The sequence below is a fragment of the Marinifilum breve genome (genome assembly GCF_003202155.1).
Lineage (GTDB): Bacteria > Bacteroidota > Bacteroidia > Bacteroidales > Marinifilaceae > Marinifilum > Marinifilum breve.
This window is the reverse complement of record NZ_QFLI01000001.1, coordinates 1-57,671: the sequence shown is the minus strand read 5'-3', so window position 1 is coordinate 57,671 and position 57,671 is coordinate 1. Positions and strand designations below refer to the sequence as shown.

General features: G+C 36.7%; 38 protein-coding genes and 1 pseudogene (1 of these 39 running past the window's edge). 32 read left to right on the top strand and 7 right to left on the bottom strand.

The features are described 5' to 3' along the window. The 5 genes from DF185_RS00190 to DF185_RS00170 all read left to right on the top strand — a co-directional run. Window positions 1-862, top strand: the 3' portion of a protein-coding gene (locus tag DF185_RS00190) for a sulfatase family protein (protein ID WP_110358709.1). It extends 692 nt beyond the left edge of the window; 862 of the gene's 1,554 nt are visible here — the last part of the coding sequence; its start codon lies beyond the left edge, outside the window; the stop codon is at window positions 860-862. A 193-nt stretch (window positions 863-1,055) separates the two neighbouring features. After that, complete coding sequence (locus tag DF185_RS00185) at window positions 1,056-2,624, top strand: sulfatase family protein (protein WP_110358708.1); 1,569 nt, start codon at window positions 1,056-1,058, stop codon at window positions 2,622-2,624. A 434-nt stretch (window positions 2,625-3,058) separates the two neighbouring features. Further along, window positions 3,059-4,720, top strand: coding sequence for a DUF4955 domain-containing protein (locus tag DF185_RS00180; protein WP_110358707.1), 1,662 nt, complete (start codon window positions 3,059-3,061; stop codon window positions 4,718-4,720). Between the two features lie 18 nt (window positions 4,721-4,738). Beyond that, complete coding sequence (locus DF185_RS00175; RefSeq protein ID WP_207784533.1) at window positions 4,739-5,524, top strand: DUF1961 family protein; 786 nt, start codon at window positions 4,739-4,741, stop codon at window positions 5,522-5,524. 121 nt (window positions 5,525-5,645) lie between these two features. Continuing rightward, a complete protein-coding gene (locus tag DF185_RS00170; protein ID WP_110358705.1) occupies window positions 5,646-7,223 on the top strand; it encodes a chondroitinase-B domain-containing protein in 1,578 nt (525 codons plus the stop codon). A 186-nt stretch (window positions 7,224-7,409) separates the two neighbouring features. Here the strand turns inward: DF185_RS00170 and DF185_RS00165 are convergent, their stop codons facing one another. Further along, entirely contained in the window at window positions 7,410-8,606 is a 1,197-nt protein-coding gene (locus tag DF185_RS00165; RefSeq protein WP_110358704.1) for a TlpA family protein disulfide reductase, read from the bottom strand. A 383-nt stretch (window positions 8,607-8,989) separates the two neighbouring features. Here DF185_RS00165 and DF185_RS24130 point away from each other — a divergent pair. Further along, window positions 8,990-9,073 (top strand): annotated as a pseudogene (locus DF185_RS24130) (hypothetical protein); the annotation flags it as partial. A gap of 110 nt (window positions 9,074-9,183) precedes the next feature. Here the strand turns inward: DF185_RS24130 and DF185_RS00155 are convergent. The 5 genes from DF185_RS00155 to DF185_RS00135 form a co-directional block, all read right to left on the bottom strand. Further along, window positions 9,184-9,621, bottom strand: coding sequence for a hypothetical protein (locus tag DF185_RS00155; RefSeq protein ID WP_110358703.1), 438 nt, complete (start codon window positions 9,619-9,621; stop codon window positions 9,184-9,186). 30 nt (window positions 9,622-9,651) lie between these two features. Then, window positions 9,652-10,683, bottom strand: coding sequence for a hypothetical protein (locus tag DF185_RS00150; protein ID WP_110358702.1), 1,032 nt, complete (start codon window positions 10,681-10,683; stop codon window positions 9,652-9,654). A 90-nt stretch (window positions 10,684-10,773) separates the two neighbouring features. Next, the gene (locus DF185_RS00145) at window positions 10,774-11,037 is read right to left on the bottom strand and encodes a hypothetical protein (RefSeq protein ID WP_110358701.1); all 264 of its coding nucleotides are present in this window, start codon (window positions 11,035-11,037) and stop codon (window positions 10,774-10,776) included. Further along, window positions 11,027-11,293, bottom strand: coding sequence for a hypothetical protein (locus DF185_RS00140; protein WP_133249911.1), 267 nt, complete (start codon window positions 11,291-11,293; stop codon window positions 11,027-11,029). Before DF185_RS00140 ends, DF185_RS00145 begins: the two co-directional genes overlap by 11 nt. An 8-nt stretch (window positions 11,294-11,301) precedes the next feature. Further along, entirely contained in the window at window positions 11,302-14,550 is a 3,249-nt protein-coding gene (locus DF185_RS00135) for an FtsK/SpoIIIE domain-containing protein (RefSeq protein ID WP_110358699.1), read from the bottom strand. Between the two features lie 632 nt (window positions 14,551-15,182). Between DF185_RS00135 and DF185_RS00130 the strand changes: the two genes are divergently transcribed. From DF185_RS00130 to DF185_RS00095, 9 genes are all read left to right on the top strand, one after another. Continuing rightward, the gene (locus tag DF185_RS00130) at window positions 15,183-16,727 is read left to right on the top strand and encodes a TIR domain-containing protein (protein ID WP_110358698.1); all 1,545 of its coding nucleotides are present in this window, start codon (window positions 15,183-15,185) and stop codon (window positions 16,725-16,727) included. Window positions 16,728-16,731: 4 nt separating this feature from the next. Next, a complete protein-coding gene (locus tag DF185_RS23520) occupies window positions 16,732-16,887 on the top strand; it encodes a hypothetical protein (protein ID WP_165835897.1) in 156 nt (51 codons plus the stop codon). 258 nt (window positions 16,888-17,145) lie between these two features. Further along, entirely contained in the window at window positions 17,146-18,114 is a 969-nt protein-coding gene (locus DF185_RS00125; protein ID WP_110358697.1) for a DUF4268 domain-containing protein, read from the top strand. A 3-nt stretch (window positions 18,115-18,117) separates the two neighbouring features. Continuing rightward, window positions 18,118-19,272, top strand: a complete 1,155-nt coding sequence (locus DF185_RS00120) for a PD-(D/E)XK nuclease family protein (RefSeq protein ID WP_110358696.1) — start codon at window positions 18,118-18,120, stop codon at window positions 19,270-19,272. Between the two features lie 54 nt (window positions 19,273-19,326). Next, complete coding sequence (locus DF185_RS00115; protein WP_110358695.1) at window positions 19,327-20,883, top strand: type I restriction-modification system subunit M; 1,557 nt, start codon at window positions 19,327-19,329, stop codon at window positions 20,881-20,883. Further along, window positions 20,880-22,124: a restriction endonuclease subunit S gene (locus tag DF185_RS00110; RefSeq protein ID WP_110358694.1), complete on the top strand. Its 1,245-nt coding sequence runs from the start codon at window positions 20,880-20,882 to the stop codon at window positions 22,122-22,124. The genes DF185_RS00115 and DF185_RS00110 overlap by 4 nt, the downstream gene beginning before the upstream one ends. Window positions 22,125-22,192: 68 nt before the next feature. Then, the gene (locus tag DF185_RS00105; RefSeq protein ID WP_110358693.1) at window positions 22,193-25,369 is read left to right on the top strand and encodes a type I restriction endonuclease subunit R; all 3,177 of its coding nucleotides are present in this window, start codon (window positions 22,193-22,195) and stop codon (window positions 25,367-25,369) included. A 367-nt stretch (window positions 25,370-25,736) separates the two neighbouring features. Then, window positions 25,737-26,429: a M48 family metallopeptidase gene (locus DF185_RS00100; RefSeq protein WP_110358692.1), complete on the top strand. Its 693-nt coding sequence runs from the start codon at window positions 25,737-25,739 to the stop codon at window positions 26,427-26,429. A 22-nt stretch (window positions 26,430-26,451) separates the two neighbouring features. Further along, window positions 26,452-27,168: a hypothetical protein gene (locus DF185_RS00095; protein WP_133249910.1), complete on the top strand. Its 717-nt coding sequence runs from the start codon at window positions 26,452-26,454 to the stop codon at window positions 27,166-27,168. Window positions 27,169-27,594: 426 nt separating this feature from the next. Here the strand turns inward: DF185_RS00095 and DF185_RS00090 are convergent, their stop codons facing one another. Continuing rightward, window positions 27,595-28,521: a LytTR family DNA-binding domain-containing protein gene (locus tag DF185_RS00090; RefSeq protein WP_133249909.1), complete on the bottom strand. Its 927-nt coding sequence runs from the start codon at window positions 28,519-28,521 to the stop codon at window positions 27,595-27,597. A gap of 704 nt (window positions 28,522-29,225) precedes the next feature. Between DF185_RS00090 and DF185_RS00085 the strand changes: the two genes are divergently transcribed. The 17 genes from DF185_RS00085 to DF185_RS00005 form a co-directional block, all read left to right on the top strand. Then, window positions 29,226-29,933, top strand: coding sequence for a sensor histidine kinase (locus DF185_RS00085; protein WP_110358689.1), 708 nt, complete (start codon window positions 29,226-29,228; stop codon window positions 29,931-29,933). A 46-nt stretch (window positions 29,934-29,979) separates the two neighbouring features. Further along, on the top strand, window positions 29,980-30,357 hold the full coding sequence (locus DF185_RS00080; protein ID WP_110358688.1) for an HU family DNA-binding protein: 378 nt from the start codon (window positions 29,980-29,982) through the stop codon (window positions 30,355-30,357). A 126-nt stretch (window positions 30,358-30,483) separates the two neighbouring features. Next, entirely contained in the window at window positions 30,484-30,693 is a 210-nt protein-coding gene (locus tag DF185_RS00075; protein WP_133249908.1) for a hypothetical protein, read from the top strand. Window positions 30,694-31,301: 608 nt separating this feature from the next. Continuing rightward, window positions 31,302-33,944, top strand: a complete 2,643-nt coding sequence (locus tag DF185_RS00070) for a helix-turn-helix domain-containing protein (RefSeq protein WP_165835896.1) — start codon at window positions 31,302-31,304, stop codon at window positions 33,942-33,944. Window positions 33,945-34,496: 552 nt separating this feature from the next. Next, on the top strand, window positions 34,497-37,586 hold the full coding sequence (locus tag DF185_RS00065) for a SusC/RagA family TonB-linked outer membrane protein (protein ID WP_110358685.1): 3,090 nt from the start codon (window positions 34,497-34,499) through the stop codon (window positions 37,584-37,586). A 42-nt stretch (window positions 37,587-37,628) separates the two neighbouring features. Then, window positions 37,629-39,263 carry a RagB/SusD family nutrient uptake outer membrane protein gene (locus DF185_RS00060; RefSeq protein ID WP_110358684.1) on the top strand — a complete coding sequence of 545 codons (1,635 nt, stop codon included), beginning with the start codon at window positions 37,629-37,631 and terminating at the stop codon, window positions 39,261-39,263. 367 nt (window positions 39,264-39,630) lie between these two features. Then, entirely contained in the window at window positions 39,631-42,012 is a 2,382-nt protein-coding gene (locus tag DF185_RS00055; RefSeq protein ID WP_133249907.1) for a hypothetical protein, read from the top strand. A gap of 9 nt (window positions 42,013-42,021) precedes the next feature. Continuing rightward, window positions 42,022-43,971, top strand: a complete 1,950-nt coding sequence (locus tag DF185_RS00050; protein ID WP_110358682.1) for a glycoside hydrolase family 97 protein — start codon at window positions 42,022-42,024, stop codon at window positions 43,969-43,971. Window positions 43,972-44,363: 392 nt separating this feature from the next. Next, on the top strand, window positions 44,364-45,329 hold the full coding sequence (locus tag DF185_RS00045) for a PLP-dependent cysteine synthase family protein (protein WP_165835894.1): 966 nt from the start codon (window positions 44,364-44,366) through the stop codon (window positions 45,327-45,329). A 1,345-nt stretch (window positions 45,330-46,674) separates the two neighbouring features. Then, entirely contained in the window at window positions 46,675-47,976 is a 1,302-nt protein-coding gene (locus DF185_RS00040) for a hypothetical protein (RefSeq protein WP_133249906.1), read from the top strand. Further along, window positions 47,969-48,892: a hypothetical protein gene (locus DF185_RS00035; RefSeq protein WP_110358679.1), complete on the top strand. Its 924-nt coding sequence runs from the start codon at window positions 47,969-47,971 to the stop codon at window positions 48,890-48,892. Before DF185_RS00040 ends, DF185_RS00035 begins: the two co-directional genes overlap by 8 nt. A 7-nt stretch (window positions 48,893-48,899) precedes the next feature. Continuing rightward, window positions 48,900-49,901, top strand: a complete 1,002-nt coding sequence (locus DF185_RS00030; protein WP_133249905.1) for a hypothetical protein — start codon at window positions 48,900-48,902, stop codon at window positions 49,899-49,901. A gap of 3 nt (window positions 49,902-49,904) precedes the next feature. Further along, entirely contained in the window at window positions 49,905-51,080 is a 1,176-nt protein-coding gene (locus DF185_RS00025; protein WP_110358677.1) for a hypothetical protein, read from the top strand. A 13-nt stretch (window positions 51,081-51,093) separates the two neighbouring features. Continuing rightward, a complete protein-coding gene (locus DF185_RS00020) occupies window positions 51,094-52,083 on the top strand; it encodes a hypothetical protein (protein WP_133249904.1) in 990 nt (329 codons plus the stop codon). After that, window positions 52,076-53,128, top strand: coding sequence for a hypothetical protein (locus DF185_RS00015; protein WP_110358675.1), 1,053 nt, complete (start codon window positions 52,076-52,078; stop codon window positions 53,126-53,128). The genes DF185_RS00020 and DF185_RS00015 overlap by 8 nt, the downstream gene beginning before the upstream one ends. Before the next feature lie 139 nt (window positions 53,129-53,267). After that, window positions 53,268-57,056, top strand: coding sequence for a BACON domain-containing protein (locus DF185_RS00010; RefSeq protein WP_110358674.1), 3,789 nt, complete (start codon window positions 53,268-53,270; stop codon window positions 57,054-57,056). A 44-nt stretch (window positions 57,057-57,100) separates the two neighbouring features. Next, a partial coding sequence (locus DF185_RS00005) for a DUF6443 domain-containing protein (protein ID WP_207784532.1) occupies window positions 57,101-57,671 on the top strand: 571 nt, incomplete at its 3' end.

The window sequence follows — 57,671 nt, the reverse complement described above, 5'->3', positions numbered from 1 at the left end:
TGAGGTTATCATATCTTACCTTCAAAACAAGAGAAATCAGCGCGACGAAAACAAACCTTTCTTTATGATTTGGTCTCTTAATCCGCCTCATAATCCGTGGACTGATAAAAGTACTGATATGGAACAGTTGAGAGCGCATTACGATACCGATAAGTTTAAAAATGTAGATGAAAGTTTGGTTGTACGTGAAAATGCTGATTTGGAAGTGGCACAATATGCCCGTCATTATTTTGCCAATGTTACCAGTACCGACAAATACATTGGAGAAGTATTGAATGAATTGGAAAGTATGGGTATTCTTGATAATACCATTGTAATATTCACTTCAGATCATGGTGAGATGTTGGGAAGTCATGGTTTAGAAGGGAAGAATGTAATCGAAACCGAAGCAGTAGCGATACCCTTTATTGTCCATTGGCCTGAAAAATTACAGACGGGCATAAACGATGCAATGCTTGGAGTAACTGATATGATGCCAACCATTATGGGATTGGCAGGAATGCAGGAACAGATTCCGGAAGAGGTTCAGGGGATTGATTTTTCGAGCTTACTTTTCGATCTAAAATCAAAGAGTGTAGAAAAACCAGAGGTTGTTTTGCTGATGAATAACAATTTCAAGGGAGTAATGACCGAGCGATATACCCTTTGTGTAAAGGAGGTAAAGAAATCGAAGAATAAGAAAGGCATTGAAGCATTTATCTATGATAATTTGAAGGACCCTTATCAAATGCATAAAATTAGCCTTGAGTCTAATCCAAAATTGGCCAAAAAACTATTGAAACACTTAGCAGATAAGTTAGAAATGGCGAATGATATGTGGTTTCAGAAACGTAAACACAAAAAACTAATTCCGTATTCATAAGGACAATTGAAGATGTAATTTAGAATGGGTGTTCAAAATCAATAATTTCTAATAAGTAACCAGGTATAGTTAAAAAAAGACATACAAGGTATTTGTTAGAAATCCATTGCTGATATTGAACACCCTTTTTGTATAAAATCAGATGAGATTAAGTTCTGATATGAGAAATACAGGAGTAAATAATAATTAGCAAATGAAAAGAAGAATAGATAAAGCTTTGGTGTTTGTTACACTGTTTTGTGCAACATTAACAGGCTTAAATGGTTGTAAGAATAAGAATAAAAGTAAGGAGATTCAAAATGAAGCTAAACCCAATGTAGTTGTAATTTATCTTGATGATCTGGGCTACGGTGATCTTGGAGTTTATGGAGCAAAAGGGCTTCAAACTCCTAATATTGACAATCTGGCCAATGGTGGAGTAAGATTTACAAATGGATATGCAACTTCAGCTACGTGTACTCCTAGCAGATATGGCCTGCTTACGGGTGTTTATCCATGGCGAAACAAGGAAGCTAAAATCCTGCCGGGAACAGCACCCCTTCTTATTGGTACCGAACAAATGACCATTCCAAAGATGATGAAGGAGAAAGGTTATCATACAGGAATAGTGGGGAAATGGCATCTTGGTTTAGGAACAGGAGTTGTAAATTGGAATGAGCACGTAAAACCAGGCCCTAACGAAGTAGGATTTGATGAAGCCTATATTATGGCAGCAACTCAGGATCGTGTACCTACGGTATATATCGATAATGGATATGTAGATGGACTGGATCCTAATGATCCGATAGAAGTTAACTATGACAAGAATTTCGAAGGTCAGCCTACAGGTAAAGACAATCAGGAATTGCTAAGCATGAAATGGCATCATGGCCACAACAGCAGCATTGTAAATGGAATTCCAAGAATTGGATATATGAAAGGTGGGGAGTCTGCCAAATGGAATGATGTGGATATGGCAGATCATTTTCTTAAAAAAGCCCAGGCTTACGTGAAAGAACACAAGAATGAAGCATTCTTCCTTTACTATGCCATGCAACAACCTCATGTGCCACGTACACCACATCCACGTTTTGTTGGAAAATCAGATCTTGGACCTAGAGGAGATGTAATCGCCGAAGCGGATTGGTGTATTGGTGAGTTCATGAAAACATTGGAGCAGGAAGGATTATTAGAGAATACATTAATTGTTTTGTCGAGTGATAATGGTCCTGTTTTAAATGATGGTTACTATGATGATGCAGTAGAAAAATTAGGAGATCATAAACCTAACGGACCTTTTAGAGGAGGAAAGTACAGCCTGTTTGAAGCCGGTGTTAGAGTACCTTTTATCACTTACTGGAAAGGAAAAATTCAACCAGTGGTATCCGATGCATTAATCTGCCAGGTAGACTTATTATCTTCTTTGGCGCATTTGCTTGAGAGTGATGTAAAAACGAAAGATAGTGAGCAGTTGCTGGATGTTTTCCTGGGAAAATCGGAACAGGGACGTGAGGAGCTTGTGATTGAAGCCACTACCAGAACAGCATTTAGAAAGGGGGATTGGATCATGATTCCACCTTATGAAGGACCAGCTGTTGAAGAACAAGTAAATATTGAATTGGGGAATTCTTCGGAGTATCAGCTTTACAATTTAAAAGACGATAAAGGGCAACAAAACAATTTGGCAGTGTCTAATCCAGGAAAGTTAAATGAAATGCTTGAGGAGTTTACTGCCATACGAGGCAATGATTTTAAGAAAATTGAATCCTTAGAACTAAAGTAAACATTTGTTTTTTGACCCTGTATGATTTATAGTGGGTAATTCTATTAGAATTATCATTCCTGACCATTATTTTGCATCGGCTCCCATTATGGGCATTGGAAGGTCAAGCTAATTAGACGTAGAAAAATTTTTAGTAAGACGGGAAAGCTTCGAAGAATTAAGAAGATCATCCCGCCGCACTTAAATTTTTCAAGTAGAAGTAGTTTGAGCTTACACGCCCTAGATTTTTTGCTTACTTTTTGATCAATGCAACCGACCGAAGGGAGCTCATGAATTCCTTTTTAAGAAATCATTTGATGAATAAAAAGTAAGAGCCATGCGGCTTGAGCAAATCAAAGCATAGGTAATATATAGATTCTCTTTCATTGAGTTTTGAATTCATTAGATTACCTGCAGTATTCCATATAGAACAAAATTTAACTTGGTAAACAGAAATGAAAAAGAACTCTAAAATACATTTGATTCTTGTAGTGATAACGCTATTGGTATCCTGCAAGGAGAAAGTAGAAGTTAATGTGCTAAATGACTTTCTAAAAAATGGAGACAAAAGCATTCTCCCTGATTTTTCATATGCAGGTTATCATTACGGTGAGGATAACATTCCAGATGTAGAATCCAGGATTTTTGATATTACTGCCTTTGGTGCAATTGCAAATGATGGACTGGATGATACCAAGGCAATTCAGGCAGCTGTAGATGCTGCGGGACAAAATGGAGGTGGTGTAGTGCTTTTTCCTGAAGGTAGATTTCATGTTAATATGGATACATCAAAAACCGATATCATCAGAATCAACCATAGCAATATTGTGATGAGGGGTGCAGGATCAGGAAAGGATGGAACCATTATCTATTCAGGCAGCGAAACTACACAAGCTGAGGACAATTCTCCATGGTTATCACCCTTTGTATTTCATACCGGATTGGCCCTTCAGAGCACGGATCACTTTTTTGATATCAATCAGGAGGCTGTTTATTCCAAATTGTTAAGTGATGCCAAAAAGGGAGAGTATCAGCTGCATTTAAACAGAACGGATGGTCTTAATAAAGGTGATATTATCATTGTTGCCATGCGAAATACCAAGGACGAAAGTGATTTGCTAAATCATTTGATGGAGCCCCTGGCGCAAGAATACGATCCTTTTATGAAGACTTATTTAGAAGCTGGAAAAGAACGCCAAGCATCGTTTCAGTATTTTCTGGAGGTGGATCAGGTATTGTCCGATAGTATCATTAAGTTGAAACAGTCACTTAGGAGAGATTTACTTACTCAATTTGATGCCTTTGTGGTAAAAATTCCCATGCTAAAAGAGGTGGGAATTGAAAATTTCCGATTCGAATGTGCTTATAAGGGAGGCTACAAGCACCATTTGACACGTGAGCATGATTACGGATGGGGAGCTATCTGCTTGCAGCGCGTCGCACACGGATGGATCAGGAACATCCATACCACAAACTATGTACAGAATACCCATTTGATCAACAGTCGAAATGTGACCATTTCGGATGTTACAATGACCGGATACGATGGGCATTATGGTGCAAAAATGTACCATTCCTCCGATAACCTGGTGCAGGATATAAAGGTAGAAGCGAAATATACACACGGACCAGGATTGGAAGGAGCTTGCTTTGGGAATGTTTACCGCCGAATTCACCTGACACATCCTTCACCTGTTGACTTTCATGGTATTGGGGGCAAGGCCTTTTGTCCACCCATGTATAATTTGTATGAAGATGTTACGAATCTTACACGTATGGCTGGGGGAGGTGCACCTCAGAATATCCCACATGCAGGCGAATACAATGTATTGTGGGGATTGAAGATGAGTGGTGGCAATCATGATGGATGGAATGAACTGTTTCATTCCTGGGTATGGCGAGATCCCAAGCGCTTTAAAAATGAATTGCACAATGATTGTCATAAATTGTATTTGCGTACCATTGTGGTTGGAGTGCATCATCCCGAGAAAGAATTAAGCATTGAGAATCGAACTGATGATCGATCAGACGAATGGATTTATGTGGAAGGCTTGAATCAAAAAATGAATTTACCGTCCCTTTACCAAACACAGTTAGATCATCGTTTAGGAAATTAGAAATACAATCAGCTAATCATGAAAATAAGATATGTATTATTGCTTATAGTAGGAATTGTACTATTGGCTTGCCAGGAGAATACAGAGAAGAAGGAATGGACAAAATCAAACTTGTTGTTTGAAGATAGCGGAACTGAAGATTGGACATCGAAATGGATGTTGGATGGCAAGCGCTCAAAGGTGATCAATTCGAAAGATGGGATGGAGTTGATTGCCGGCCCGGAACATGGAAATGATACTTGTCACACTGTACTTTGGACCAAGCAACGTTTCAGTGGGAATATTTGTATTGAGTACGATTATACACGAACAGATACTACAACTCGTTGCGTTAACATCTTATATTTCCATGCAAGTGGGCAAGGAGATGCTGAATACCCTTCGGATATTGCATTGTGGAATCACAAACGTAAGGTGCCACATATGCGAACCTACTTTAATCATATGAATGCTTACCACATTAGTTATGCAGCCTTCGATGCACATCAATATTCGGGTGATAATGATTACATCAGTGCCCGTAGATACAATCCTGCAATAAAAGGATTAAAAGGCACAATGATTGGAGAAAGAAGATGGAAAACAGGAATGTTCAAGCCAAATGTAAGCTACCATATTTCTGTATATCGATTCCATAAGCAGATTGAGATGCACATTCAAAACAAAGCTGATTCGAAAGACAGAAAAGTATATACCTGGAATGCTTCCATGTTTCCAACATGTGAGTATGGGCGAATTGGTCTGCGCCACATGTATACGCGAAATGCCCGATATAAAAATTTTAAAGTTTGGAAAATTGAATAATTCTAAAACTTCAGAATGCTTATTAATGTACATTTCTGGTATAAACTTGAACAATTTCAACAGTTGAAATAAGGAATTGGCAATACCTTTGGACGATACATTTTCATAAAAAATCAATTAAATGATAAGACTCAGTTATACATTGGTGATTGTGTTTCACCTTATATTTTTTAGTGGATTAGGAGAAGCCAATGCCTCTAATCAATTGGTGTCAACAGTTCAGCAATTGGAATCAAAAGTCAGGGATTTACAGGCAGGAGATACCCTTTTTATCGCAAATGGCGAGTACCAAAATGCCCAATTGATCTTGAATAACTCCGGGAAAGCTGAACAGCCAATTGTAATCCGCGCCAAGCAAAGAGGAAAAGTGTTTTTTACAGGCGATGCGAAAGTGGAAATGCGAGGTGAGTATTGTGTTTTAGATGGAATATACTTTAAAGATGGAAACAGAAACTCAAAGGAATGGAAATCTCATGGACCAGGATTGGTAGCGATTTATGCCAGCCATAACAGAGTTACTCAGTGTGCCTTTCATGCTTTCGATCAGGCAAATTCGGCTTACATCACCACCTCTTTAGCCGAAGATGGTCAGGTTCCTCAATACTGCCGTATCGATCATTGTGCATTTACTGAGAAGATCACTTTTGATCAGGTTATTAACCTGAACAATGTATCGAGTAAAGACAAAAAGAAAAAAGGCATTGTTGGCATTCCCATGTACCATCGAATTGATCACTGCTACTTCTCTAACCCTCGCAAACCCGGTAATGCAGGAGGAGGCATACGTGTAGGCTACTGGCGTTCCGATTATGGCAGATGCTTGGTAGATCACAACCTTTTTGATCGTCAGGATTCAGAACCAGAGATCATTACCAGTAAGTCCATGGAGAATGTATATTACAACAATACCTACAAGAACTGCTATGGCACAATGAATTTGCGTCATGGCGATCGTCAGGTGATTTTGAATAACTTCTTTATTGGAACAGACACAAAGCGTGAGTATGGTGGCGTATTTGTATGGGGAAGCGATCATATTATTGCCAACAACTATTTTAACTTGCCTACTACCTTAAAGAAAAGGGGACAAGCTGCCTTGTTTCTAAATTGCGGCGCTAAAGCAGATGAGCATGCCTTGGCGTATGATATCCGTATTGTGAACAATTTTTTTGATAAGAACAATGGTTTCGCCATTAACTTCAGTGCACTCCTAGATCGTCGCATAGCTTATTGCAAGAAAAAAGGTGTGAAATTAGAGTTTCCGCATGATTTGTATATAGGAGGGAATTTATTTGTATCCAATAAAACTGCTAAATTTCCTTTGTTCTACAAGCATGATGACAGCGATAGAAACATCCTTTGGAAGCAAAATAAGGCCATTAATGCTGATATTGGATTCGCTATAGCCGATGGTCTAGAGTCGATTTCAAAGAAAGTGAAAGGGGAGAGAGAAGACATTTACGAAAAGTACATTTCGAAAGAGTTGATTACTAATGAAGCGCTATTTTACAATGTGGAAGGGATTGATCTGGATATTCCAGCCATTATAGCAAAAGGATTAACAGGTAAGCCATTAACTTTCGAGCAGGTTGGGCCAGCTTGGTTAAAAGAGATACCGGGTACATACGCTAAAACGGGTAAACTTTCCAAAGAGATTCAGCAGAAGTTTGATGAGGTAACTCAGAAACGAGCAAAGTGAAAATAATAGCCAATATGTTAGTATTCATTAAAGCTTAGAATAAAATGCGAAAAGCTTCTCGGCATGCTGAGAAGCTTTTTTTATACTGATATAGAATACCACCCGATATAATTTTGAAGCGGGCTGTAAGCCTTCATATTTAACACTTTGCCTGCCATTACTTATGCAAATGTTATGCGCTGAATTTTATATCATTTTATTAATCAGGCTTCTTATTTCTTTGTCGGTTTTTTCATTAGCATATCCATTTATCACTTTTTTAACAATTCTATTTTCATCAAGTATGAAAAATACTGGAAATGATGAAATTGAATATTTATTTAAAACGTCTTTTGTAGAAAGCAAGAATTTGTAATCAAAGTCATTACGTTTCATATAGCTTTTTAAAACATTTGTATTCTTACTTGTACTTTCTATTGCTACAAAATCAAAATCACTTTTATCATATTCCGTTGACAAATCCTTTAAAAAAGGAATGGAAGCTCTGCAAGGACCACAACTCACACTTGTAAATTGTATCATCAGCACTTTGCTTTTCAAGTCCGATAGTGAAATGTTTTGCTTGATGTCATTTTGTAAAATCCAATCAGGAGCTTTTTTACCAATCAAATCATTAAGCTGTCTTTTTTTTCCTTTTTGACCATATTGCCTTATTTCATAATCTTTTGGAAAAAAATCAGAAGCAACAAAGTCTTTAATACGTTGTTTATTGAATTCATAACCCGACACTGAGCTAACAGAAATGTCATGAGACATTTCTCTTCTCACTTTCCGAGGTAAGTTTGATTTTTTATCGATCCACAATTCATATATAGATGTCGGGTCAAATGTGTAAGGGTTTTTTGGCATATAATGAGCTTTGCCAAAGAATTCAACTTGTCTATCCTCATAAATTGTTAGTTTTAGATAGACTTCTTCGCCTAAATCATTTTGTTCTAACGAAGTACTATCATTGTTCTCTAGGATGTACTTAATGATATTTTCTGTATAGTTGAAAAACGGAGGAGTTACTGGTCTGAACGGTAATTTCCTTACTTTAAAACTATCTATAACTATTCCTTTTACATCATCATAAATAAGAGTTCTAATTTTGCCATCATAAGCGAATTCTAAATGGGTTTTCTCTTCTGTCTCAAAAATAGCCCAACTTGAACCAATTGTTGTGTCTGATGAATTTCTATATGATTCTACGTACCGTTTATTTATGAAAGCAGCAGAAGTATCGCCTGGTTGCCAAGCTTCTCGTTCGACACAATAAGTTGCAGATTCAATTTTCTCCATTTCCTTAACAACTTTCTTCAGGTAGTCTGCTGATGTGTATTCCTCCACGCATGACAATAATCCAAAAATAATTAGGCTTAATACAACTATGTTTTTCTTCATGCGATTTATTTATGTTGAAATGATTCTTTTTTGCACATAACGGTTTTGCTAAAATTTGAGGGCGAATTACAACTACTACCTTATCAAAATCGCTTACTTTTTTAGTAGTTTCTTGGTTGAATTGTTACATAAATTTAGAGAATTATTTCTTTGATTTCCAAATAAAAGCGTGAGTGATATTTTAATTTTGCTTGTTTATCAGGTAAATACATCCATTCGTAACCATGCGAGGTGCTAGTGTTTTCAAACTGAGGAGAAGGGTATAGGCGGAAGTGTTTTTTTAGAGTTAGGACTAATTAAACCCCAATTTTATTTCGTCGCAATGGTTATACCAGACCTATTAGGATTTGTAGTTGCGATGATTTTATGTTGGAGCCTATAAAGACATCCATCAAGTAATGGAAAACCAAAAAGACTTGGTTAAAATAGTGGTAGAACTGGAACCCTTGGTTGTGGTAAAGGGATGAATGAAAAAGGAAGTGTTGAAGCACTTCCTTTTCTCATTTAGCATTGTATAGACTGCTAGGTTATGAACTGTTTTTGGACAAATTATTTTCTTTGCATCAATTCAGCTAAATCAATATTTTCCAGAATTATGCAATTGCTTCAATTTTGCCAATTTATCCAATTTGTCCTGAGTATTTTTACAGTAATCAAGAGATTGGTTCTTGGAATAAATACATTCGTCTAATGTATGATAGGCCTGTTTGATATCTGCTCTACTGTATTGAAGCGAGCTATCGATTTCACCAGATAGTTTATTGGCCTCTTCAACTGCAGTTTCAATAATCACGAACTCATTTTCCATTTGTTTTACATTATCTACTTGATCATGAAAAAAACGGATTGATTTCTCTGAATCGTTTTCATGTGGATTAAAGAAACGTGAGTTGAGCTCGCGAGAAGCATTATCCTCCCATCCACTTGCTATTTCCTGTCTCGATTCCTGAAGTGTTCTGGTGTTTTGTCCAAAATCCCAAAGTTGGAGTTCTATGTTTTTTGTTAATTTATCCATGATTTACGGCTTATGAGCTTTTTGCGCGGATTAATTAGAATTGTGATTTGCCTTTTTCGGATGTATGCTAACCGAGTTTGCAAATTTTCTTAAATAATCAACTCGAACTTCTAATTCTTGAGTCCCTTTTGAGCAATAGTTTTGAGCTGAATCGTTTAATTCCAATGCACTTTTCGAATTCTGTTCCGATTCATCATACTGTTCCGATGCTCTATTTACACTACTTTGGGCTTTTTCCAATTGCTTTTTCTCTTCGAAAGCAATGTCTTCTGCATTTCGGGCATGCATTTTAGCTGAATGACATTCTTCCTCTGATTTTTCGGCTTTTCCCAAGGCCTCTATAGCCAATTTATCTGATTTACTTGCTAATTTTACGCTCAGATCTGAAAGCTCGACACCTTTTCTGCAACGGGTGAGACAAATTTCAGCCTTTCGCACTTCCTCTTGGGCAGCTTCAACTTCTTCTTGCGCTAGCTTAAGTTGGTGAATAGCATGGTCATAATTTGCTTTTGCCGAATCGTAACGATTCTCTTCACTACTGCAATCAGGTTCAATTGTATTTCCTTTACTATCGGTTCTTGTACGATTGTAGCATCTATAAAGGGCAGCTTCAGCGTTTTGTTTTATTGCTGCAGTACGCTCAACTTCATCCTGTGCTCTTTGCAGGTTTACTATGGCTTTCTTAAGCCTGTTTTGTGCCTTTTCTAACCAGGAAATTGCTTTTTTCAATTCCTCATTCCAGTAGGAGAGTTCCGATTTTGTTGATTGTAATAGCTTAGAAGTCTGTTTTTTTAGTCTATCGGTTTCGTCCAGTTCTTTTTGGCATTGACGCTCCAAGTTGGAAATCTGATCTTTTACTTTCTTAATGGCTTCAAAATCATCTTCTACCTGGTTGCTTAAAAGAAAAACTTTGTTCTTCTTGCTGCTAAGCTGGTCGAATGATATTTTTTGCAGTTGTTCCGATTCGTTGGCAATATCTGACGCTAAATAATTCCATCGCTTAAATTTGTCATCTAGCTCATCAAGAATTGGAACAAGCACATCCGGATTATTAATTCCCATAATAATGATATTTAAAAAGGATAGAGGAAAACTTTATACATTAATATTGTTATGGCAATTGAAAACAATCAATTGCCATAACAGAATTCACTACATAGGATCCAAGGAATCAACTCTTTCTTCCAATGTAATGGCTAGATTTTTAGCTGATTTAATATAGTCGTCGAACCATATTGCGGTTTGTTCCCAAACGGTTTTAAATTCTTCTGCAGCTTGACCTTCATACTCTTGTTTAAAATGAGCGTAATGTCCCATTAAGGAGTCAAAATCAGATTGCAATTGTTCCAAATGATTGTTTAGGCTTAGATTATATTCTCTTAGACCTTCTTTTAAATGATCAACATTAACTGCCATATAAATATCCTTTAATTGCTTCTATTTTTTCTATTAATACCTCAACATAAGAATTTCCTTCCGAGCCAATGTATTGCTCAATTCTCTCTTCCAGCGATAACCATTTAGAATCGTATTCCTTTCGCATCGAATCGTCCCAAATCGGTGAAACGGCATCATGGTTTTGTTTTAAGTCATCAAAAGAGATTTTAACGGATTCATTAAATTCTTCCAACTCTTGTGTGAAGATATTCATCACATTATGTACTTCATCCATTCCCATAATTACCTATTTTTAAGAGTTTGACCAATTTCTGATATCTGTTGATACAAATTATCACTTAAGCAATAAGGCTTAAAGAATGATGATTTGTTGTTATTGATGTCAATGTAGAAACCACAGATAGGCTTTTTACCATCAAGCTGCAGGCGAGAAGCATCTCTTTTCTTTAAGAAAGTAAATGAGTCGTCTTCTGACATTTGTAATGCTACACGATGACGGAAGAAATCGATATTTCGTTTTGAAATAACGTTTAACATCGACATTACACTCTCGAAAGAAAAGAAAGAATAGATTCCTTTTGAAGGTCCATTGGTAAAGATTTTTTGCAGCAATTTACCCAATTCAGAATCCTCCATCGTACCATATTTATTAGGAACCTGGCAAAAATCATCCGATTTGTCCAAATCAGCACCCAATAAGAAAATATTAGCTTCTTCTTCAGGATCTTCAGATTGTTTTCTTTGTTCAAGCTCCTGGTCAATTTGATGAATGATATCGTTGATTTCACTGTTTTTCGATATCAACTTAACACGGATTCCCAAAGGATTTAACAAGTCATCAGTAATAAAGCGGAGTGCTTTATTCCAAGGGGCTCCCTTAATGGTTTTATCGATAATATAGAAAACATTTTTCTCAGTTCTATGGTTCAAAACCAAACTGGTGATTAAGGAAAGCATCATTCCGAAACGTGCTTCATTATTATCTCCAATCATTAATGCATTCTCGCGCTGTCTGCGACGAACAATTATTTTAGAATAACCACGTACATTGAACTCTTGTCCCAACCAACCTGTAACAGGCTGTTCACCTGAGAACCAATCCGGTTCACCTAAACCACCTTTGTGAAGTTCCTTTCGTGCAAAGTCCTGAAGTTCTTCCTCGCTTAACCAATCGTTTGATTTGATCAAATGATTTAGATAAGGATTATCAAGTAAATCTGGTTGTTCCGATCCATTAAATATATTGGTTGTCAATAAATCATCAGATATTTTACATTCTTTGGATTTCACAATTAGCTGATCGATAAGTTCATCGCGCTGAGGTTTTGTCATAATGGCTACTTTACCAAATTGATTGGCTCCATCATCACCACTCTGATCATTAATAACTGCTTTACCAGGCAGGTTACAATTGCCGATAATTAGTTTTCCTTCCTTACCAAATTCTGTTAAGGCCTGACGATCGGAAAGCGACATTTTCATGGCAATACGCATGTGGATATTCCCCATAATAGCTGCCTGATGAAGCATTCCTACTACATTAAATCTTTGTGATCCAAGAAACATATGGATACCAACACTACGTCCCTGCTGTGCAATAGCCATTAGTGTATTGGAAGCTAAGCCATCCTTGTCTCCTTCAAACAATTCCTGATACTCATCTACCAGTAAGAGAATTCGCGGCAACACTTCCTTAGGATGTTTCTTTTTGAAATTTACATAGTCGTTTACACCATGATCTGAGAACAGATTATTTCTACGTTCCTTTTCTTCTAATAATTCATCCAATATGCTTCGCGATAGTTTGGGTTGTGATTTTAATGAAATAAATTCAGCATGTGGTAGATTTTTGTAGGATTGAAATTCCACACCATCTTTCCCGTCTATTAAATACATCGACAGTTCGGCTGGACTGTATCGAATGGCTAATCCTAAGATTAAAACATGATATAGATTCGATTTACCAGAACCAGTCATTGCAGCCAGCATTCCGTGCGCACAAGGACGTCCACCTTCTGATTGTTTGGCTCCAAACCAAATGTTTAGCTTGTCGGAACTACCGCTTCGCCCAATTGGGGTTTCGATGTTTTCGATTGCTTTTTCCAGCCACCAATTGTCTTTTTCCAGGGCAATTTCATCAGCCCATTCTACCTTACGTTCTGGTGGCTTACTGTTTTTAAGTTTCTCAATTAAAACCTTTTTAATCTGTTCGTTTGGCTTGCTGTCCGGAATAAACTCCAGTTCACACTCGCCACCACCATATTGGCTTAAATTGTTAAAATTAAGAGCATAAGTCGATTCAAAAATATCCATGCTTAATTCGCGTGGAAATTCAAAGTTCTTATTGTGATGAATAAATACATATTTACCCGCCGTAGGACCATTGTTTGCAATTCTTTGTAACAATTCAATTTCTCGTCTATCGTATTGCTTGGGAAAATCAGCAACAAAAATCATTTCGAATTTCTCATTGATCAGGATGTTATCCGCAATGGAATCAAAAGGTCTTTGTTTAGATAAACCATAGGTAGCAATAATTCTTTGAGTATCCTCCATTAACGCCTCCAAAACCCGATAGGTATCTCCATTGTTTTCGCGAACTTCAACGTCTTTTGCTATCGAACTAAAAGTTTCACCCAAACCATTTGGATCTAAGAAAGTGTAAGATACTTGGTGAGGTAGGGTTAGGGCAATTCGCATAATTAAGGATTCGAATAGGGATTTTGCCTGGTTCGAATTGCCTGTTGCCGATTCAAGAACTATGGTTTTTCGCTTTCCAATAAATGGGACCAATGCAGGTAAGTTAAAGGAAAGGTTGGTACGTTTTTCCTGAAATTTACCAATGCACAATTCCGAATTTATCTTAAAGTCCTTTTCTGTCCATTTCGACCAAACCGCTTCATCCCAATCGTAATAATTAACTACCGATTTCTTAATCAGTTGTTCTTTGGTTTCGATGGCAAAACGGTTTAATTCATTTATGAAATAATCGGTTATCAAATTTTCGATAGAAATAACTTTCTCAGAAAAAGAAGTCTTTAGTTTCTCTAATTCGTCTTTAGCTGCAAATATCTTAGCTTTTAATTCTGCTTTTGTATTGTCTTTGTCTTCTAATTTTGCTTGTAGGTCTAATTTGCGTTTTTTATACTTGCCAATAAACAATAAGGGAACGATTAAAAAGAATAGATAATAGCAGGTTTTAATGTTGCTTTCTGCCTTTTTGATTTCACCTTCCATATTAGCACCAGACTCAATTAGCTCAAAAATTAACTTGTGAGAATGGTTTATCTCATCTTTAAGTTGATTAGAATTCTGTACAACACTCTTAAGTCTTTCTGCCAATGTTTTACAATCACTACTGATCTCCGAGTATTCATCAGTATCTTCAATGTGCAGGCTTGTCTCAGCATCGCACACAGAATCTATCATAGACTTAAATTCTTCGATCTCTCCAGCGTAATATTCGAAGCTTTCCCAGTATTCTTGCCTTTTATCCAGTATGGTCTGGTTTTCGTTTGTTGATAACTTCATAAAACAGATTTTAGAGTTATTTTTATAATATTTTGTTATTACTGCAAAATGCCTTTGTTGATAAGGTTTTGTTTAATTTTATCAACTTCTAAATGTAAGTAAATCATGTAAAATTCTTCATGTTAAAGTGTTGGTTTTCAACTTGTAATTATCGAAATGCCGTCCTGAATGATCAAAACACCCTCGTGATATTTATAAATGGTGTGATTTATTTATCGAGTTGATAAAATGAAGATTTATTGAAGAATAACTTCAACAATTTTAAGCTAATTGGAACTGTAAAATCTATTGTAGACGAATGCCAATGCTAGGAAAAGCCATAGAAAACAGCTATTTCACTAAAATGTAATGAAGTAACTTATTAGTAATCTTAAATGCTTCTTTTGTATTTAGGTAGGATTGATTGTATGCAGAGTCGATTTAATGTTGATATTCCATTGGTAAAAGTTGAAGAATTGGTTTTAATATTTGGTTATATTTGAGTGCTGATTTAAAGGTCTATTTCTAGCATATATGATCCTAAGTAATTTAGTAAGCTTAGAGAAAATTCAGCCTATTAAATGAAGCTAATGACTTAAAAAAATACTACACTTATCAAATTGCAATATCAATTAATATAATAAACCACTCACATGCATAAACAGTACGACATTTTTATAAGTCATTCTTCAAAAGATAAAAAGGTTGCCGATTCAATGTGTCATTTTTTGGAATCTAAGTCAGTAAAATGCTGGATAGCCCCTCGAGATGTTGGACCTGGATTGGATTATTCTGCAGAAATAGTGAGAGGAATTAGGAACTGTAGAGTGTTTGTATTGATTATATCTGAGAAATCAAACCAATCCGATGATGTTAATACTGAGTTATCATTGGCATATAAAAATAAGCTTTTAATTATTCCTTATAAAATAGAAGATGTTTTTTTGAATGAAAATATGTACTATTTTTTAGGGGCAAAACATTGTATTGATGCTTCTCCTAATCCTGATAAGAGCTTGGGTAAATTGTACGATCAGATTCAAAGGGTTATTCCAGTAAATCCGAGTAAAAAAATAATGCTAGAACAGGAGAAGCCTAAAAGGAAAGGTTATGTGTTATGGCTAAGAATAGCTTTTGTGTGCATATTGATGATACTTTTAGGTGTAATGTGGTATGATTCTTATGATGCAAAAAATGAAGATCAAATAAAGGATGAAAATGAAGTGGTGAATCTGAAAAAAACAAATTCGAAGAAAAACGAACCACAGGTAAGTAAGTCCCAAAAGAAAAGTACCACCCAAAATGACAAGAAAGTAACTCTTATTCCACCTGATAAGTTGCGTGTTAATAAAAAAACGACTCTAGGGGATAAGAAGCAGAATGCGATAAATGAAAAAAAGAAGTCGGAAAACAAGAATATAAAAAAGCAAATTACCAGAGCTGATGTTATTGTAGAAATAGAGAAGAGCATGATTTTGGTGAAGGGAAAATCTATGGAATGGGAAGATCCAAATGCTTATTCCGTAAATAAGGATGGAAACTATTCACCTGTTATTTGTAAAGTATCAGTAGAAGATTTCAGACTGAGTAAATTTGAACTTACCCAGCAACAGTGGGAAATTATTATGGGGTATAATCCTAGTTTCTTTAAAGGGGACAAACGACCTGTCGAAAATGTAACCCGATCAGAAGTAATATCATTTATTAATTTGATTAATAAAATATCTGGGAAAAATTATAGACTTCCTACAATTTCGGAGTTGGAATTGGCTACTTATGGAAAATTTTGGGAATGTGGATCCATAGAAGATGCGGATATCGGTAAACCAAAATATATTTCTTCCGCGAATACTTGGTTCAACACCAATAGCTTAAATACAACCCACCAAGTAGGGCTTAAAGAAATGAATCGAAATGGATTCTACGATCTTCTAGGAAACGTATGGGAGATGGTAAGTGAACAGGAGAAGGAATTTGATTTATTAGCAACAGGAGGTGCTTATAATTCCTATATAGGGAAAATTTCTAGTATTAAAGATAAATATAAGAAAGAAACAGTAACTGTTGAAAACGACACTGTAAATAAGGTAAATAGGGAAGAAGAAATGAGTTCTTCATCTTTTGATTTATTAATGAGCTCAATTAGCGGTTTCAAAAGCAAAGATTTAGGATTTAGACTTGCTAGAGATGTAAAATAATCTATTGGCAAACAAAACCATTGAAGAAGTGCCATTGGCCCGAAATAGAGTAACAACTTTATCGGGTAAGATGTTTGAGAACTCTGGATCATCAGAAGGTGCAAGCTTTACAATTACCATCAACTCAGAATGGGATAGCCCTTTGAATAAATATTTCTAGACTACCGAAGTAATAAGGCGTTAAAATACTTTTATAATGAATCCCCTTTTTGAAGGGGAGTTTTTTATGCTATATTCCTATACCGATTTAAAGTTCTACACCACGGGCCAACCATTAATTTTCATCTGAGGTTTTAGGATGATTGCTTTGATTAAGGAGATTTGTGTAGCTAAAATTCAATAAGGCATTTTCTTTTCTTTATTGTTTATTTTGTTAATTTTGGTTTCTCGTTGAATTACTACTAAAACTTACCAAAGAATGACAATTAATCTTGGCAAACTAAAAAAGATTGACAACCTAAGAACCATTTGGGAGAATGAACAAACCGACTTTTCAAAATGGTTGAGCAAAGAAGAAAACCTGGAATTACTTAGCGAGGAGATAGGCATTAACTTAAGCCTACAGGAAACAGAAGCCCGAACAGGTAGTTTCTATATTGATATATTGGCAAACGAAGTAGAGACCGGTAAAAAAGTTGTGATAGAAAACCAATTGGAAAAGACCAATCACGATCATCTGGGTAAAATCATTACCTACGCCTCAGGATACGAAGCCGAGTACATCATATGGATTGTAAAGGACTTTAGAGAAGAGCACAAACAGGCCTTGGATTGGTTGAACGAAAATACCAATGAGAAGATCAACTTCTTTGGCATTAAAATGGAACTGTGGCAGATCGATTCCTCCAAATACGCTCCAAAATTTAATATCGTATCCCAACCCAACCAGTGGTCGAAAGCATTGCGCGGAAGTAAGAAATCAAGCACCTTGTCAGAGGTTGGCGTAAAGCAGATCAACTTCATTGAAGAGTTCAGGTCCTATTGTACCGAGAATGACAGTAGCTTGCAAGTAGGGAAGGCACAGAATTCAACGCCATCTTACTATACCATCGGTATTGGCATGTCAGAAGGCTGGGTAGCCGTGAAACTGAATACAGGTAAGAACATACTAAAGGTCGATTTCTATTTTGTAGACAAGGAGTACTACAGCATCATCAAGCAGGAGTTTAAAAGCAAAATTGAGTCTTTCTTTAACAACAAGGTGGTGTTCGACGATATGGAAAAATACAAAGGAGCAGTCATTAGCACTTCAACAAGGTTTAAGATCGACAATCAAGCACAATGGAAAAGCTATTTCGAGTGGATCAGGACCAATGCGGAAATCATGCAAAAGCAAATTCCCAACTTGATTAAAAATGCCAAAGAATTTCTAACGACTACAGCATAAAATATGACATACGTCTTATCAGAACTGCAGGATTTTCTGCAAAAAACCGATATTCCCAAAATTAAAGTCAAACCCAAAACTTTTCTTGGAATTGCCAAACAACCACATTACGAGAATGTGCTTTCAAACCTATATGCCTTCTTCTTTAATGTAAATGAAGAGCATGGCTTAAAAAAATTATTCATTTCGTCTTTTCTTGAGATTCTTGAAAGGAAGATGAATGTACACAAAAGCTTTAGCAGTTTAAAGAATGGGTTTAGTATCAGAACAGAGTTTGGTACAGGAGAAGGCAGAATTGATTTACTCTTCACCAATGATTTAGTTGCAATTATTATTGAAAATAAGGTGTATCACATTTTGAATAACGATTTGGATGATTATTGGGAGAGTATATCAAGAGATCAGAAAATAGGTGTTGTTTTATCGCTTAGGAAAATCCCTTTTACCGGACATGAGAATTTCATAAATGTTACCCATTTGGAATTAATGAATGAGGTGATCAACAAGTTAAACGATTACAAAGAGCAGGCAAATCCTAAATATTTGGTGTTTCTGGAAGATTTACATCAAAATATAAAAAACTTAAGCATGAGTCATATAAAGGAAGATGAGTTAGAATTATTTCTTGCTCATAAAGAGAAAATTAATCAAGTTGTAAAATACAGAAAACATGTTCAAACTCATGTTGAAGAAGAAATTGAAAAAGCATGTAAAGAGTTAGGTGGCAATTTAAAACTTGTAAAGCCCAAAGATAAAAATCGTGGAAAACGATTAAGGTACATGCAATCGCCTGTTAATAAAGATTTAATGATTACCGTTGTTTATGGTGAATTGTTGAACGATACGGAAGGAAAACTATATCTTATCGTTGAACTAAGAAACAAGCTCCTAAAGAAACGATCACAGTTTAGACAAATTAATTTTTCTAAAGACACCGAATCCATCAGAAGAGATGAGTTTTTTACAGAGAAAGAGAAGGATTGGGATCATTTTGCCAGTAATGAATATGCCATTCACTTAAAAGACTTACATGACCTGAGTTTTTTTATTGTCAGTGCACTAAAAAAGGATGGCCTTTATACAGTATACAAGCAGTTGAATGACTTTTTGAAGGGGAGGAAGAAATCTTTACAAAAATTGGAGGAATCGCACTCCTAGTTGTATTTAGCTTTCCAATAATTCTCTATCTTCGCTAGCCTAATTACATACATTATGACATTACAATTGGAAACTCTGGAATCCTGGTTGTGGGAGTCCGCTAACATACTAAGGGGCAATATTGATAGCTCCGACTTTAAGAATTACATTTTCGGATTACTATTCCTAAAACGCGCCAACGATGTGTTCGAGGAAGAGGTGGAAAATGCCATGAAAGAAGATCCAAGCCTTACGCGTGAAGATGCCAAGGCCGATGCTTACCTTAAAATTCCTGTGGAAGCTCGTTGGAACGAGTTGACGAAATTAACCGAGAACATTGGCATTGCTCTCGACAAAGCTTTTGCTGCCATTGAGCGCGACAATGAAGATTTGGAAGGCGTAATGACCGCCACCAAGTTTGGTGACAAGGACAAATTGCCCGATGATGTAATTCAACGCCTGTTGTCTCACTTTAATCAATATTCCTTACGAAATGCCGATTTATATACGCCTGATTTATTAGGTGATGCTTACGAGTACCTGATCAAGCAATTTGCTGACGATGCTGGCAAAAAAGGAGGAGAATTCTACACGCCTCGTGGTGTTGTGAAGCTAATTGTAGGTTTGATTAAACCAGAGCCTCGTCAACGCATTTACGACCCAACCTGTGGTTCGGGTGGTATGTTGATAGAATCGGCTCGTTACATTGCAGAGCAACCTGAAGGAAAGCAGGGCGATAACATTAACGTTTCCCTTTTCGGACAGGAAAAAAACATTGGTACCTGGGCCATTGGAAAGTTGAACATGCTACTGCACAATTTTTCCGATGCCGATTTGCGCAAAGGTGATACCTTGGTGAATCCACAACACAAAAGTGATGACACAACACTTGATGTCTATGACCGTGTGATTGCTAATCCTCCTTTCTCAGCGAAAGAGTGGTGGACACCTGCCGAAATCAACCCGGAAATTAAGGTGGACAAAAATGGCAAGGAAAAGAAGGTAACACCAAACTATGCCAAGAAAGTCAGTGATCCTTTCGGACGTTTCCACTTTGGAATCCCACCACGTGGCTATGCCGATTTGGCTTTCTTGCAGCACATGATTGCTGTGTTAAGAGCTGATGGGAAAGCTGGTGTAGTATTGCCACACGGTACATTGTTCCGTGGCAGTGCCGAAGGAAAAATTCGAAAAGCTTTATTGCAAGCCGATATCGTAGAAGGAATTGTTGGCCTGCCATCAGCCTTATTTTACAATACGGGCATTCCTGCTTCCATCTGGATCATTAACAAAGAGAAAGCAGCCCACCTGAAAAATAAGGTGCTGATTGTTGATGCCTCCAACGACTACAAGGAAGGTAAAAACCAAAATGAGTTGGAAGACAAACACCTTGAAAAAATCATGGCTGCCTACGATGCCCAAACCGATGTAGACAAATACATGCGCATAGTGCCATTGGATGAAATCAAAGAGAATGACTATAACCTGAACATTTCACGTTACATCGATACTTCAGAGCCAGAACCAGAAATTGATCTGGCAGCCGTACAAGCCAATATCAAATCCTTAGAGGAAAAAGAAAAAGAGATTGACCTGCAATTGGCGAACTTCTTAAATGAGCTAGGGCTATGAGAGAGGGGTATAAGAAAACGGTTTTAGGGGAGATTCCTGAGGAGTGGACCGTAAAGAATTTATCAGAGATTAATGAACCTAATACGAAAATTTCTTACGGGGTTGTACAACCAGGTCCCGAAGATATTAATGGAGTTTTATTTATTAGAGGAGGTGATATTAAGAGTGGGAAAATTAACAATAACCTTCGAACAATAACAAATGAAGTTTCAGCAAAATATACAAGAACAATATTAAGGGGAGGAGAATTGTTGGTTTCTTTGGTAGGATATCCAGGTGAATGTGCAATTGTTCCAATGGAATTAAAAGGAGCAAATATTGCCCGTCAAGTTGGAATTGTTCGAATAACTAATGAGATCGATTCCAATTATATTAAACAATACTTAAGCTCTGCTTCTGGGAAAAAGAATTTATTAGGGAACTTGGTTGGATCAGCACAGCAGGTTATTAATTTAGATATGCTTCGAAAAGTAAATATTCCGTTACCTCCACTCCCAGAACAACAAAAAATAGCCAACATTCTCTCAACAGTAGATCAAAAAATAGAGAACATTGAGCAGCAAATAACCGAAAATACCCAGCTTAAAAAAGGCCTAATGCAAAAGCTGCTGACCAAAGGTATTGGCCATACCAAATTTAAAGATTCTCCTTTGGGTGAGATTCCTGAGAGTTGGGAGGATTGTACTTTTGGGGATATAGTTTCTTTTTCAGGAGGTGCGCAACCACCACGAAGTACATTTAAATATGAGCCGCAAGATGGGTACATCAGGTTGATTCAAACTAGAGATTATAAGTCAGATAAATATGTTACTTACATACCTGAGGAATTAGCTCGTAAAAGATGTAATGAAAATGATATCATGATTGGAAGATATGGTCCTCCGATTTTCCAAATACTAAGAGGGCTAAAAGGGGCGTACAATGTAGCATTGTTAAAAGCAATTCCAAATAAAGAAAAATTAGATGACGAATATTTATATTACTATATTAGTCAATATAATGTATGGGCATTTGTTGAAAATTTGTCTCAAAGAAGCGGTGGACAAACTGGTGTTGATTTAATTCAATTAAGGAAATATCCTTTCCCTCTGCCACCAGTTGAAGAGCAACAAAAAATAGCCACCATCCTCACCAGAGTTGACAACAAACTAGAGGTTTTGCAAAATAAAAAGACAGAATATCAGCAATTGAAAAAAGGATTGATGCAACAATTACTAACAGGAAAAATTAGAACCGTATAAAAACACTAAGACCTGACAGGTTTCTGAAACCTGTCAGGTCTAAACACCAAAACAATAAACCACCACAAATGACCCAAACACCCGAGTATACCTACAGCGAAAAACCTGCCCTCAATCTCTTTCAAAAACTAGGCTACACCTATTTGCCAGATTCGGCTGTTACCGAACGGGAAGACATTACACAAGTAATATTACAGGATCGCTTGCGTGCAGCCATACAGCGTATCAATCCATGGATGGATGAAATCAATCTGGAGAAAGCCTTTCACAAAATCACTTCTGTGGCAGGCAATTCCTTGATGGAGATCAATCAGGGCATTTGGAAATTGTTGGAGGGAAGAAGCTATAGCGAAAAGCAGATCCTTAATGGGGAAGAGAGCTGGAATCCTGTCCATTTCATTGATTACCAAAATCTGGAGAACAACGATTTTTTGGTGGTGAACCAAATGAAGTTTCATGGGAGATTGAAGAATTCCATTCCCGATATCATGGTATATGTGAACGGTTTGCCTTTGGCAGTAATTGAGTGCAAATCGCCCACAGCATTGGATGCTTTCGATTCTGCCTATGGCGATTTAAAATACTATCAGAAATATTCCGAGAAGGTATTTCATTACAACCAGCTTTGTGTGGGCATGTGGGAAGTTGGTGCAAGATATGCAGCCATTGGGGTGCCCCAAAAGTTTTACCTGCCTTTCAGACAAAAAAAGGAGGATCAATTTCCGGATGATCTGAAAACAGAACAGGACCGTTTGATCTATGCCTTATTCGAAAAAAAGCGCTTCCTCGATCTCATTCGCAATTTTGTACTGTTTGAAGTAGAGGAAGGAATCACAATTAAGAAATTACCACGTCATCAGCAAGTAAGGGCCACAAATAAAACCCTGAAGCGATTGGAAAATGATGAGGGAGGTGTGGTTTGGCATACCCAGGGAAGTGGAAAATCCTTAACCATGGCCTACATTACCCGAAAGCTGCGTGCTCAGGAGAATGGTTTCGAAAATCCTACAGTAATTGTAATGACCGACCGTAAGGATTTGGATACCCAAATTACTAACACCTTCCGTAATGTAGGATTCAAGAATGTGGCACAGGCTGGTTCGGTTTCCCATTTGGACAGCCTTTTGCGTAACGATTATGGTGGTATCGTCACTACTACCTTGCAAAAGTTTCAGGAAAAGGAAGATGAGGAAACTACCGTTCAAGATCATACTCAGGAAGAGGAACAAGATGATATTCGCATTGTAAAAAGTATTGAGGGGAAAATTCTGACAAAGATTACTCAACGCAAAGAAAACGGACGCTGGATAGAACAGGAAAGGGAAGTGATTGAGATGGAGGAGCTGTCTACCAAGAAAAACATTTATGTGTTGGTAGATGAAGCTCACCGTTCGCATTATGGCTTTTTGGCCTCTTTCATGCGCACTGTATTGCCTCATGCAAAATTTGTGGCTTTTACAGGTACGCCCATCAGTAAGGAAGATAAGTCTACTTTGGCAGAGTTCTACGGTGGTGAGTACATCGATGTATATACCATTAACGAATCGGTGGCCGATGAGGCAACTGTGGAGTTGCGCTATGATGAGGGGATCGCTCAACTCAACATCCGCAAAGAGGAATTGGATGCGGAATTTGAAGAGAAATTTGGTCACCTGAGCGAGGAGAAAAAAGACAAACTGAAAAACGAGGCGCTACGTAAATACCAGTTCTCCAAAGAAAGGATTGAGGAGATCTCCAAACACATCATCGATCATTATCGCGATAAGATATTCCCGGATAAGCACAAGGCCATGATCGTCTGCAGCGGCCGAAGAGGAGCCTTAAAATACAAGCAGGAAATCGACAGATTGCGCGAAGAGGGCTATCACAACTTTCAGTCTAAGGTGATCGTTACCATTGGTTCGCCAAAGAATGATTTAATTGCACGTGAGCATTATGAAATCATCGATTGGAACAAGAAACATCCCGACAATCCCAAACCACTTTTGTTGGTGCCAAGCAACGACATAGAAACGGCCCAGAAGGATTACAAATTGCCTTTCGGGGATGAAAAGGATCTTGCCAAATCGGGCAAGAAACAATACGATAACACGGCATTGCTTATTGTTTCGGATATGTTACTAACGGGCTACGATGCGCCCATTGCTTCCTGCATGTATCTGGACAAGTCATTACGTGAGCATGGTTTATTGCAAGCCCTTACCCGTGTTAATCGATCGCGAAAAGGAAAGAATGCTGGATATATTATCGATTACAATGGAATTACAGCCAATTTATTGCAAGCCTTGGATATGTTCTCAGGCGATGTGAAACTGAAGCCAGACGATATTCTGAAGAACGTCAATGAAGAATTGCCTCACTTGGCAGGACATCATGGCAAACTGCTTGATTTTTTCAAGCCCATTCGAATCGATAGAAAATATCGTCGTGCAGACTTTATGGATGCAGCTTTTCGATTGTTGGAGGCAATAGACAAACGTGATCGGTTCAAGATTCTATTGAAGAATTTCAACAAATCCATCAATATTGTATTGCCGGATAAAAGAGCTTTAAAGTATCAGGAGGATTTCAAGCTATTCAATGAAATCAAGCTACGTGCGCGTAATATTTTTCCTGATGATCAATCTTTAAAGATCTCAGAAGATGAAAGTAAGATGCTTCAGGAAATGATAGACAAACACTTGAAAGCGGAAGGAGTGGAGAATCTTCTGGAGGAACCGGTTTCCATTATCGATAAGGAAAAGTTCAAAGAGGCACTTTTAGATGCTTCGCCAGCCACCAAGGAGCTGAAGATGCGAAACAACCTGAAATATACCATTAAGGTAGGCCTGGACAAGAATCCCGATTTCTACAAGCCATTGGCACAACGTCTGGAAGAACTCTTGAAACGACGAAGGGAAGAACGCATTACTCAATTGGACCTGTTGAAAGAGTACGCCAAAATGATGGATAACATTTCGGAAAACGAAGCAGAAAGTACTCGCAAGGGATTCATTACCGATCGCGAAAAGGTGGTTTACGACTCCATGAAAACAATATTCAACGGAGGAGCTGAAGATGCAGCCAATACCATTTTCGAACTCGTAAAGGGTGAACTCAATATCGTTGACTGGGAAAGCAAGAACAGGGTGCAAATCGACATGAAGAAAAAAATCAGAAACTTCCTAAGCGTGATGATGACAAGAGAAGAGGCACGCCTAAAATCGGAAGAACTGGTCAACCTCATGATTAAAAACAAAGGTTAAAACAAAACTTTGATGCTCTCACTTAAAGCTACTCTTTATACACATTTATTTTCCAGAATATAATCCGAAGGAAAATAATTTATACAATCGTTTATTACTAAATTCTCCCTTTCTAGGGGAGATCCCGACAGGGAGAGGGGTGTATTTTGAATTATATCTGTCTTATCTCACCCTTTAGTCTGTCGACAGTTTCCCTAAAAGGGAAACACTCAATTTGAAAATACTTTAAATGATTCAGCATTGCTAAATCAAAAGAATTGTTTCAGATTTGTGTATAAAGAGTAGCACTTAAAGTGAGGGTATCAATAAAAATAGATAGAAGCCTGACAGTGTTTATAGGATCTGTCAGCGTTCAATAAATAAGAAAATGAACAAGGTCCCATACGGCAACACAAGCATTAGTTACGTTTTCGAAGAAAACAAAGAACTCAAATCTCACTACATCACTGTAGAACGAGACAGGGGCGTTGTGCTCAAAGGAAAAGCCATTTCTCAGGCTCAAGCCGATGCTTTAATTCTAAAAAAAGCAGCTTGGATCATCGAGAAACTGGAAATGGTTCGTTCCATTGATACTGGTAAACTACAAACAGGTTCTCGAATTACTTACCTGGGGCGAAGCTATTATTTGTCTATTATAGAAGATGAATCTTACAAAAAAATAGAGGTGCAATTCACCTGGTCCAAATTCATTGTACACCTGCCTAAGAAATTACACAGCCAAGAGAAGCTAGCTGATGCCATAGCTCAATACCTACGAAAAAAGGCCATCTCTAAAATCAGCCAGCGAGTAAGCCATTGGGAAAAGCAAACAGGATTGAAAAGTGAGGCCCTGCAGTTCATGAAAATGAACAAGCGCTGGGGGAGCTGCACTCAACAAAACAAAATCATCATCAACGTTGATGCCATCAAACTCCCATGGCCTTTAATTGACTACCTGCTTGTTCATGAACTCGTTCACACCAAAGTAAAAAGCCATTCCAAAGAATTCTGGGCGGAACTCTCCAAGCACATGCCCAACTGGAAACAACTGGACGAACGCATGGGGGATATGAAAGTCTAATTCTATTGAAATCATTATGAGTATGACATTCGATATTATATTTACAATTTTAATCATCATTTTTATTCTTTATACCAAGGGAGAAAGTGCTATTACACATCCTAAATTTAAAGCATTAATAAAATGGATTGATAATGGCTCAATATGGTTAGTTCGAAAATCAGTGCAATCAAGTTTTACTAATTTTTATAGGCGTCGAGGCAAATTATTAAGATTCTTGATGGCTTCTAACTTCTTTCTAATTGGCTTTTTAGGAGATTTGCTCTGGTCATGGATTACGCTATCTCTTGTAATTATAGAATTGATACTAGTTTTTGTTTACTATACAATTAAACCAATTCCTGTATACTTACAGCAAATTAAAAAAGCAATATTAGAGTCGCGACACAATCTAATATTGTTCATTGTAGGAGGAGGTGTTTTTTGGATGGTGTGTTACAAATCTCTCAATCAGAAAATCCAGGAGGTGCTAGCAGAGTTAAAAACTTTATACAACTTGCTTAATCCAATGCAGGTTAAATATATTATTGTAATCCTAATACTTGTACTAGCAGTACCTCTCTTTCCTCTTATTTGGCGACTAATAATTTGGCTTCTTTCAAGGATGTATAAAATATTTGTTGTCATATGTTTCCAATTAAATCGAAGAAAGCCAATTCGTTCTGCAATATTATTGGTGTCAATTATTACACTTGTCATTACAAAAACACTTGAAATATTATTGAAAGCATCTAATTAATTGCGATGGATAGTGTTCTTCATTATAGAAATTAATAAAGCCTATATTTTATTGGTATCCCTGCAAAGATGCAAGGCCTTGCGGCTGTACAATATGCAAATCAATTGTAAATTTTCATTAAATTGGTATTCCTTAGAGACGAGATACATCGCGCCTCTTCAGCATCAATATTGAAAATAATGACCCAAAAATTCCAAAACAAATACCGCATAGCCAACGCCCGATTAAAAAATTGGGATTATGGCAGCAATGCCATTGTTTTGTGACGATATACTCCTACGAATGGCCTTTTATTACCAACTCTATCAGGTCCTTTGGACTCTGACAGGTTTTCGTGAGATTGGGTTTGAAACCTGACGGAGTTATTTGGCCTATTGGCATAACGACAGTTGAAGTTTTTCTAATTATAGAACTTCAACTAAAATTTCATTTCTTTTTCTCTGAGAGTTTATTCTGAATAAAAACAATTTTCTTAGGCGAAACAGGTATGTCTTCTGAATAGTTTAAGAGTCTAAGGAATGAAGTTTTTTTTATGGAATTAGTATAAGCAGATTTAAGGTAATTAAGGTTAATAATATAGGATTTGTGACATCGATAAGTTTGTTCAACATTAATTAACTGCTGTTCTATATTAGCCATTGAATTGCGAAGAATAAACTGCTTAAATTCTTTATTGCAACATAAATAAAATACCTTGATATAATGACCATCCGATTTTGCTGCTATAAACTGAGAAATATCAATATCCAATAACTCATTTTCATTCTTCCCTTTCAAGGTTATTTTAGGAGTGGAACTTGCGTATCCAAATCTTGTTTTGTTACTTGCTAGATTACTTAAAAGAGTATCACTTTTTCCTTGCTTTTCAAAGCTCAAGAAAATATCAAATGAATGTATGATAAGATATAGTAATAGACCAATTCCAATAGTGTAAATGAACAGCACAATAAAAAAACTATCAGGTAGCATAGGAATATCATTGTATCCATAAAATTGCTCAAATAGGTAATTAACATGTATAACTGTGTATAGCCAAACTGAAAGCCATGCTGTTAGAAAACATAAGCCAAATAAGCCGATTTCCAAAAACTTAGTCCATCTTTTTTTATTGTGGGGAGAAAAAATAAGAAAGCTAAATGCATAAGACAAGCAGCCCAAAAAGCTAATGCCAGTAGTTAGGATTAATTGAGGTTTTAGGTCGTAATTAGAGAGAATGTAAGGTTGAAAAAACATGAGGATACAAAATATCCCTATGAATATAAAAATCAGAGTCTTATAGGTGTTGTGCATTAAATAACCAAAAAGAGATTCTCGAACCAAATACTCTTTTAAATCTTTGATAAGTTTTTTCATTACTATATTATATTGAATATACCTATCCACTTTTCATTTCCACTGCAAATGTATCACTACTAATGAAATAAAATTGTTAATTATCGTTAATTTATAGGGAGCCTATATAAAAATATGTTGTAATACTTATATTCTCTATAGAATCATATTTTTTTTTGCTTATTCTATACGATTGTGGAGGTGGATATATCTAGTTAATTATTGAATATTACCTATTGTTCTCAACTAAAATGACATTTTTCTAGCATTTAATAGTAGAAAAATTGCACTAAAGCTTTCAGTATTTTCGTATGATTATGAAAATACAATTACTTCATGAAGTTTCAAGTTGTTGATGTCCAGAATTATAAATAAGAATATGTGAAAATATAGAATTGATGTGAAAAACTACTTTTTATGTTACAAGCTAGCTAATAGTTTTGTTTTAGTCTGATTTCCCGTGAGAAATGTTAATAACAAAATTGCATTAATAGTAAGTTTGGGGCAGGAGTGATTGCAGAAATGAGCTTAGGGTTATGCATTATAAATAAGATTTGTATACTCTTGTATTTCAATCGACATCAATAGATTAAGGGCATCTAAATAATAATTTTATTCACTTTTCATTTACCTAAAACCTGATGCCCTTATTCTTATTGTTTAAACATTCACATGAATTTAAAATCAGAGTATAGATATAATAGTATTAATTGTAATGTGAAAACATGAAGTATAATATAAAATTACAAAACGCAAATGAATTGCCATGTAGGTTGTTGTTAATTAAAACCTTAGCGCATGATTTAACCTCTCCTATTAGAACCATTTATGGTTACACCTGTTTATTAGAAGATTCTAACTGTAGTTTTAAAGAAAACGAATTAAAAGAAATTTATAAAATCATCAACGAGTTAGCTAAGAATGCTATAAATCAAGCTGAAATGCTTGCAAAATTCAATTTTGATATAGAGCTATTTATTCAAAACCATATCGAATTTTCTTTTCCTACTTTAATTAGAAATTTACTAAGTGAGTATACAACTAGACTAGACGAGAAGTATTTACAAGTAAAAAGTCAAATTAATTTATCGGAAGGAACAATAAAAGCAAACAAATATTCTCTTAGTATCATAATAAGAAATCTAATAGATAATGCTGTGAAATTTTCACCTTGTCATTCTGAAATAGTACTATCAGTAGAGGAGGAAGATCAAAAAATTAAATTCTCACTTTTTAATTTATTTGATAAACAATCTTTATTACATCTAGATCGAAAATCAACTAAAAACATTCAAATAGAAGGAAATGGTGGTTTAGGATTGGGGCTTTGCTATTGCAAGCAAATTGCCTCTATTACCAATATTGTCTTACAGTTCGAATCTATTTATGGGAATGGGTTTTTAGCCAGTGTTCTTTTTAGTAATAAACCTTAACCATTCGAAACATCTTCAAATTAAAAACTAGTTAAATAATTAAGCCATGAAGTATAGACCTATTGAAAAAAAGAATCCACAAGATCGTTCACAATCTAAATTTTACGTTCAACCAGTTAGAGGTGGTACTTGGGGACGAAAAGAGATAGAAACTTATCTGGTTGAAAAAACAGCGTTAAGTAAGGCCGAAGCGAGAGGTGTAACTATAACACTTGTCGATTTTATAAAAGAGGAATTACTTAAGGGAAATGCAATAAAAGTAGAAGGGTTAGGAACTTTCTCAATTAGAGTAAAAAGTGAAGGTTCTGACACAGCGGAGGAGGTTACTGCCAAGAATGTAAAAAGTGTTATCATTAGCTTCCGATCGGATAGCGAACTTCGAGAGGAGGTAAGTAAAATAAAGTTTAAAAAAATTAGTGATTAATAGATAATAATTGGTTTGGTACGTTTGTGCCTCTTGTTAACAGCGCTTCTTAATCATTTAGGGAGCGCTTCTTACAAAAGTGTAGAGCATATCTCAATCAAGTAAACAACTAGATATATATAAGAAGTGAAGCGTACAAAAATGTGTGTTGTTTTTGTCCTGTTGTTTGAAAGCATTGAGGTGTTGAATCGCATTGCTCCAAACGAAAAGTACACGGAAATGATCAATTTCATTAACGATTGTACACAGCGTTATCAGGCCATAGCGAAAACTCGCTCAACCAAAAATGAAAATGCAAAAGAAGTAAGTGAAGAAACAGAAGAACAAGAGGCATAAATAAAAAAAGCAGAGGCTCCACAAATTCTCATGTTAAACCCGCAAAAGTTTCAAAGGGAATTAAGGGCCTCGGCTTACTGACAAAAATAAAATCATTTTGTTAGTATTTATCTATCCTCGAAAATTTTTTATACCAACAACATTTTTTAACGGGTAAATCCTCCTTTTTTAAGGGGGATTTTTTTCTGATAGTATTGAATGGTTTTATTTGTGTATTCAGGTGTGCAAGATGTAAGCATAATGCATTCCCAAATCTGCGAAGGAGGACCAATAAAAAAACATTTCAATGATTATTCTCTTGTCCTTTGATGTATTGTTGCCACAAATCGATTCTTTGGTCAGTTTATACTCTTTTTTGGTCATATTGTGCAAGCGGAAAGCCTTTGTTTTTGCTTGTTTTACACAAGTATTAGGATTGGGGTTGGTAGTCTCGATCTAATACTTTGATCAGATATTACTAGTTGATTTTTGGTTTATGTGCATTTGAAACTGGTAGTAAATGATTCTGATATTTTAAATTTAGATGCGTGGCAAGAGTGGTTATACAATGTGGGAGATTGGGAGCCACTCTTGTTTTTTCTATCTTTGAATTTTAGCAAATGATTGGGATGCAAAGAAGGATTGTAACTTGTTTTTTTATATTTCTCTTGGGCTGCACTGTTCAGCTTCAGGCGACAAATTATTTTCAAAAGTTAAGCAAATTTACTACCGAACACGGTATTGTTAACAACACCATCTATTCCATTTTTCAGGATTCCACGGGAGGCATGTGGTTTGGAACCTTAGAAGGTTTAAGTTCTTACAATGGACTTGTATTTTCTTCCTATCCAATGACGGATTCTATCACGGGATATCCCATTACTCTAATCGATCAGATCAATCAAGATCAACTGCTTTTGGGAACAAGTAATGGCAGTTATTTATTTTCTATCTCAAGCAAACAATATCGTAAGCTTGATATACCGGGAGACTTTTCGCCGCTTACCACTCTGTTTAAAATTTACAACAGAAGCTATTTGAGTACCAAATCAGGAATCTATGAATTGGATGATCAGAGCAGGATTGGCATGAAACTCTTTGATCACTCACTTACTTGCAAACAGCTTTCTCCAGAGGGGAAATTGCTGTTGGGAACTGCAGGTAGGGGAGTTTGGCAGACAAAATTGAGTTCAGACTCCTTGTTGGTGCTAGATAGAAGCTATCTGGAACTGCAAGATGAGTCTGTGAAAGCGATTTCGTTCTTGAAGGAGGGAGAGCCTGTAATACTTACCGAAAATGCGTTGTGGCTAATGCAGGAAGAAAAGCTAGTACCTGTAATAGAAGGTTCTTTTTCTTCTATGAACATCTCGCAACACAACGAAATACTTTTGGGAACTTTTGGTGAATTTATTCAGCAGGTATACAAAGAAGGAGAAAAGTATGCCTTAAAGGATTACATCAACAGGGACAATGAGATATTTAATGACTTTTACGATGCTCAAATCAATGTGCTGTTTAAGGATCATTCCGGATCAGTATGGATTGGTACCAATAGAGCGGGACTGGATAGAATAGATAGAAAAAAGATAACCTACAAAAAGTACAAAAGTGATATTCAGGATGGAGAGCCTGAAGCAGGTTATATCAATGCACTCTTTCAGAATGAGAAGGGGAGTGTTTGGGTAGGAACCTCAGGCAAAGGCTTGTACCATCTGGATCGGAAAAAGGAGTGCTTAAACTCAGTGCCTATTTTTCCGGGGAATTTGAATGACTTGTATGTAGAAGCCATCTTACAGCACAAGGACAAGCTTTATGTGGGAACAAGGCATATGGGGATCATTACCACCTCGGTAGTGGCGGGTGATGATGCACAGGTAATTGCTTCAGGACAATTGTTTTCAAAAGAAGCAGGCCTGGCAAAAAATGACTACATCTATGCTTTGAAGCGCTTTGATGAGAACTTGTACATCTGTTCTTCTAAGGGGACCTTTGTTTATGGCTTTGATGATGAGAGTTTTTCGAAATTAGATTCTGTGCCTTCCATTAATTTTGCCCTCGATTCCTTGGATAATCAGTGGATTCTATCCTATAGAATGGAGCTTTACTTCAATCAACAAAAAATGGAGTTTGGGACCGAAGTTTCAGATTTTCACATTGGTAGTGATGGTGAAGTTTGGCTCGCTACAGGCAAAGGGGTTGCATTTCTGCCAAATGTGAATGCAAAGCCTGTATTTTACAATCCGGCAAAGAAGGTAATCGAGTTTACATCTCTGCGTAAAGACGAGGAGGGGAATTTTTGGTTGGGATCCCGAATGGGGATTTATCGATTCGATCCACAAACCAAACTATTTGCCAGCTATCAAATTGTAGGAGGATCGAAAGCGAATAGTTTTAATCATGCCAAGTTGTTGCAAGCTCGGGATGGTGAATTTTATTGGGGTAGCAATGATGGGGTAGTTTCAATCAATCCTCAGGCAAGCAGCTATCTTCCAAAGCCAATGTTTGTAGTTGAACAGGGAATGAAAAAGGAAGAATCCATATTTAATGTATACAATTTCTCCTATAATCATCAGGAGGAAAATGGACTCGCTTATCGGTTCTTTCATCCCGATTCAAGCTGGAATTACCTGCCGGGAGACAGATCCGTACTGGATTTTTCTCATTTGCACAGGGGTTCGTATCAATTGGATATTGCGGCAATTAATGCAGATGGAATCATGAATGACAAGTTTAAATCATTCCATTTCCAGATCAAGCGCTCCTTAAATGCTACGGCAAGCTTGTGGGGAATTGTTCTGATTGTATTGGCAGGTATTGTTTTTGGGTACTGGAAGACAAGAAAAGCGGCTTTGGCTTCGGGAGTTGAGGAAGAAGAACATTCTGAAACTGCGGAAGATAAAATCTACAGGGAATGGACTCAGGATGAGTTCATGCAAAAAGCCTTAATCGTTATTGAAGAGAATCTTTCCGATAATTCTTTTGGTGTGAATGAGCTGTACCTGGCAATACAAATGAGCAAATCGAATTTCTACCGCAAGTTGAAGAAATTTACTGATTTGTCGCCCAATGAACTGATTCGTTTCATTCGTTTGAGAAAATCCGCACAATTATTAATTGAGGCGAAACAAAGTGTCAACGAAATCGCCTACGAGGTGGGATTCAATTCGCCTTCTTATTTTACTCGTTGCTTTAAACAACAGTTTGGCATCGCCCCATCGGAATACAAAGAGCATTACAACACACTTTCTTGTACAGCCGAAAAAGTACATTAGTTTAAACACTTCCCTTTATCCCCTCTCAAGAGGGGAATCGAAAACCAAACTATCATCCCCCCTTTGGTCTTCCGACTAGAGTTCGGGTGACCAATAAAAAAAGACAACAACAGATCAAATACCAACATGCTTAGCATCTTGGAAATGCTTAGCATATTTACCTTTCCTTCAAAACTCCAAACCTCCATCTTCCCACTTTGGTCTTCCGACTTGAGTTCGGGTGACCAATAAAAAAAGGCAAGAAAGGAAGACTAAAAACTTTCGTGAAGCCGACAAGGAGAAGCGTGTTTTTTATCGATTTTCTGATTTCTCAGTTGACTTTGTTTAAAATTCTGTGATTTTAAGGCCAATTGGTCATTCCGTGCAGAATTTTGGTCAGCTTTTACAAGCTATAATGCCCTGTTTTCGGTTGTTTTGGACAAGTCAATGTTTGACTTTGTTTGCTTGTTTGAATCATTCAAATGGAATGAAAATGACAAGTTAATGAGCCGGGGATGCTCCCACCTTCCCTTGTGAAAAGCAATTATTAATTTTTAACCCAACTGAAAATTTATGAAAGAAATCACAGGAAGTTTGGCAAGGCAAAGCTCTTTGCTAAAGAAACGTTTTTTACGGACTGCAGGCTTGTGTTGTACTGTATCATTACTTACGGTCACTCCAACATTTGCTTCATCCAGTTATGAAGAGGCAGTTATAACTGCAGAGCAAAACCAGGAAAAACTGGTAGTAGGTAAGGTGGTAGATAAAAATGGTGAAGCTTTAATTGGCGTAAACATCATTATTAAGGGAACCTCAACGGGAACAATAACCGATTTTGATGGGAATTTCAAACTGAATGTATCTGATGGTGCAGTGCTTGTATTCACTTTTATTGGCTATCTCAATCAGGAGGTTATCGTGGCAAATCAAAGTACCATTAATGTAACGCTTGAAGAAGATGTAATGGGCTTAGACGAAGTGGTAGTGGTTGGATATGGAACTCAAAAGAAAGCCAATCTTACCGGTTCTGTATCAGCCGTGAAAGGAGATGAAATGGTGAAGAAACCAATGACCGATGCCCGACAGGCTCTTCAGGGAGTTTCAACTGGTGTTACGATTGTAGATCGTGGTGGAGCTCCAGGAGAGGAAGACTTGAATATCAATATTCGTGGTATCGGATCCTTATCGGCAAGTACATATCCATTGATTTTAGTTGATGGGATTGAGATGTCGATGAGTGATGTAAATCCAAATGATATCGAAAGTGTATCCATATTAAAAGATGCTGCATCTTCATCTATTTATGGTGCAAAAGCCGCCAATGGGGTTGTTCTTATCACAACAAAACGAGGCAAAGAAGGTGGATATAAGGTAGATTACAATGGGTACTATGGCTGGCAAACTCCGGCTACTTTGCCAGAATTGGTTGGTGCGGAAGATTATTTGAATCTGGTCAACGAAGCTTTGGTAAATGCAGGTATGAACCCTAAATACTCCCAGGAGTACATTCAGAAAACAGTGGAAGGAAACGATCCCTTAAATTATCCATATGTGAATTTATTTGAAGAACTGTTTGAAACCGCACCGGTTTTTAATCAATCTCTTCGAATTAGTGGGGGAAATGAGAAATCGAAAATTGCATTATCTCTCAATCACATGAAGCAGGACGGGATGCTCAAGAATGTGGAATCGGAACGTTTTGGTTTTCGTTTGAATACAGACTTTCAGGTGAAAGATAACTTTAAAGTAAGAGCTGATGTTTCCTTTAACCGAAGAGACAATGAAAGACCAAACAGAATGAATAGTGCCATAGGTGCAATTGTTGGTACTTCACCAGTTACGGTACTGAAACATCCTAATGGTGTTTACGGATTAAACAAGGACAATACCAACGCTTTGGCCTGTTTGGAAGTAGGCGGAATGAACGAAGAAAACAAAGAGGCTCTGAATTTGAAAATTGGTGCTGATTTGGAAGTATTGAGTGGATTAACACTTCGTTCGGATCTTTCCTATAAAAGCATTAACAACAGGTATAAGAATTATACTTCAGCCTATGATTTTAGGAATCCTGAAAATCCTGACGAAATAGTTCACAAGTGGACCCCAAGTAAGTTGGTAGACGGACGTTGGAATCAACAGGAAATTAACTTTAAGGCATTGTTGGATTACAACAAAACATTCGGAGATCATTCTTTTCATGCATTGGCAGGTATCGATGTAACCGAAAACAAAGCTTACGTTCTTAAAGGCGAAAGGACCAATATTTATAGCGATGACTATGTGGAGCTAAATACTGGTGATGCCGAAGGACAGATCAATAAAGGGTATCAGGAAGACTGGGCATTGTTTTCTTACCTGGGAAGAGTAAACTATACCTACAAAGGCAAATATTTACTGGAAGGAAACATCCGTTACGATGGTTCATCTCGTTTTGCTAAGGGCAACAAGTGGGGTGTTTTTCCATCTTTCTCTGCGGGATGGAGAATGTCGGAAGAGGACTTTATGACATCGCTTGAGTTTGTAGATAATCTGAAATTGAGAGGAAGTTGGGGACAGCTAGGAAATCAGAATATTGGTTACTATAAATTTACCTCTACAGTATATGCCGACTATCCATACAATTTTAATGATAAAGAAGTAAACGGATATTCTCAGTGGTACTATGCAAATACGGATATTACCTGGGAAACTACTGAAATGATTGATTTTGGTTTTGATCTAACCCTATTTAATAACAAGCTGGAAGTAGTTGCTGACTGGTATCAGAAAGATACAAAAGATGTATTGTTGGTACTGCCAATTTCCTACTTGACTGGTTTGGGCGCATCGGAAACCAATGCCGGGAAAGTTCGCAATACCGGATGGGAAGTTTCTTTAACGCACCGCAATGCCATTAATGACTTTAATTACTCTGTAGGTTTTAATATCTCTGATGTGAAAAATGAGTTGGTAGATTTTGCAGGGAATGAACCTTCCATAAGCGGATGGACCATATTGAAAGAAGGTGAATCAGTGAATGCATTTTACGGATATGAATCAGATGGGTTGTTCCAGTCGCAGGAAGAAATTGACAATCATGCCAGCCAACCAAACCAATCGCAATTGAAGCCTGGTGATATTAAATTGGTTGATCAGAATGGCGATGGTGAAATTAATGATGAAGACCGTAAGGTAATTGGCTCTTCCATTCCTCGATACAGTGTTGGTTTAAATCTTTACATGGAGTACAAGGGGTTTGATTGCTCAGCCTTTATGCAAGGAGTTATGAAAGCAGAAAATTATTTCTACGGGGCTCCAAACGAAGGACCTGCTTATGAGATTTTTACAACCAAAAGAGTGCTGGATCGCTGGACTCCTGAAAATCCAGATGCAACTTTCCCAAGATTGGAAGCTGCCTCGAATAAGAACAACTACCTGTATAATGATTTCTGGCTAAGAGATGCTTCTTACCTCAGATTGAAAAATCTTCAAATTGGCTATTCTCTTCCAAAATCTGTTTTGGAGAAATGGAAAATCGATAAGATGAGATTCTATATTGGAGGAACCAACCTGTTTACAATTACAGATGTGGAATCGGGATTGGATCCTGAAACCTATGACGGAAGACCAAATTATTATCCTCCGGTATCAACTTACACTATGGGAGTACAGCTCCGTTTCTAGATGTGGTTTATTGATTCGTTTAACTTGAAAAATACTATATAGATGAAAAATAATATAATAGGTCTGGCTTGTGCTTTACTATTTGTTTTAGCGGGCTGTAGCGAGGATTTTCTGGAACGATCACCTAGCGACCAGGTATCTTCAACAAACTTCTTTACGCAAGAGAAAGATTTGGTATATGCTGTGAATGCGGTTTATGCATCAATTGGCTTTAATAGTTGGGAAACAACATATGGGTATTCAACAGATTTGTTGCGCATTGAAAACTTAACCGATAATGCTCTGGATCATCATTCATGGAATGCTGGATTCCGTTTGGCAGACGGAACGGCTTCGGCATACGATTGGTATGTGGAACATCGTTGGAGAGAGCGATACAGAGGTATACAAAGAGTGAACAGAATATTTGAAGGTGCCGATGGTGTAACTGATATAAATGCTGAGAAAAAGGCTCGTTTGTTGGCAGAGGCGAAATTTCTAAGAGCCTATTTCTATTTTGATTTGGTGTACCTGTTTGGGGATGTACCTTATATAACAAATAGTTTAACACCTGACGAAGCTACTGAAAGCACAAGAACAGCAAAGCAAACCATTCTTGATGCAATGATTGCAGACCTTACTGCTGCAGCAACCGATCTTCCAACCTCTTATTCCAGCGATAATCTTGGGCGAGTAACCAAGGGTGCAGTGCTATCATTAAAAGCCCGCATCTTGCTTTACCAGGAAAAGTGGGGAGAAGCAGCCACTACTGCCAAAGAGGTCATGGATTTGGCTGTTTATACCATCTATCCAAGCTATCAGGAAATGTTTACCTATAAGGGAATTAACAATTCAGAGGTGATTTTCGACTTGCAGGAAATGCACGAGAAACAATGGAATTTTACATTGCAGAATTATGGTCCTAATTCTGTAGGTGGTTGGAGTAGTGGTTGTCCTTTGCAATCATTGGTTGATACGTACGAATGTACCGATGGTAACACCATTGATGTATCGCCATTATTCGATGAAAACAATCCATATGCAAATCGTGATCCACGCTTGACTCACTCGATTCTTTATCCAGGTCACGACTGGCGCGGTGGTGTTTTTAACTCCATTCCCGGAGCAACTTATCCTGGGAAGGATATTATTGCAGGCGATGATTTGACCGATGGAACAGGAGGACAATGGAACAAGACAGCAACTGGTTACAACTGGCTGAAGTACATCTCTGAAGATGATATTGACAATGGAGATTATTGGAACGGAGCCATACATTTTATTCTGATTCGTTATGCTGAAATATTATTAACTTATGCAGAAGCGAAAATAGAGAATGATGATATCGACCAGTCAGTTTATGATGCAATTAATGAAGTGCGTCAGCGCCCGGATGTTAATATGCCTTTGATTACCACAGGAAAATCCAAAGAACAACTGCGTACCATTGTGCGCCGTGAACGTAGAGTGGAGTTGGCTTTTGAAGGTTTGCGTCTTATGGATATTCGCAGATGGAAAATCGCTGAAAATGTAATGCCTGGAGTACCTGAAGGACTTACATATACCGACCCAAACTCAGGAGAAGAGTTGACTCTATCATGGGGAGAACGCACTTTTAACCCGAACAAACACTATCTGTGGCCTATTCCACAGACAGAAATAGATATTTCACATTTAGAACAAAACCCTGGATGGTAAAAGCATTTATTCCCGGAGGATTTCCTCCGGGAATGTTTAAACAATTACTTAGCCCTAAAATGATTGAGAGAATAGAATTGGTTTCAAACACTTAAAGGGTATGTCTTGAGAAATACAGAACATGATTCCAAGGCATAAAAAATGAATTTTATATGAAACGTCCATGAGTAAATAATTATTAACTCACGTACGAGGGTGATCATTTGCGAATGGTAATCCCGATGGTTATCGGGACCATCTGACTAATGGAAAAAATAATAACCAGATGAAACGAACATGTAAATTTTAATTAAAAAGTTGCACACAGGTGCATGATTAAAATTTTCATGAGAGTTCCATATGGCAACTGTAGACAAATTATAATCATATGAAAAGAACAATTGTAGCAATGGTCTTCTGGTGTCTCATTCAAAATGCAATGGGGCAGGAAAAGGTATTTCCGGGAGCTGATGAACAAACTCCTTCAAAGGCACAGTATTTTTCCTGGATCAACAATACCAACGAGGGAGCAACTGAAGAGCATACCTTAATTAACCTGGAATTTTTCCAATGGCTTCAGGATGAGTATGGGATGATTCTGGATATTTATGCTTTTGATGCAGGAGCCATTGATGGAAAACGCTTTTATGGGAGCATCTATTCAGACCGCTTTAAAGAGCAGTTTCCCAATGGATTTGACCCTATGTATAAAAAGGCGAAGGCCATGGGAACTCGACTGGGAGTGTGGGGAGGACCCGATGGTTTTGGAGAGAGTGAAGAAGAAAAACAGTCACGCATCAATCAGATGGTGAGTCTTTGTAAAGATTATGAATTTGCCCTCTTTAAATTCGATGCGGTATGTGGACCTTTGCGTCCGGAAAAGGAAGATGCTTTTATAAAGATGATGCAGGAGTGTCGTGTTTATAGTCCCGACTTGATTCTTTTAAATCACCGATTGGGATTGAGCAAAGGAAAACCGTATGCAACAACATTTCTGTGGGGGGGACAGGAAACTTATATTGATGTGTTTACGTCCAATACCACCACAGCTCCACATCATAGAGCAGGTGCCCTGGAAAGAGGCTTAGTACCAGGCTTGAAAAGACTAACCGAGGACCATGGGGTTTGTATTTCTTCCTGTTTGGATTATTGGGATGATGATTTGATTCTTCAGGCTTTTAACCGCAGTATGATATTGGCGCCAGAGATTTATGGCAACCCATGGTTGTTGAAAGATGATGAATTTGCCAAGTTGGCAAGAATTTACAACCTACATCGCAAGTACGGTAAAATTCTGGTTAATGGAATGGTGTTGCCTGAAGAAAAGTATGGGAAATCTGCGGTTTCAAGAGGTGATGATGCAAGCAGATTACTTACGTTAAGAAATTTGACCTGGGAACCTGTTACTTACAAGATAAAACTAGATCATGAAATTGGACTGAATGCAAAAGGTGAAATTGAAGTGCGTCAGTTCCATCCAACAGAAAAAATATTGGGCACTTATCAGCTTGGGAGTGAAGTTGAAGTAGAAGTAGCACCATTTCGTTCTTGCTTAATTTTGGCAACAGCCAATCATTGCGATGAGCCTGGAGTAAGAGGTGTAGATTATGAAGTGGTACGAAATGTTCCCGGCAAGTCGACTCTTATCAAGCTGTTGGGCATGCCTGGTAGCAATTCGAAAATTCAGCTGGTAAATGCTGACAAATACAAGACGGCAACTCTTAATGGAAAGTCAGTTTCCTCATTGCTCAAAGGGAAGTCGCTTAAGCTTAAATTTGAAGGAGAAGCTTTAAAGCAGAAAGCTCACCGAAAATTGGCTGATTTAGTAGAAGTTGAAATTCCACAGGATGCAAAGGCACTCTATGAGGCCACCTGTTATGCGGCCGACAACAATGCACTTGAAGTTCGCTCACTGGAGAGATCAGGTGCCAGTAATATCCCTCAGGTTCAGGAGGCTCGCAATGCCTTCTTTAATCAATCTGTTTTTGTAGAAAGAGGAGTATGGGATAAAAACTTGTTTGATGGTGATAGGAAGACAGGATTTTGGCCCAGCAGAAAATACAATATCGACCAAAAAGTAGAGGGAGGATGTTTTCGTCTTGATTTGGGTGAAATCACTGATGTCAACCAGTTAGTTATTAGGGTTCCCGATGATTTTTCGCTGCAGCCACTATTAAAAGATGAAGGAAATTATGCTGAAGTTTCTACGGATCTGAAAAGCTGGAAGACGCTTACTTACTATGCAGGGGAAGAAATGAGAATTGATATCAACGGATCGGTTCGCTACATCAGATTGTGGGATCAGCCAGGACGAATTGTGGAAATTGAAGCTTGGAAGGATGGACAGATGTTGGATAGAAGCAAATGGAGAGCATCCAACCTGTTTGCACATACAAACAGGAAAAAAGCCCAAAAGGCATGGAGTTCAAAATTCAATCTGGATGAAATTCCTGAGGGGAGCTACTTGTCAATTGCTATTGAAGGGAAACATGGAATCGAAGGAGCTTATGCTGCCGCAAAAATAGATGGTGAACTGGTAGGATGTCCCGATAGAAGCGTTTCTTTTCCATCCAATACCTGGGAATTTGTGAATGCTAAAAGAGATAGCAATTACACCTATTATCTTCCATTAAATAAAAACATGAAAGGAAAAGAGATTGAAGTATTTGTTTTGGGATTTGACAAGAAAAATCTTGATTTCAAACCGGAAGTATGGATTTCTGCTTATCCATCACCTTATGAAGAACAAATCTTAGAACTAACCAAATAAACGAGAACCATGACTAAAAAAATAATTTGTCTTTTTTGCCTTTGCCTGTGTATAAGCACAGTGTTTGCAAAAGACTATCAATTGCAATCGCCAGATAAAAAAACAATCATAAGAGTGCATACGAGAGAGGACTTAACTTTTTCAGTGCATTACAAGAAAACCCCTCTGCTCAATCCTACGGTAATTGCCCTGGAACTGGAGGGAATCATCTTGGGTAAAGAGCCGAAAGTAATCCGAAAGAATACCAATTCCGTAAACAGAGAGATTAAACCGGAAGTATGTGAAAAGAGTGAACTGATTCAGGAAAACTACAACGAACTGAAACTGACTTTCGAAAAGGGATTTGATGTGGTTTTCAGGGCTTACAATAATGGTGTTGCCTATCGATTTGGCACTCACTTGCCGGGTGAAATAACTGTGAAATCAGAAAAGGGAAATTTTAATTTTCCGGAAAACAATATGGTCTACTGGCCAAAGGAAAGAAGCTTCCATTCCAACAATCAGGTCTATTATGACTTTACTTCTCTGGGAGAGCTATCCTTAAAGGATCTGGGCAGTTTGCCAGTATTAATGGATACGGGCAAAGGCGTAAAGCTGGTAATCGGGGAAACTGACCTGGAAGATTATCCGGGAATGTGGTTCAATGGAGCAGAAGGGAATACTTTGGTTTCTACTTTTCCTGCTTACCCAAATAAAACAGAACAGGTGGGCGATAGAGATGTATTCGTTAGAGATAGAAAAGATTACATAGCCAAAACCAAGGGAAGCAGAACATTTCCCTGGCGCTACATTGCTATTGCAGAAAAAGATGGTGAACTGATAACCAATCAACTTTCCTGGTTGCTGGCTGATCCTTGCGAAATTAAAGATCCCACATGGATTAAACCTGGAAAAGTTGCCTGGGATTGGTGGAATGCCAACAATGTTTATGGCGTTGATTTTCGTGCCGGAATTAATACCGAAACCTACAAGTATTACATCGATTTTGCTGCTGATTATGGCTTGGAATATATCATACTGGATGAAGGTTGGTATGAGCTGGGAAATTTACTGAAGATCGTTCCGGATATTGATATGGAGGAACTTACCAGCTATGCGAAGAAGAGAGGAGTAGGGCTTATTCTTTGGGTGGTTTGGAAAACATTAGACGATCAGCTGGAACCTGCCTTGGATCAGTTCCAAAAATGGGGAATCAAAGGCATCAAGGTGGATTTCATGGATAAAGACGACCAGTGGATGGTAAACTACTATCACAAGATTGCCAAGGAATCGGCAAAGAGAGAGATTCTCGTGGATTTCCATGGTTCATACAAGCCAGCAGGTTTGAGAAGAAAGTTCCCGAATGTGCTTACCCGCGAAGGAGTAAATGGAGGAGAGCAGTACAAATGGAGTCTCAGACAAACTCCCGAGCATAACCTGATTACCCCTTTTTCACGCATGGTGGCTGGCCCAATGGATTATACCCCAGGAGCAATGAACAATGCTCAAAAGAAAAATTACAAACCGATATTTGATCGTCCTATGAGCATGGGAACACGTTGCCACCAATTGGCTATGTATGTGGCCTACGAGAGCCCATTGCAGATGCTCTGCGATAATCCATCGAATTATCGAAAAGAGCCTGAATGTATGAAGTTTTTGTCCGCAGTACCGGCTGTTTGGGATGAAACCAAAGTGTTGGAGGCAAAAATATCCGACTACCTGCTTCTTGCCAGAAGAAAAGATAAAGAGTGGTATTTGGGTGCAATGACCGATTGGGATGCACGCACACTGCAATTTGATCTTTCTTTCTTACCAAAAGGTAAAAAATACAAAATGACCATTTATCAGGATGGGATCAATGCAGACAGAAATGCCACAGATTTTAAAATGATAGAGATCATTGTGGATAATACTTTTCAGTATGAATTGAAAATGGCTCCAGGTGGAGGTATGGCTGCAATGATTCAACCCTTGTAAATGATTAATTATAAGTTTTTTTGAAAATAGAAAAGCTTACGTAGTTTTTGCGTAAGCTTTTTAAATATCTTGATATTACATTTATCTGCTGATTCTCAATATTAAATTCGGTTTATATCGGAAGTCTAAACTGCTAATTTTGATACAGAAAGTGATTTAATTCACGAAATCAAATATTTAGTGTATTTGGATAATGAATAGGATTCAGAAAAGAATGTATTCGTATCAAATTTTGTAATGATAGGAACTTGAAGGAACAATGACTTTATTTGGATTGATTTTATATTTCCCAGCTACAAACAGAACCACCGTTTTTTTTGAATAAGTACTAGTTTATTATGCTGTATATGCTATTTTTACAGCTTATTATTCAAAAACGGAAAAGAACTACTATGTCAAAAATTGAAGCATTAGACCTGATTGGCCAAACCAATTTGGTGCATCTTAAGACACTTGATCCAAAACCAGGAGTGGAGATCTATGCCAAACTGGAATACATGAATCCTACTGGAAGTACAAAAGACCGAATTATAGCTTATATGGTTCAAAAAGGTATTGAAGAAGGAAAAATCAATAAAAACACCACACTTGTTGAGGGAAGTTCCGGGAATACAGGTGCCTCTGTTGCCATGATTGCATCCAGCATGGGATTGAAATCAATTATTTTTGTTCCGGATAAATGTAGTGAAGAAAAGATTGCAATCATTAAATCGTACGGTGCGGAAGTTATCGTTAAGCCTGAGCTGACATACGGAAAATTCCCAGCCCTTAAGGCTGCCGAAAGTCCAGATTACTATCATGTCGATCAATACAACAACATATATAATCCAGAAGCCCATTACATGAGTTTGGGTAAAGAAATTTGGGATCAAATGGACGGGAAGATCGATGCCTTTGTAGCTTCAGCATCAACAGGCGGAACCATTTCCGGAGTGGCAAAGCGATTAAAAGAAAACGATTCTAATGTAAAAGTAGTCCTGGCAGATCCTAAGGGTTCTGTTTATAAACCATACTTCGAGGGCAAAGAAGATTATATGGATTATATAGAGTCATTTCATGTAGAGGGAGCGGGTAAGACTAAAATTTGTGCCACCATGGACTTCGACCTTGTTGACGAAGCCATTGAATTTGATGATGAGAAAGCCATAGCTATGGTACAGCGACTTGCTCGTGAGGAAGGCCTAATGGTAGGTGGTTCAAGCGGCGGTAATGTTTGGGCGGCTCTGGAAGTTGCAAAGAGAATGGAAGGTCCTGCAAAGATTGTAACTGTACTACCCGATAGTGGTTTTAAATACTTGAGCAAAATCTTTAACAAGGAGTGGTTAAAAGAAAAAGGTTTTGAACATTTGGCCAACTAATTAACAGAACTTCATCTTAGATTACTGGTGAGTGCTTTCTGCTAGTATCTAATATAAAATAAGTCAACACAAGCCACTTGCAATTAAATGCGAGTGGCTTGTTTATTTCCATAGCATGCTTGTTCGATAGCGAGGAGGTAAAACAGGGCTTTTAAAGATATGTTTTATTCTGACGTACGGGCTTACTTTCCGATACAGAATATTCAACACAATATAAATGAATTCGTTGTGGTGATTGGGTCACAAATAAACTTCGCAATATAATCAATATTAGTACCTTGTAGTGTTTTAATTCGAATTGTAAGAATCTGATTCAAAATACTTATTTGAAAAATGGAATTTCTAATTTGTTATTTCAAATTTAAGTAAAATTTATTAATTACCATACTAATTATGAACAATAATTTGTAGTATATACTAAATGTTTAGTCTATAATATTCTTACAATTTTTCATTTATTCTACTGAATTGAATTACCAAAGTAATTAACATTTTCTTCTCTCATCAAACTCTTCAAAATCTCACATAATTCAAGTGTTAAGGAATGATTTTTTAAGAAATAGGTTGATAAGGAGCAATTGCAATTTATATCAGCCATCGTTTTATACATGACGAACTTCTTTTAAATGATTGTAAGTGAATTAAAATTTCCACACTCTAAGCATTGCTTGGTTGTATCAAAGCTGGTTGTATCTTCTATGTATCCTAATCTTTTTATTAAAACTATGTTGTATAGAGTGTCCTTTGAATCTGTATCAATAATAATGTGCTATATTTTAATCAATTTATTTAAAAATAAAATGATACAACAGATATGATAAGTTTAAATTGATGTTTATTAAAATAAACAATGCTATTTATTGAGATTACGATTAATTCATTATATGGAAATTTAATAAGTATAAATATGTAAGATAAATATCAGTATTTAGAAATATAATTATCTCTAAAAGTTAAATAGAGACTAATCTACTGAAAGTAATACATATAGCTAGTCAAAATTAATATATGTGCAGTAAGAAGGACTTATTAATGCACTTAGTTAAAATGTTAAGAATAAATATAAATAAGGAATATATTAATTATTTAGTATTTAATTTGGGTTACCATTTGTTAAAATATGGTATTAATATAATACTATATGCAATATGAAAGTATTTTATATAAAATGATTGGGGAAAATAGCATAATGATCCCACAGTTTATAAAGTATTAGAGTAAATAAACATTTAATTAAGATATAAAGTAAATGTTAAAATATACTAAAAAATATAATATGTAATTTTTCATATTTACTATTAATTGAGTTGTTAATGTGTTTAATGGAGAAATTTAAAAATAGAAAATGAATAGAATTAAATATCTTATGATGATAATTGTTTTGTTTCCTGCCGTATTTACAGCTACAGGACAAACTAACACATCGCCATTACCTGATGGAAATACTAAGGTGGGGGGATTCTTAAATATTGGAATTGGAAATGAAGTTTGGAGTGATGCCACTAGTTTGTATTTCAACTATCGAGGAAGTGCAAAGCAAACTCACTTTTGGAATTTAGGGGGTAGTAATGGGAAGCCAATACTCTCTTTGTATCATACTGGATTGGTTGGTATCGGCACTCAACAGGTAGAAGGTAATTTACAGATCGGATCTGGAACATTAAATGGTATGCTTTGTCTTGGTGGTGGAAAGGGGTATGCTGGGATAGGTTCTACCAGATCGGATGGAGGACTGGTTTTAGGAAAAAACATTTATGCCAGATACAGTGATGCGTCGGATAATTTTGTTGCCCGAGTTGGAAAATCAAACTCTTCAGGCTTTTCAGGGATCAAGTTGGGACAAAATGGCTTGATTGACTTCTTTGGTAAAAGTGGCAACGTTACTGAAGATGAAGTAGCCAATTCAGAGAGCAATATAAAGTTAAGAATTGATTCTGATGGTCGTGTCGGAATAAATACTACAGATCCAAGATCCAGACTTGACTTGGGGCAAAGTCTGGGAGCCAATAAAGGTTTGCGCCTTGGTGATTACATCGAGATAAACGAATGGGAAACGATTAATAATGCAGGAATCATAAGTTTTAATGCTGTTATGAATACCAATGATGTTAGCAAATTCGATCCGGTCTGGGCGGGATCTACCTCAGCATCAGGAATGATCATGGCAATGGAATCAGGAGGAAAAGGAAGTTTGGATTTCATGGGTCGAATTTGGGGAACTGACCCGAGCCCAAAAAGCTTGACCGATTTTACTCATGTCATGAGGTTGAATGTTGATGGTACGGTTGGCATAGGCATGAGAAATACCAAGGGGCATAAGCTAGCAGTTAAGGGTTCAATTGCAGCCAGTGAAATCAAAGTAACCGATGTGAGCTTCTGGGCCGATTTTGTTTTCGAAGATGATTATCAATTGAGGAGTCTTGAAGATTTGTCATCCTATATCCAAGCCAACAAACACCTACCGGATATCCCATCTGAAAATGAAGTAAAAACCAATGGTATCTCTGTTGGAGATATGAATGCAAAGCTATTGCAAAAAGTGGAAGAGTTGAGTTTGTATCTCATTGATATGAACGAGCGACTCAAAGTTGTAGAAAAGGAAAATAAAGAGTTAAAAATAATATTGAATAAGAAAGAAAATGAATAAATGCAAAATTTTACTTGTTGTATTATTGGTGATTATGTTTTTTAAGAGCCAAGTATTGGGACAAGATGTTAGTACAGGTTTGGGAGCGCCTTCATATGGAGTTTTAATTAAGGCTAATTTTCCTGGAGCCAATGGAGGATGGTCTAGAGGTTATCGGATTTCAAATCAGGATAACACAGAGAAATTCTTTGGATTAGGGGCAATGGGATCAATTAATAATGGCATTAGCAGCTTTAGTTATGGATGGGTTGGAAAAAGTTATGACAAAGCATCACTTTATTTTTTAGCCAATGGTAATGTTGGTTTGGGTGTTAAGAATCCTTCTGAAAGATTTGAAATTTATAAATCAACTACTTCTCCCGGTGTTCTATCTCTTCGAAGTAATAGAAATGATGCACAACATGTAGATGTGGGACGCATTACTGCCAAGCAATTGGAAACTGAAGTTGCCAGGATTGGACTTTCCAGGGGTAAAGGAACGTACACAGGTTATCTAACATTTTGGACTAAAGCTGAGAACTCCGAAGAGTTGAAACAAAGTATGGTTTTGGATGCAAATGGAAATCTTGGTATTGGTACCAACAATACAAATGGATACAAGCTGGCTGTAAAAGGATCTATGGCAGCTTCTGAAATTAAAGTTTTAGATGTAAGCTCTTGGGCCGACTTTGTATTCGCCGAAAATTACAAACTAAAGAGTTTAACAGAGCTGGAGCATTTTATCAAAGAATACAAACACCTTCCGGATATTCCTTCAGAAAAGCAAGTGAAACAGGACGGCATATCAGTTGGAGAAATGAATGCAAAACTGCTTCAGAAAATTGAAGAACAATCACTTTATATTATTGAAATGAATAAGCAAATCATTGAATTGCGAAAAAGATTAGAAACTCTTGAACAATCATCAATTAACTAATCAGGTTATGAGGAAGACTATACTATTTTTTTTGTGTTTGTATTTGTTGAAATCTTCTTTGGCTCAACAAGTAGGTGTCGAACAATTGGTTGCCAAGCAAACTTACAGAGGAATATTTAAAGTTGGTGGAGATAAGGATACTTACTATCCTGTTGTTTTTAAATATGGAGGGCAAAATGAGATTAATAATTTAGTAATATTTCGATCGTATCATGAAGCAGGACCAGATAAGTTAAGTCCTACACATAAAGGTGGGTTAACCTTAGAAATTGATGTAAATTATGGAGGTTGGGGAGGTTCTACTTATGATTGGCGTATTATGGATTATCGACAAACCTATCATTCCACCTTTGGAAAAGCAGAATTTGGAATGCATTATAAAGGTTTTATTGTTTGGTTGAGAGGGGGTGGATTCATATATCACTATGAGTCTGAAAAACCAGCTAATTTACAAGTGTGCTATGCCTCTGAACAAATATTCGATGATCCAAATCCAATTTACGATGTTTATGCACCTCCTGCAATAACTCAGGTAGATGAAACTATAATTAATGCCCATAGAAATGATTGTTGGGAGTATATTAAAAGAAAGCCATTTGATCAAAGGGGACATCTTGGGATTTTAACTCCAGCCTCAAATTATCCTTTAGATGTAAATGGCACCATTCGTGCCAAAGAAATCAAGGTAGAAACCAATTGGGCAGACTTCGTTTTTGAAGAGAATTATCAATTGATGAAACTATCAGAACTGGAAGAATTCATTAAGGAAAATGGACACCTGCCAGAAATTCCAACCGAAGAACAAGTGGAAGAGAGTGGAATTTCATTAGGAGAAATGAATTCTAAATTGCTTCAAAAAGTAGAGGAACTGACACTTTATGTAATTCAACTTTCAAATGAAAATAAAATTCTTAAATCACAAATAAAAGTGAGGGATGAAGAATCAAATGAAATTGACTCTCTCCGAAAAGAAATCGAAAAAATCAACTCAATACTATTTAAAAAATAAGAAATGAAAGAAATAATTTTCTTAATGCTATTAATTACTTTAAGTTTTTATTTAAAAGGTCAAGGGTATAAAACAACTTCGGGAAATACAGATTACCATCACTTTGTGAGAACGGGAGGTGGAGCTGCCGTGTATATAAATCAAGTTTCTTTAGGGAATTTTCCAATCTTACGTTTATCTAGTGGAACTGCAGAAGCTAATCAATTAGTTAAGTTTTCTGTTGAAAATAATGGAAGAGTTGGAATTGGTACAACGAACATAACTGAAAAACTAAATATGTACATTGATGGCACAAGCCAAGTGGCTACATTGTATGGTAATAAAAACACGGGTTTGGGCACATCAAATGGTTTTTTGGTCGGGATAGAAGCTGCTGGTAATGGTATTGTTTGGAACAGGGAAAACAATTTTATCCGATTTGGTACAAATGCGCAAGAAAGAATGCGAATAACTTCGGATGGCAAATTAGGATTAGGTACTGCATCACCTGTTGATAAATTAACGGTAGTAGATGGAAATCCAGTTTTAAGTTTACGTGGAGCTGCGGTAAATCAATTTGAAGGAGGACGGATTCGCTTCTGTGAATACTCAAATTCGCAAGCGCAAGGAGCTTTCATTCATTATGACGCATCTAAGAATATTTTTAATCTAGGGGTTCATGATATAGGGGGCGAAAATGAGATTGTAAACGACAACAATGCAATCTCAATCATCAGATCTACCGGCAATGTCGGCATAGGAACCCAATCTCCCGGTAGCGATCGATTAGCCGTCAACGGCACCATCCGTGCCAAAGAAATAAAAGTTGAAAGTTCCAATTGGGCCGATTTCGTATTTGAGGATGACTATCAATTAAGAAATATTGAAGATCTCGAACAATTCATAAGTCAGAATGGACACCTGCCTGATATTCCCAACGAAAAAGAGGTGGAGAAAAATGGCATCTCCTTGGGAGAGATGAATGCCAAGCTGCTTCAGAAAATAGAGGAGTTGACCTTGTATACCATCCGATTGAACAAGGAAAACCAAGAGCTCAAAAAATCACAGGAAGAATCTAATGATCGGATCCAAGGGCAAGAGAAAAAGATGAGGAATCAGGAACAAAAGTTAAATTCATTCAAAGCATTGGAAGAGCGTCTAAAGACTCTTGAAAACAAATTCAATAATCAAACACCTTGATAAAAGTTTAAACATGCAAAAACCACTTTTTATTACGAAGAGTATTGCTCTTTGTTTGTTAATTGTTTGTGCGCATTTAGTTAATGCACAAAGTATTACTACCAACCGAAATCTGGTAGGTATGGAGCACAACTTGCTCTTCGATGCAAATAATCGTTTTACTGTTACTCAAACTGGTAGTGCCACTGTAGAATTGGATCGTCTGTTTGATGGAAAGTTTCAACCATCATATTCAGGTAATGGAGTTACTACAAATAATCCTACGGTAATTTTAATTGAAGATTTACCAAATCACCATACACAAGCAAAGGCTATTGTTGGTTGGTCAACACGATATTGGAATGCCAAAAATTTTAAAATAGAAGGCTATAATGTTTATGGTACAGAAGGTTGGAGAACGCTTGCTGATTATACTTCTATTGATTTTTCGTCTTACGAATTTCAAATGCAACTTCCTAGTGGTAGTTATACCAAGTTAAGGTTTACATTTTACTCTGCTACCGGAGAAAATGGAAGGATAGGTCTTTCTGAAATTTTCTTTCTTCATCCAGAGGTTTCACTTCCTTATTATGGATTGAAACATGGTTGGGAGTTGCGAGGGGATGATTTATACAGAAGAACAGGAAATATTGGGATAGGTATTGATGATCCCAAAGCTAAATTACATGTAGATGGTAATATTCTAGCCAATGAAATTAAAGTACAAGCCCAAACTGCTGATTTTGTTTTTGAAGAAGATTATCAATTGAAAAGTTTAGAAGAGGTAGAACAGTTTGTTCATAAAAACAAACACTTGCCAGATATCCCATCGGCTAAGCAAATGGAAGAAGAGGGAGTTGGTTTATCAGAGATGAACAAGTTGCTATTGCAGAAAATAGAAGAACTCACACTTTATATGATTGAATTGGAGAAAAATCAGAAGCTACAACTAAATCGGAACATTCAGTTAGAAAAACAACTTATCGAGTTAAACAATCAAATAAATAAATTAAAGAATGAATAAACTTAATTTTCTAATTCTCTTTGGATTTTTATTAATTCAATTGATGGGTGCAAATGCACAAACACAAATCCCCAATACAAATATCTATACCAATGGTGATAAAACAGGAATCAACAATCCTGTTCCTAATGCTAATTTAGATGTGAAAGGGAAAGCAAAGTTTCGGGGGCTAAATGGAGGAAAGGGAAGTATTGATGAAAGTTTGGCTGCAGTTTTGATTGGAACCGGACAAACAAGAGCAGGAGTGATTGGATCATATTTTCCAGGTATAGGATTTAATCATTTATTAACTTATTCTAATTCAACAACAGTTGGTTGGGATAATCAGATGCATGCTTGGATAGGAACTCGATTAGTAGCGACTCCTGCGTCAGAATTATCTGCACTTGTATTTGCAACCACTACAAATACAGGTAGTACAGGCACCCAATTTCCAACAGAAAAAATGGTCATTATGCCAACGGGAGAGGTTGGAATTAATACCAAATCACCAACGGGTAGTTTGCATTTGAAGATGCATAATAATTCTACGGCTCATGCATTTACTTTGGAATCGTACAATGGCAGTAGTAGGTGGAATATTTTACCAGAAGCGTCAACGAATGCAGGTTATGGAGATCGTTCTCTTCTGTTTCATTCAAGTATTGCCGGATATGTGATGAGTTTAAATGGGAATGGAAATGTTGGTATTGGCTTGAATAATCCTAAAAATAAATTGGAAGTCAATGGTACCATTCGTTCTAAAGAAATAAAAGTTGATGCCAATGGTTGGGCGGATTTTGTTTTTGAAGAGGACTACAAACTTAGGAGTTTGGGTGAGTTGGAATCCTTTATTGGTACAAACAAGCATTTGCCTGAAATTCCATCTGAAAAAGAAGTTAATAAAAATGGAATTTCAGTTGGTGAGATGAATGTAAAATTACTGCAAAAGATAGAGGAGTTGACTCTTTATGTAATTGACCTCAATAAGAGTGTAAATAGCTTGAAAACAGAAAACCAAAGGTTAAACCAGGAAATGGAAAATTTGAAGAAAAGTGTTAATTGAAATATTATGAGGAGGTTGGATAATTGGTTCGAAAAGATAAAATAACATTTCAAAGTAAGTGTAATTAATAAATTGAGATGCAGTTTCTACAATAAGAAGGTGTAGAATGATTAACAAAATAGATCAAAAAGTTTGAAGTATGATTTTTTTAAAAAATGCCTTTTGTGCGTTGTGTATACTATGTTTTAGTAGTATTCTCACTGCTCAAATAAAATTACCCTCGGTTGATGCTCAAAGCTTATTTGCTTTTGAAAGCAACAATATGAGTTTGTATTCTGGAGGATGCGGAGTGTCTGTACCTTTATACACAATTGAAAGTTTTGTAAATGTCCCCATATCCATCAGTTACAGTGGAGGGCATGGAATAAAAGTTAGAGAACATGCATCCCGAGTTGGTTTAGGATGGTCGCTTAATGCTACTCAATGTATTTCTAAAGTAATTAAGGGGGTGCACGATTCTGGACCTAATGGCTTTCACCAATATAGTAATACTAATTATGGTGATGGTGGATATATTGATTGGAATAGCTCTCCAAGTTCAAATGAAATATATCAATTAGATTATGAACCGGATCTGAATTATTATTCGACACTCAATCGAAGTGGAACTTTTTATCGGGATAAAAATGATAATTTCATACAAATACCTCTCTCTAACACTAAAATACAAGGTAAATTCGAAGAAAAATCAGGAGAATTTATTATCACAGAAACCAATGGTGTTAAGTATATTTTTTCTGAAGTTGAGCTTACTAAAAATGAAATAATACTTCCAGGATATGGTAATGCAGATTATTTGTCATCATCTTGTTATTTAAAAAAAATAATTTCAGCTGATGAAAGTAACGAAATTCAGTTCTTTTACAAAGATGGATTAGAGAGAGTCTACAATTACGATAATAGTGGAGAGCCAATGGTTGTAGTTCCTAATACTGAAATATTAGGTTATCCGAAGAGTTATTCTGAGACCAAAACAAAAGTGTTGGATTATATTTCCTGGAGTGGTGGGTCGCTTAATTTTATCTACAATGACAATAGAAAGGATTTAATTGGTGGACTCTACCTTCAAAGCCTTATCCTTAAGGATCTGGATGGAAAAAAAATTAAAACTTTTAAGTTTGATTATAGTTATTTTGGCAATAATAGAACTTATGCTCTGGATCAAGTAGAAAACATTCCAATCGAAGATGAAAATAGAGGGTCTGAACTACGCTTAAAGTTGGACGCTGTGTATAGTATGGATACAGAGGAGCAAAAGGTTTCGACTTATAGAATGGAATACAATATAAACGAATGGTTGCCTGAGCGAAGCTCCTATTCAATAGATCATTGGGGATACTATAATGGGGCAGATAATATCAATTTATGTCCACATGCAAATTTAAACCCAGATGGAAGTACTAGTTCCATGCAAGTTGCAAATCGTTCTGCTAATTCATTTTTTGCCTTGGCCGGAAGTTTAAATAAGATTATTTATCCTACTGGTGGGCATTCTGAGTTTATTTACGAAGGGAACTCAGTTCCTGGTAGCTCACTTGATTCAAAGGTGCAAAATCTATTTAGTGAGATTGTATTAATGACAGAGAGTACTCATGAAAAATTGATAGGGGATGTGCTTGACTATAATTACCTTTATGGAGATAGATCAGCTACATTGGATTGTTCAAAAATAACTAGAGATAAAAAAATTGAGATTCGTTTGGATGATTACCCAATTACTGACAATGCTGTATTTGTGACATTTAAAAATTTGGATACTAGCGAGACAGAGACAATTACCATCAATGAAAATAAGCGAAGTTATTATTTAAACAAAGCGGGTAAATATAAGGTAACAGCTCGCAGTAACCAGCAAAATTTAACTCAACGTTGGGATTTGAGTTTTTCTTGGAACTCATTAATATCTTCTATTGATCCTGAATCCAATTTTACAGTTGGAGGACTTCGTATTGCAGAAATACGAAATTCAGATGGAGATGCCAAAGTGCAAATAAAGCGCTATAATTATCAGGACGGAGATAAATCTACAGGATATTTGGTAGAATCGCCTCAATACTTATATGTAAAAGATAATCGATTACCAGTTAATACTTATTCTAATTTATTCTACGCAAATAATCCGATTTTCCCTTTGAAGTTAACTAAGGGGTCTGTAGTAGGATATTCAAAAGTTACTGAGTATGAAATAGGAAACGGTAAGCAAGAGTATTATTTTTCCACTGCATACAATTGTCCTGATGTTTTAAATTCATCATTTAAGACACCTCCTTATTCAAATTCAGCAATAATTAGCGGATATGGAGAAGTTCCCTATTTCCCTTTGGCTGAAAAGCAATCTAATGAAATGTTTAGAGGGCTTTTGTTAAGCAATAAGATTTTTAAGGAATTGGCTCCAGGTAATTATAAGTTGCAAAGAGAGATTGATTATTATTACGACCTCTATAAGTTGGATAATTTACGTTATGTACCTAATGAACATCTAGTTAAAATTAATAATGACGCGATGTTTCCGGATGCTGTTAAGAGTATAAAGGGGCAAAAAATCAAAAATATTAAGGATATTATATATGGGATAGAGTACTTTTTACATAGTGGGGCTACTTTCAAACAAAGAAGCGTTCAAACAGACTATTATGAAGGAAAGAATATTGTGTTGGAGAATGAATATTTATATAATAGTACAGGACAACTTATAATTGATAAGCAACAATGTTCGGATGGTACACTACAAAAGGAATATCAATATCCAGGAAAAGCACACTTACTCTATGGCTTAAATATACTGGATACACCGATAAAGGTAAAACAGAAGAAAAATTCCTTATTAGTAAATGAAAATGTTACTGAATATGCAATTTTTAATGGCAATAATAAATGTGTTCTACCAAGCAAGGTAAAGGAAGCAGTTATAAACAAAGATCACAAAGTTATCTCATATGATGATGTGGTAGAATATTCCAAATATAAGCAAGAGGGAAAGCCAATTGTAATTAAAGACAAAAGTGGTATCCAAACTGTTTATGTTTGGGGGAAAAATGAGAATTATCCGATTGCTAAAATCACTAATGCAAATTATGCACAAGTATATTCTAATACAAATTTACTTAATAATATTAAAGAGTTGGATAATATAAAAGGATTGGAGCTTGATTCAGAGCGATTAAAATTGAAAAATTTAAATCATATAATTCGAAGTCAATTGACATCCTCCTTTGTTGAAACTTTTACATACTTACCACTTATAGGTCTTGAATCAAAAACTGACCCTAATGAACTTACAAGTTATTACAAATATGATTCATTTGGAAGGTTGGAGAGAGTAACAAATTCGGATAATGAGTTGGTTAAATCCTATTCCTACAATTATGGTAAAACAATAGAACCCATTTTAAGTTTATCGATTGATAATTTAAATTTTAGTTCAAATTTATCTACTAAGCAATTAGTTATTTCGTCTAATCAGAATTGGAAAGTGACTTCAAATGAGTCATGGTTAATATCTGATAAAACTATCAGCAGTAATAATGGAACAGTTGGTATTACTTGTTTAGCCAATAGTGGAGCAGAAAGGAATGCTGTTCTTACGGTGGAGGCCGGAGGAATGGTGAAATATGTAAGTGTGAAACAGGAAGCAGGAATTAGTTTAAGTGTTACCCCAAGTTCAATAAGTGTTCCAGCTATGAGTTTGGATCCAAAATATATTGATATAAACAGTACAGCAGGTTGGAGTATTTCTTCCAATGTATCATGGATTAGCTTTGATAAAAATTCTGGTGTAGGAAATGGAAGAGTGAGTGTATACTTTGTACAGAATGATTCTCTTGACGCTAGAAATGCTATGATAACTGTTAGTTCGGGACAAGTAAGTCGTGTTATTAATATTACTCAAGATGGATCTGTTGACTTTGGAGGGCCAGGAAAAAAATAGGTGGTTCAGGGGAAATAAAACGAATTATATAAAACATTACTCAGATGAAACGAAATTTAAATCAAATATTACTTTTGTGTTTCTTGCTATCCTCCTTCTTATGCAGTGCCCAAACACAAAGCAAAAACTACATAAAAAAATCCGTTCCCCAAACCCAAAGTGGTTTGAGCGGGAACACCATGCACACGGTTCAATACTTCGACGGTTTGGGGCGTCCCGATCAAAGCATCCAGGTGGGGGCCAGTCCCAATGGTTTTGATATGGTACAGCCTATTGATTTCGATGAGTTTGGACGTGAGAAAAAGAAGTATTTGCCATATACCTTGAATAAAGCGAATGGTGGAGAGCATATTCCTAAAGATAAGGAACTACTTCAAGCTAATTGGGCAATTTATGGCAGTGAACAAAATTATGCTTATTCGGAAACCCAATTCGATGGCTCTCCATTGAACAGGGTCGAAGCTCAAGGAGCTCCGGGGTCGGCCTGGCAGGTAAATGGCAAAAATAAAGTTCAAATAGACTATGCTACCAACCATGGAACTGAAGTATTGCTTTTTGAATTGAATGGTGACAAACTGGAACAGACAAAACATTACAGTGCGAACCAGTTGTACA

Bases quoted from the DNA above. Each gene is read 5' to 3' on its own strand.
- DF185_RS00185 (WP_110358708.1), top strand. From the start codon at position 1,056: ATGAAAAGAAGAATAGATAAAGCTTTGGTGTTTGTTACACTGTTTTGT.
- DF185_RS00180 (WP_110358707.1), top strand. From the start codon at position 3,059: ATGAAAAAGAACTCTAAAATACATTTGATTCTTGTAGTGATAACGCTA.
- DF185_RS00175 (WP_207784533.1), top strand. From the start codon at position 4,739: ATGAAAATAAGATATGTATTATTGCTTATAGTAGGAATTGTACTATTG.
- DF185_RS00170 (WP_110358705.1), top strand. From the start codon at position 5,646: ATGATAAGACTCAGTTATACATTGGTGATTGTGTTTCACCTTATATTT.
- DF185_RS00165 (WP_110358704.1), bottom strand. From the start codon at position 8,606: ATGAAGAAAAACATAGTTGTATTAAGCCTAATTATTTTTGGATTATTG.
- DF185_RS00155 (WP_110358703.1), bottom strand. From the start codon at position 9,621: ATGGATAAATTAACAAAAAACATAGAACTCCAACTTTGGGATTTTGGA.
- DF185_RS00150 (WP_110358702.1), bottom strand. From the start codon at position 10,683: ATGGGAATTAATAATCCGGATGTGCTTGTTCCAATTCTTGATGAGCTA.
- DF185_RS00145 (WP_110358701.1), bottom strand. From the start codon at position 11,037: ATGGCAGTTAATGTTGATCATTTAAAAGAAGGTCTAAGAGAATATAAT.
- DF185_RS00140 (WP_133249911.1), bottom strand. From the start codon at position 11,293: ATGGATGAAGTACATAATGTGATGAATATCTTCACACAAGAGTTGGAA.
- DF185_RS00135 (WP_110358699.1), bottom strand. From the start codon at position 14,550: ATGAAGTTATCAACAAACGAAAACCAGACCATACTGGATAAAAGGCAA.
- DF185_RS00130 (WP_110358698.1), top strand. From the start codon at position 15,183: ATGCATAAACAGTACGACATTTTTATAAGTCATTCTTCAAAAGATAAA.
- DF185_RS00125 (WP_110358697.1), top strand. From the start codon at position 17,146: ATGACAATTAATCTTGGCAAACTAAAAAAGATTGACAACCTAAGAACC.
- DF185_RS00120 (WP_110358696.1), top strand. From the start codon at position 18,118: ATGACATACGTCTTATCAGAACTGCAGGATTTTCTGCAAAAAACCGAT.
- DF185_RS00115 (WP_110358695.1), top strand. From the start codon at position 19,327: ATGACATTACAATTGGAAACTCTGGAATCCTGGTTGTGGGAGTCCGCT.
- DF185_RS00110 (WP_110358694.1), top strand. From the start codon at position 20,880: ATGAGAGAGGGGTATAAGAAAACGGTTTTAGGGGAGATTCCTGAGGAG.
- DF185_RS00105 (WP_110358693.1), top strand. From the start codon at position 22,193: ATGACCCAAACACCCGAGTATACCTACAGCGAAAAACCTGCCCTCAAT.
- DF185_RS00100 (WP_110358692.1), top strand. From the start codon at position 25,737: ATGAACAAGGTCCCATACGGCAACACAAGCATTAGTTACGTTTTCGAA.
- DF185_RS00095 (WP_133249910.1), top strand. From the start codon at position 26,452: ATGACATTCGATATTATATTTACAATTTTAATCATCATTTTTATTCTT.
- DF185_RS00090 (WP_133249909.1), bottom strand. From the start codon at position 28,521: ATGAAAAAACTTATCAAAGATTTAAAAGAGTATTTGGTTCGAGAATCT.
- DF185_RS00085 (WP_110358689.1), top strand. From the start codon at position 29,226: ATGAAGTATAATATAAAATTACAAAACGCAAATGAATTGCCATGTAGG.
- DF185_RS00080 (WP_110358688.1), top strand. From the start codon at position 29,980: ATGAAGTATAGACCTATTGAAAAAAAGAATCCACAAGATCGTTCACAA.
- DF185_RS00070 (WP_165835896.1), top strand. From the start codon at position 31,302: ATGCAAAGAAGGATTGTAACTTGTTTTTTTATATTTCTCTTGGGCTGC.
- DF185_RS00065 (WP_110358685.1), top strand. From the start codon at position 34,497: ATGAAAGAAATCACAGGAAGTTTGGCAAGGCAAAGCTCTTTGCTAAAG.
- DF185_RS00060 (WP_110358684.1), top strand. From the start codon at position 37,629: ATGAAAAATAATATAATAGGTCTGGCTTGTGCTTTACTATTTGTTTTA.
- DF185_RS00055 (WP_133249907.1), top strand. From the start codon at position 39,631: ATGAAAAGAACAATTGTAGCAATGGTCTTCTGGTGTCTCATTCAAAAT.
- DF185_RS00050 (WP_110358682.1), top strand. From the start codon at position 42,022: ATGACTAAAAAAATAATTTGTCTTTTTTGCCTTTGCCTGTGTATAAGC.
- DF185_RS00045 (WP_165835894.1), top strand. From the start codon at position 44,364: ATGTCAAAAATTGAAGCATTAGACCTGATTGGCCAAACCAATTTGGTG.
- DF185_RS00040 (WP_133249906.1), top strand. From the start codon at position 46,675: ATGAATAGAATTAAATATCTTATGATGATAATTGTTTTGTTTCCTGCC.
- DF185_RS00035 (WP_110358679.1), top strand. From the start codon at position 47,969: ATGAATAAATGCAAAATTTTACTTGTTGTATTATTGGTGATTATGTTT.
- DF185_RS00030 (WP_133249905.1), top strand. From the start codon at position 48,900: ATGAGGAAGACTATACTATTTTTTTTGTGTTTGTATTTGTTGAAATCT.
- DF185_RS00025 (WP_110358677.1), top strand. From the start codon at position 49,905: ATGAAAGAAATAATTTTCTTAATGCTATTAATTACTTTAAGTTTTTAT.
- DF185_RS00020 (WP_133249904.1), top strand. From the start codon at position 51,094: ATGCAAAAACCACTTTTTATTACGAAGAGTATTGCTCTTTGTTTGTTA.
- DF185_RS00015 (WP_110358675.1), top strand. From the start codon at position 52,076: ATGAATAAACTTAATTTTCTAATTCTCTTTGGATTTTTATTAATTCAA.
- DF185_RS00010 (WP_110358674.1), top strand. From the start codon at position 53,268: ATGATTTTTTTAAAAAATGCCTTTTGTGCGTTGTGTATACTATGTTTT.